Source organism: Veillonella agrestimuris, from assembly GCF_943193065.1.
Lineage (GTDB): Bacteria > Bacillota > Negativicutes > Veillonellales > Veillonellaceae > Veillonella > Veillonella agrestimuris.
The window spans coordinates 1-57,671 of sequence record NZ_CALPCS010000011.1 but is presented as its reverse complement, the minus strand read 5'-3'; the positions used below and the strand labels follow the sequence as shown (position 1 = coordinate 57,671).

Here is a 57,671-nt window from a genome sequence, read left to right as displayed (position 1 = left end):
TAAATCTGATGAAAACATCAAGAAGTTCATGACCGATGAAGAAATCGACGCTTGCTTCGACCCACAAAAATTATTGCGCCATGTCGATACTATTATGGCTCGCTTTGGTTTATAATAGAATATAGAAATACTGACGAGGCCGAATACGTTGTATCGATGTATTCGGTCTTTCTCTCTCTATAAGGGTTAGTGTATTCATGTCTTATTCGATATAGACATGGGTGTCCTATCACACCTATTGATTCTAATTTCTCAGGAGGGTTTATGAAAGCACTTCTTCAAAAATATGCGCCCCCTATATTCCACTGTATCAATGACTTTGGGCAAGGGGCTTTGACGGCGTTGTTGCCGTTTTTTATTACGAACTTTGGGCTCAATTATTACCAAGCCGCTACCGTTATTTTTTGTAACACCGTAGTGGCGTCTATTGCGCAGCCTGCTCTTGGTTATGTGGCGGACCGATGGCGTGTGCCGTGGTTCATTCCGTTAGGTTTTTCCATTACTCTCGTGTCCATTAGCGCCATTGCCTTGGCTACGAGTTATGAAATTATTCTCGCCTTGGCCTTGACTGCTGGGGTAGGGGCAGCACTGTTCCATCCGGAGGCGGCGCTCTTGGTGAAACGTACCCAATCTCATGAAATCGGGAACGCCATGGGCCGTTTTGCCGTTGGCGGTAGCGTTGGCTTTGCCCTCGGCCCTGTTATTGCCAGTGGCGTTTACGCTTTTGGTGCAAATTATTTGTGGGTGTTCACCATCGTAGCAGTGCTAGGGACGCTCATCTACTTCTATGCCTTTGGTAATGCTAAGGGAACGTCCACAACGGTGAAAGCTAAATTGACAGAGGCTTCCCAGGAACGAAATGATTGGACAAGCTTTGGCAAGCTCTTCTTTGTCATTGCGGCGCGGTCCATCTTGTTCGCGGTGCTCGGGATTTTCATTCCTATCCTCTATATTTCTGTCATTAATGGTACTCCTGAAATGTCCAGCTTAGCCTTGACTATGTACTTTGGCCTCGGTGGCATCTTGACCTATATTGGAGGCTGGTTATCGGATCGCATTGGTTTCTTGAGAACCATTCGTCTTGGTTACCTCGTGTTCTTGCCATCCATTTTAATCTTCATTTACGTGCCAAACATTTGGGGATTCTTCGGCGCTATGATTCCAATGGCTTTTGGTGTATTCTCCCAATATGGGCCGATTACGGTGCTAGGGCAGAAGTACTTAGCTAAGAACGCAGGTTTTGCATCGGGCATTACATTAGGCCTAGGCATTACCTTGGGTGGCCTCGTAGCGCCCTACGTAGGTCACTTGGCAGATATATATGGTATCCAAACAGCCTTACAAGTATTGATTCCTATCGGTGTCATGGGGCTCGTCATGAGCCTATGGCTGAAAGAACCGCAGTAAAAGAAATAATGAAAGCCCTAAGAAGACAGTGCAGAACTGTGTTTCTTGGGGCTTTTACTATATCGGAAATAAGGATAAATCAATTGCGTGCAATGGAAATATTGACATTGAGTAAAACCGTGCTATGATATAGACAAGCCAAATAAATCGATAAAAATAGTTAAATAGTTAAACTTAACTTCAATAATATCAATTTGATGATCTTGGCTTTCATAATGAATGGTATACGTAGTATTGTTAATGGAGACTGATAACCAAACACCCCATATAATTAAGGATTATAAGTAAAAGGATTAAATTATAAAACAACTTGAAGATGAAAAGGTTTACATAGTATATTGTGTAAATCGTAACGACATTATATGTAATTCATTATAAGGACTGATACTATGAACAACGTAAGAACAATCACTAAATCTGTACAAGGCTTTGTAACTCGCGATGGTGCTGGTGTAAAACTAGTGCGCGTACTAGGCGGGGAAACAATTAAAGAATTCAACCCTATTTTGATGCTTGACTCCTTTGATAGCACAAATCCAGATGAATACACTGCTGGTTTCCCAATGCATCCGCATCGCGGTATTGAAACCATTAGCTATGTATACAAAGGTGGTATGGTGCACCGTGATAGCCTTGGTAATGAAGCGGCTGTAAACAGTGGTGAAGTACAATGGATGACTGCTGGTTCTGGCATTATGCACGAAGAGTTAGTACCTGCTGCAGAACGTTTGTTAGGCGTACAATTATGGCTTAACTTGCCGAAAAAAGATAAAATGGTTGAGCCTGCGTACCATCCTGTAACAAACGATATGATCCAAGATATCGAAATCGATGGCGGTTACCTTCGTTTGTTAGCTGGTAACTACAAAGAACATAAAGGTCACCAAAGCCAATACTTACCACTTCACTACTACGATGTGCACTTGGCAAAAGGCAAAACTTTCACGCACACTGTGAAAGAAGACGCATCCATTATGCTCTTCACATTGATTGGTGAAATCGAAGTGAACGGCGAAGTGGTGAAAGAAAAAACAGCTGTTAAATTATCCGCTGGCGACACTGTGTCTTTCACATCCTTGCAAGATGATACACAAGTGCTTTATATCGAATCTATTGCTATTGATGAGCCGGTAGCTTGGGCAGGCCCAATTGTTATGAATACACAAGAAGAATTACACGAAGCGTACAGAGAATTACAAACTGGTACATTCGTTAAATCTTCCATGGCTGTGTAATAAAGGATGTTTATAGATAGCAAGGTTCTATAGACCTGAACCTCCTCTCATGCTATAGAGCTATGCTAAAAAAATAATAGTCAATACGGCTCTACTGTGATATAGTGGAGCCGTATTTATGTAAGCCAAAGTCGGTAAGAACTTGTATAACAGGGGAACTTATGTAAGGAAGGGTTTTCTTATGAGTGATGTAAAAACATATGAATCTAATGATATTATTATTGAATGGCGTCCAAGTGTGTGCGTTCATGCAGGCAAATGCGTAAGAGGCTTGCCTAAGGTATTTAATTTGGACCAACGCCCATGGATTAATGTAGAGGCTGCTACCGCTGATGAAATTGCAGCAGTCATTGACAAATGCCCATCTGGCGCATTGACGTACAAACGTAAGTAATATGACATAGTGCCTATTCATGGTGAGTGTGTATGAATGGTACTATCCTGGTGAATTGCATGTATGAATGATAGCATTCTGGTGTCATTTAACAGTTAGACGTAACAAAGGAGACAAACATGGTAGATGTAGTATTTGAAGCAGACCGAAACCGCGCTGCAGCTTATGATAATGGCAAAGAGATTGGTGAAAGCACATTCTCCCCATCTGCAACAATGTGGATTATTGATCACACATTAGTAGAAGATGGTTACGGCGGACAAGGCATTGCTGGCCGTTTAGTAGCCACAATTGTAGAAAACGCACGCACTGCAGGCGTTAAAATTCTTCCATTGTGCCCATTTGCCAAAGCTGAATTCGATAAAAAAGCAGAGTATGCAGATATCCGCATGTAATTGGTAGATACTATAATAACGATATAAAGCGATAACGAAGGACTTGTATGTCTATTCGTTATCGCTTTTTTCGTGTTCAAAGCTTTCACATAGACCCGCTATGATGTATAATGAATATGTATTAATTCGACTAAATTTGGAGGATATAGAGATGGCAACAGGCATGGTTGTAGGCACTCAATGGGGTGACGAAGGTAAAGGCAAAATTGTAGACTGGTTGGCGGAGCGCGCTGACGTCGTTGTGCGCAGCCAAGGGGGCAACAATGCAGGTCACACCGTAGTGGTAGATAACAAAGCGTTTGCCCTTCGTTTATTGCCAAGCGGCATTTTATACGATAATAAAATGAATATTATCGGCACTGGCGTCGTAATTGACCCAAAAGTATTGCTAGAAGAAATTGCAGGCATTGAGGCGCAAGGTAAATCTGTGAAAGCTTTGCAAATTTCCGACCGTGCTCACGTAATTATGCCGTATCACATTGCCTTAGATAATGCGGAAGAAGCGTCTAAAGGGGATGCGAAAATCGGTACTACGAAAAACGGTATCGGCCCTTGCTATGCTGATAAAATTAACCGCGTAGGCATTCGTGTATGCGACTTATACGACCTTGATACATTCAAGGAAAAATTGGCGTACAATGTAGAGTTCAAAAATAAAATCTTAACGAAAGTGTACGATGCAGAAGGCGTTAACTATGATGAAATCCTTGCTGATTACATCAAATACGCAGAAGCGTTGAAACCATTTGTAACAGATACAAACCACACAGTTCTCAAAGCTGTGCAAGAAGATAAAAAAGTATTGTTCGAAGGGGCTCAAGCGACGATGCTTGACCTTGATCATGGTACATATCCTTTCGTAACATCTTCTCATCCAGTAGCTGGCGGTGCCTCCACTGGTGCTGGCGTAGGCCCTGGTTACTTGAAAAACATCTTCGGCGTTGTAAAAGCGTATGCTACTCGCGTAGGGGCAGGTCCATTCCCAACAGAATTGACTAATGAAATTGGCGATACATTGCGTGAAATCGGTCACGAATTCGGCACTGTAACAGGCCGTCCTCGCCGTTGTGGTTGGCTTGATTTAATGGTTGTGAAATACGCAGCCGGCCTCAATAGCCTTGATTACTTGGCTATTACACGCCTCGACATTTTAGATACCTTCAAAGAACTCAAAATTTGTGTAGGCTACACATTGAACGGTAAAGCTTACGAAGGATTCCCAGCGAATTTGAAAGACTTGGAAGCGTGCGAACCAGTGTACGAAACATTGCCAGGTTGGGAAACAGATATTTCCGGTATTCGTTCTTACAATGAATTACCTGAAAACGCTCGCAAATACGTAGAGCGTATTGCAGAAGTAACAGGCGTGCCACTTGGCATCGTGTCTGTAGGTCCAAACCGGAGTCAAACGATAGAATTAGTGGATGTATTTTAATTTGTCCGCACCTTAGAATACATAGAGTACAGCGGTTTTCCTAGCCTCCGTAGTGCTGGTGAAAGCCGCTGTTTTACTATAGAGAATAGGAGGTATGGATGAATATATTGGTTGTCTATTCTAGTCGCACTGGAAATACGAAACGAGTAGCTCAAAGCATTGCTGATGTTCTCGGTGTTAAAGCTGTCGATGTGAAGACAAATCCTGATTATACTGCTTTTGACCTTATCGTTGCTGGCTATTGGGTTGATCGTGGCGGTCCTAATCATGAAATGAAATCGTATTTGCAAGGCATTACGCATAAAAAAGTGGCTTTATTTTCGACATTAGGAGCCGATCCATTGTCTGAACATGGAAAGAACAGTGTAGCCGCTGGGATCGATTCGCTTGGAGATGATTCGACTTGTGTAGGGACTTTCATATGCAGAGGAAAAGTAGACCCTCTTTTGGTAGAGCAAATGAAAGGGCGATTCCCTGTGGGCCATCCGCATGCCTATACTCCAGAATGGTTAGCCCGCATTGATGCGGCTGCGGCGCATCCTACAGAAGAGGATTTGGAATCAGCACGACTATTTGCGGAACAATTGAAAGTTACATATCATTAGAGAGGTGACCCTGTGGCAGTAAACGAATATTTTTATGAATTAGCGAAGATTTCAGCCAATAAAGCCGCTGAACATGGCATCGTCGTAGACCCTGCGTGGATTTATGCACAATGGCATATAGAAACGGGTGGTTTTACATCTGATTTACAAGCGAGCCATCATAATTTAGGTGGTATCAGTAGCAGCTCTGGCGACTGGATGTATTTTAATGATTTTCCCGAATTTGCTGATTACTTTGGACGGTATTTATCGTATTATTCCGAAGATGGTATGTCTGGAGTTTCGTCGCTTTACGACTATGCAGCGGCATTGCATACGGGCGGTTATTTTACAGCTGATATCGGCTCTTACTATAATTCGCTCCTTACCATTGTGAATTCCATGATGTAATGGGAACAGACTGGTTATTTTTAATAGCTTATTGCATTGATGCGGCAGAATATAAGTTAAGCAAATTAACCCCTTTACTTATAGAGTAGAGGGGGTTTGTTGTGTTTGCCTATAGATATTCGATATCTACAACATAGATTACCTGTATGGCTGTGCTATAAATCTCCTGTATATCTACGCATTGCATCGAGTTTTTCAATTAAAGATATAGTGCTGTATAGAAATAAATGTGCATATTCTATGATTACTGTACCATAATGGATTCTGAACTGGTAATTATATTGCTTTAATTTCTAGAAAACTAAGGGAATATATAGTGATATAGGGTTTTGTAGTGAAAGTATATCGAAATATGCTTTTTATTCATAGAAAAGAGTGATTTTCTATTGCTTTAAGATGAGGTCAATATGAATGAAATAAAATGCAGGGATATCGTATATATCTATGTTTAGGTATACATTAAAATGATTCATTAATATTCATAGAATGATGTATTTTTCTGAGCTTTATAGATTCTCATTTGTATCAAAATTATTGATATAGAAAATTTTTGTTATACATATAAAATTATTAACATACAAATAGAAAGAAAAAAATAGATTTACTTTTAAAAATAGTATATAATAGATTAAAATTGACAAAAGTTTGAAGCATATGTCGAGGAGTTTTATTATGATTGAAGTTTCTTATGAGCGTTTAGCAACGATTTTCAAAGCTCTTAGCGATGAAACACGTTTACATATTATCGATATGTTGTCTTGTAATGAGCTATGTGCTGCAGATATTTTGGCGAGTTTTAACTTGTCTCAATCTACATTGAGCTACCATATGAAGATCTTAATCGATGCTGGTGTTGTTAACTCGCAACGTAATGGTCTTTGGACTCGTTACTCTATTAATGAAGAAACATTTGGAGATATTTTGGAAATTCTTCCGAAATTGTACAAAACGAAAGACGAGTGCATTTGCGCACAAATCAAATATTGTCGTTTAGATGAGCACGAAGAGAAAGAAGCATAATTAACTATGCGTAGATGGATTATGCATGTGGACATGGACGCCTTTTATGCGTCTGTAGAACAACTGGATCATCCTGAATATAGAGGCCACCCCGTTATTGTGGGTGGTCTTTCTGCACGTGGCGTAGTGGCTACTGCTTCTTATGAAGCTCGTACGTTCGGCGTTCATTCAGCTATGCCTTTATCGCGGGCTAAGCAGTTGTGTCCACATGGTATTTATGTGTGGCCTCGCTTTGATCGCTATAAAGAACTATCTAACACAATTCATAAGGTGATGGAAGAGTTTACGCCCATTATTGAGCCCTTGTCTTTGGACGAAGCTTTTTTGGATGTAACCGGAATTACCCATAAATACGCTGGTCCCGTGGCTTTAGGGAAAGCCATCAAGCGGCGTGTGTTAGAAGAAACGGGGCTCATCATTTCAGCTGGCTTAGGGCCTAATAAATTTCTTGCGAAATTGGCATCTGATTTAGATAAACCAGACGGCCTTGTGGTTATTCCCTATGGGAAAGAAATGGACATGATCGCTAATTTGCCTATTAAACGTATTTGGGGCGTAGGCCCTAGGACGGAGCAGCGCCTCAAAGAAGGGGGCTTTCACAAGATGAAAGATATCCAAGCTTTGGCAACAGAGCATGATTTGATACCTTATGTAGGGAACCAGGCACGGCGCATTTGGGAATTGGCTCGTGGCATTGATGAACGGCCTGTTGAAGTGGATCGCCAAGTGCAGTCTGTAGGCAATGAAGAGACTTATGAAGTAGACTTATTAGATCCTGCTATTATCGATGTAGAATTGCGGTATTTCGCGAATCGAGTAGCGAAACGGCTCCGCAAACAAGGCCTAAAAGGCCATACGGTGTCTATTAAAGTACGGTACAATGACTTTAAAACGGTGTCAAAACAAAAACGCCTTGCCGCCGCTACCGATCAAGAAACTATTATTTACGAAACAGCGGTTTTGTTGTGGAATAAAATCCATGGAGGCTATAAGCCGAGTGATAGTAAATCAATGAGGCCGATGAATACTGAATCGCTCCAGCAAGGACGGACGCAACCTATTATGATGGATAATATGGAAGTCATGGGCGCTATGCCGGAGAAACACTTTGATACGTCCATATTGGCGCTGCCCCATAAACCGCTACGTCTCTTGGGTGTCACTGTGAGTGGGCTTTCAGAAGACGGATTAGTACAAGATAATTTGTTCACTAGTGGCCACGATGAAAGTAGCGAAAAACTGAGCTCTGTTTTAGATGAACTAGAAAGTAAATTCGGCCGTACCGCTATTATGAGTGGAGCCCTCTGGCAACGAGAGAATGGATTTGGCGGCGAACGGCGCCACCGTTCGACATTGAAAGCACATTTGGATGAAGACAAGGATCCCCTAGAAGCAAATTCTGCGTTACATAATTCTGCGTTACATGAAGAATAAGTCTTTAATGAATGGATTGGTTCATGATACAATATAGATACTAATATGTGAATACATAAATAACCATGAAAGAGGTAATGTATATGAGTATGTTTCGTGTGGCCATTCATTATGGCGTAAATAGCAATGGTTTTTTGTCCTATGATGTAGATACAAAAACAGTAACAGTGGATTTGCCTGAACAAGAATGGATTGACAAAGTTTTGACGTATTTGAACACAGAACATGAAATCAAACACGCTACGAGCATTGATACGTATGAAACATTGCAAGTTAAGCCATTAGAGTCATTGGATAATTTGAAACTGGCTTTGACTCGTATGTGGGAAGCCATCGATGTACAAGTAGACTGGAGCCGTCCAGCATAATGAGATGATTGTTTCATAAAACATTACGAATATAAGCCCCAGAGTATACAAATAGCCTAGTTCACATGAACTAGGCTATTTGTTATAAGAATGTTATATATACCATTTGTCTTGCAGTTGCTCACAGTAAAACGCTATAATAAGATATACATGCGTCTATAGCTCAGTAGGATAGAGCGACAGTTTCCTAAACTGCAGGTCGGGGGTTCAATTCCCTCTAGGCGCACCAATAGAAAAGAAGCATTGGCATTTGCCAATGCTTTTTCTGTTATATGTATGACACCACTAGTGACCATCGTGAAAGATCGATACTTCTTGTTGTGTATATATTTACAGCTTATACTAAAATTAAGGTAGTCTGGTGATACGGGTTTGCTCCTTCTCTCCGAAGGGTGGTGATGCTATGAGTACTTATGAAGCGTTAATGCTCATGATTGCCTTTGGCACACTCGTAGCTATTATCCTTAACGGATAATAGCCCGTTGTAAGAACAACAGGCCATTTTCTCAAAAGAATTCTATTTTTGGAGATGAGCCTGTGATTCCACTCACTGGGCTACCCCTTATCATCATTATACGCATCAGTTAACCCATCGTCAAATAACGATGGGTTGGCTATTTTAAGATATTTCGTTTCTTCTTTTTCCATTAGTAATATTTATAGGCATTCTGTCAATATATCTTTTGTATTAAACTATGACACTAGTAGTGACCATTGTAGAATGCCGATACTTATTGTTCGGTATACCTGTACAATTTATAATATAACTAAGGTAGCCAATGAGTTGGGCTCATTACCAAAGGCGGTGATGAGATGAGAGTATATGAAGCATTATCTCTAATGATTTTGTTTGGTACACTTATTGCTATTATTCTAAAATAGAAAAATAGCCCTAACGCTTTAAGCACGTTACGGCCATTTCTCGAATTTTATTGTTAATTCATTTGAGATGAGCCTAACGCGACTAAACATTGGCTACCCCTTTATGATTATTATACGTAACATTTAGATTATCGTCAAATAACAATGGTTATATATAATGAACAGTCCATCATATATCTTGGTGGACTATTTTTAGGTTTTAAAACCTAAAACTCTGTTCAAAAATTAAAAATTAGGCTTAAAAACCTAAAAAAATATAATATAATTTAGATAAATTAGATTTAAATGCCTAAAATTTAGACTGATTATATAAACGATAGATAGTTTACATACATTGGGAAGGAGGAAAATGAATATAATATTTATGGAGTTATGAATCTGACAGGAGGCGACTTATATGGAATTTCGACCTATGCGTAGAAAAAATCAACAAGTTAGTGAAGATGAATGCAAACGAATTTTGAAAGAAGAGAAACGGGCTGCTTTTTCTGTTATTGGGGATGGAGGCTATCCCTATACAGTGCCTGTTAATTTTTATTATGATGAAGAAGAGCATAGAATCTTTATTCATGGTGCCAAATCAGGCCATAAAATGGATGCGCTACAACAATGTAATAAAGTATGTTTCACAACATGGAATCAGGGCTATAAGGTGGAAGGACATTGGGAATGGAATGCTACTAGTGTAGTTGTTATGGGGCGTGCTACTCTTGTTGAGGATCCTCTTTATTGGAAGGATAAACTACATAAGATGGCTATTAAGTATTATCCTACTATAGAAGAGGTAGACAAGGAGATGCAAAGTCCTCCTATTAATGTAGTACAAATGATTGCCATTGATATAGATCATATGACAGGTAAGCTAGTCAATGAGAAATAATATATAAAGGAGTTCGTTGGGGTGTATTATTATGTGTAGTATCTAATATAGAATGGTTGATATCTAATAGGATGTGGGTTATACCTAGATTGCATAAACATAATTCCCTCTTGTTTGCAGGCATTAGAAAAAAAGCGTATCATGAAAATAGTGATAGCTTTCACTAAATGTATTTTTATTAACAGGGAGGATATTATGCAACACGTTCAAACCCGCAGTACTACTTTTACGTTAGTACTCACAGCCGTATTGATTGCCCTCGCTACATTATTGACAATGTACACTAAGATTCCGGTGCCGGGCATTCGCGGTTATTTTAACATTGGCGATGTGGTCATCATGACGTCTGCTTTGCTATTAGGGCGCAAACAAGGTGCCTATATTGGGGCTATTGGTCCTGCACTGGCTGATTTAATTCTAGGATATATTATATTTGTACCTATTACCTTTGTGGTGAAAGGCATAGAAGGATACCTTGTAGGTTCTCTGTATCGTAAAGATAATTACATGTCTGCCCTCATGGCGACTATTGCTGGTGGCATTACTATCGTGGTAGGCTATTTTGTGGGTGAATATATGTTTATGGACCCTGGTGTCGCTTATGCTGGTTTATTAACCAATACTATCCAAGCCGTTATGAGCGTCATTATTAGCATGATTCTCTATGTTGTATTGCGTAGACGGTTAGGATAATAGTAATTAGTTTCGTACAATTTATGAGTACACGAGTGTATATTTGAGCCTATTACATGCAAATGATATAATATATTGAGTAAATATATTAACAAAAGGAGTACAAAATGGCTGATTTACCTAATTGTCCAAAATGTGGCGACGAATATACTTATGAAGACGGCAATATGTTTGTGTGTCCTATGTGCGGTCATGAGTGGACTGCTGCTGATGCAGCTGCCGCTGCGGAAGCAGGTATTATTCGCGATGCGAACGGTAATGAATTGCAAGATGGCGATTCCGTCGTTGTTGTGAAAGATTTAAAAGTAAAAGGTGCAGGCGTATTGAAACAAGGTACGCGAGTGAAAAATATTCGCCTTATCCACGATGCTAGCGATGGACACGATATTGATTGTAAAATTGATGGTTTCGGTGCTATGGCTTTGAAATCTGAAATGGTTAAAAAAATCTAATACGGAGGTTTATGCATGTTACCTGAAAAATTATTAGAAGTACTTAAACATGAAGGCGTTGTGTCCATCACAACTTGGGCGAACGATGAAGCACATGTAACTAATACATGGAATTCTTATTTAAAGGTAGATGGCGATGATCTTTGGGTACCTGCAGCAGGTATGACAAGTACTGAAAATGATTTAAAAATCAATAATCGTGCTATTGTAACATTAGGTGCTCGTGAAGTAGAAGGCTTCAATGGCTACCAAGGTACAGGATTCCGTTTGGAATGTACAACTTCCTTCGTATCTGAAGGCGAAATTTACGACAAAATGTACGCTGAATATCCATTTCTTAACCGTGTATTGATTTTACACGTAGAATCTGCCAAACAGTTGCTTTAATACTCGATGCAGGATGACTAGATTAAGGCATTAATCGGGTCGATAGCATACATATTGACAAGATGATAAAAACTCCCTGTGGACTATAGTCTACAGGGAGTTTTTGCATATCCTTTGGTTTATAAGAATGGTATAATGAATGCATATATATTAGATATTACAAGCTATGAGTCTATATACCATGTATAAGATATAACATCCTTATATATGGCTGATATGACTATCATAAGGAGGTGCCGCATTGATTTCCACAGAAGATTTGAAAGCCCATACGTACCAATTATTAGCTAATCGAGGTGTGACCGTAGAGGATATTGCAGAGCTCGTTATGTTCACACAAAGTCAGTATTCTCCGAATTTAACTATTGAAGTTTGTATTGCCAGTGTTCATTCTGTATTGAATAAGCGAGAAGTGCATAATGCTATTATTACTGGCGTTGAGCTCGATATGTTAGCGGAGCGTAACCAATTGTCCCAACCTTTACAAGACATTGTGCAACACGATACGGGGCTCTTTGGTATCGACGAAATCTTGGCCTTCTCCATCGTTAACCTATATGGATCCATTGGCTTTACCAATTATGGCTATTTAGACAAAGTTAAACCTGGCATTATCAAGACCTTGGATAATAAGACAGAAGGGCGATGCAATACTTTTTTAGATGATTTAGTAGGTGCCATAGCGGCGGCAGCAGCGGGACGCATTGCTCACAACAGGCCAGATTAATTGACACACAAAACGATAGTAGATGATGCTGTTCGTGACGATAGATACAGTAATATTAGAGGATATAGAAATGAAAGTATTAATTGTGGTAGATATGCAGAAAGACTTTATTAGTGGTTCTTTAGGGTCTGCAGAAGCAAAGCACATTGTTCCCTATGTGGAAGAGCTAATTAAGAACTGGCCTGGCATCATTATGTTCACACAAGATACGCATAGCGAACAGTATCAAGCGACACAAGAAGGTCAGTTGTTGCCTATAGCGCATTGCATTAAAGGACACGATGGATGGCACATTCACGAATCCTTAGTAGCGGCGGTATCAGAGAATATACATAATATGTCTATGAACATCATTGAAAAACCTTGTTTTGGATCCTTGGAATTAGTAACATCGCTACAAGAATGCGATGATGAAATAGGACTTACTAGCATTACTATAGTAGGCCTCTGCACCGATATATGCGTCGTGTCCAATGCCTTATTGGTGAAAGCCGGCCTTCCAGAAGTACCTGTTTATATTGATGCGGCTGGATGTGCAGGCAGTACACCAGAGAAACACCGAGCCGCTTTAGAGGTAATGCGCAGTTGTCAATGTTATATTGTTAATGATTGAGTATCACCAAAGATGAGATTTATTATATGTAATGATACATGATTAATTTGCGGCTATCACTGTTATATATAGTATGGTTAAAAGCTTGACGGAGTACCTGAGAGCAAACTAAAATATACTATAGAATAGTTGTGCTACCAGTGGACAGCTATTAACGTAAGTTGATTGGATTTGATTGGGTCCGCATCCAACGGAAACATGATTCCTTTAAGATGCATTTATATAAGTATAGTACTGGACCTTATGGGGAGGCGTGTGCCATGAGTAATGAATTAAAAGCACTGCATTTTGATGCTGATTATACAATGGAAGAGGCGATGGCGGAGGCAAAACGCTGTTTAAATTGTCCAAAACCGCTATGTCAAATGGGTTGTCCTATTGAGAATGAAATTCCTCGGTTTATTCAAGCTATCGCGCAAGGCAATTTTGGCTTGGCCAACGATATTTTAGGGGAACGCACCAACTTGCCGGCTATTTGTGGTCGTGTATGTCCGCGCGAAAATCAATGCGAAGGCAATTGCATTATGAATAAAGCGAAAAAACCGCCTATCAATATCGGTAAATTAGAGCGCTTCGCTGCTGATTTTGAAAGCATCCATGAATTGCGGAAACCGAAGAAAATCGTTCAAACCCATGGTAAAGTAGCCGTAGTTGGTTCTGGTCCTGCTGGTTTGTCCGTAGCTGGTGATATTGCTAAATTAGGCTACGAAGTGACGGTCTTTGAAGGTCAATCTGAACCGGGCGGTGTATTGTTATTCGGTATTCCTGAATTCCGCCTTTCTAAAACAATCGTGCGCCGTGAAATTGCTCGCCTTGAAGGGTTAGGCGTTAAGTTCGTTTGTAATACTTTCATCGGTCAAGACAAAACATTAGATGAATTATTTGCAGAAGGTTTCGACTCCATTTTCATCGGGACTGGTACACATATTCCACAAGAAGTGCGCATGGAGAATGACGAAGTGCCGGGCGTATTCCAAGCCATGCATTTGTTGACGAATGTGCAATTGGTGGACAATGGCGTGATTAGTAAAGACGAAATTCCTGTGAAAGAAGGGGACCGTGTTGTTATTATCGGTGGTGGTAACGTAGCGATGGACGCGGCTCGTACGTGCGTGCGTTTAGGCTGTAGCGCTGTTACTGTAGCGTATCGCCGCAATCAAGAGCAAATGCCAGCTCTCTTCTCCGAATACGAAGAAGCGCGCCAAGAAGGCGTTCAATTCCAATGGTTTGCATCTCCAGCTGGCGTAGAAGGTACTGATAAAGTTGAAGGATTCAAATACGAAGTGATGGCTCTCAATGAAGATAGTGCTGGTATTCATGGCACTGGCCAATACCAAGTGATGCCTGTGGACAAAATCATTATCGCTGCTGGTCATAAACCAAACGATCGCCTCGTAGGAGAAGGTAATAACTTACAAGTAGATGAAAAAGGCTATCTCGTTGTATCTGAAGAACCATACGGCATGACAAGCCGTGAAGGGGCCTTCGCTGGCGGTGACGTAGTGCATAAACCAGCTACGGTGGTTCTCGCTATGCGAGAAGCGAAAAAAGCCGTTGATGGTATGGTGAAATACATGGAAATCAAACGAGCTATGGAGAATGCTAGTTCTGCTGAATAATTACAGGTCTGTGATAGGATTTATGTTAACCTATCAGTCTAGATAAACTCGTATATAGGCAAATAGAAAAGGCAACTATGATTGAGTCATAGTTGCCTTTTGTGCTTTTTATTTAGTAGCGTTTGCTGTTTTCGCTGATGCTGCAATAGCGTAAGCTGTACCTTTCACGATGCGTTGGAGTTCGTTATTATTCTTCTCATCATCGTTGCCTGTGCTTGCTACTGTTATAGTAGCTACTACATCGTCAGCCATAGCAAAGGTGGCTATAGATATTGGTTTACGGGTGTTATTCGTTACATCTATATTTGCGACGTCCATATTTGTTACATCTGTAGGTATTGCATAACTATGGGCAGATTTTATAATAATTAACTTTTGCCCATCGTCCATAGTATCATACTGGATCGGCTGCTTAACGCCATCTATATGTTCCTCATAGGTGAAGAGTTTGCTTACTTCATCGGTAGTGCTTGTTGTAGCATTACGTAGTTCCTGTAAAGCTAAGACTTTATTAGTAGCAGGTTTCGTTAAGTTCACTGTAATGTGAAGCGGTTCGTTGTTCAATGTTGCATCGGTCATTACAGTTGTGGTGAAAATGCTCGTTACCTTTGTATCTTCACGATTATGGCTGCTAGAGGACTTCACTTGATAGCCTGTTGTATAAGCTGGTAAATCGAAAGTGTAAGTCGTTCCATTAAGAACCATATCAAAGGCGTTGAGGCGGTTTTCTTGATATGTTGTTATATATGTATCGCTATCGTTACTGGATGTTAACATACTAGTATTCACTACAGTTTGCTCTGTTGGTGTAGTCATAATTTCTGTAGTAGCACCAAAGGATGTATAAGGTATTATTGCTATGACAGTAGCTACTACTAGGGTTTGTATATTCATAATTAAACCTCATATATGAAATATTAGCATGATATAATAATAGGAGCCTCTAGAAAGGAGGTGACACATGCTTGATGGCTTTTTACAACTTATCTGGGTTCCCTTTCTAGCCCCTTTATTGGTTAGTGTGATAACCGCACTTATCATACGTTATATCAATAAGAAATAGAAAGAAAATAGGACGGCGGCAACCGTCCTATTTTTTACCTCTAAAAGGTAACATTAGCTTAATAGCTTATTCAACTTATCTGTTATACCGCACGTATAACTTACTTATAGTATATCTTTTTACCTATTTGTCGTCAAGCGTGGCAATTAGGCCTTTATATACCAATGGTAGTAATTCGTTTGGAGAAGGTGTTTGTTTCTAACAATTGTTTATAAATTATTTTTTTATAATATTGCCATACGCGTCTTTGTAAACGTTGTTAGCTTTGTCATTGTCGGAATTTACGCGAACGCGGTTCACTTTATGACGGTCATTGTCTTCGCCAGAAATGCGGTCTACACGGAAACGATCCATGCGGATTTGACGTAATTCTGGTTCGAATTCATCCATTAATTTATTCATAGTAGCATCTTGTTTTGCACCATTTTGCAATGCACGGTACAACATAGCGGCGAACTCGTAACGAGTCATAGCCATATTGCCTTTGAACATACCATCTGGATAGCCTTCAATGATGCCGTTGCCAGCTAACACAGCGATATATTCGTAAGCCCAGTGATTTTCTGGAACGTCAGGGAACATAGCTTGTTTTGTTGTATCTAAGATACCTAATACACGATTCAATTTGTCGTTTACATCAGCCAATTGTTGACGAAGATCCTTGTTATCTGCTTTCAAATCGAGAATTTCTTGTGCCATCGCTACGCGAGAACGAGTTACATTGCTAGCTTGACCAAGTTTAAAGCTCACACCAGCATTAACCATGTTTTCACCATTACCCATAGAACCGGCTACACTGAACATAGTGTCTTCGTTTGGACGGTAGAAAGCACCTACTGCCATAGCGTTTTCGCCAGAGTAGTTGCCATAACCAGCAGCGAAGTTCCATTTATCATCTGGATCGAAATCGAGTGGGTGCAATGCGGATAATGCAGCAGCACCAGCGCCTACTTTATCGATACGATTGTCTAAGCGATTGATGCGGCTCGTGTTGTTAGCGATGTTTTCTGCATTTTTATTAATATTTATAGTGTTATTGTTGATTTGATTTTTAATCTCATCAGATACAGCGACTGTGTAGTTGTGATTACCATCATTGTTTACTGTTACAGAGTTGTCTGCAGCAGATACTGTAGTGATGGTATCTTTGGCGGATACCGTATATGTTGTAGCATTGCCTGCTGTAGCAGATGTAACAGTTACATTGTCGCCTGCTACTACTTCTACATTTTTAGTATTTGCCTCTACAGCGCGTTTTAACTGTGCTACGTTAACAGCGTCAGTATCTGCAGAACCAGCTGCTACACCTGTAATTTGGCGCGTTATTCCCAGCGTGTCGTTACCGATTGATACGGCTGCTCTTGTACTTTGCCATGTAGAGTCCGTTGCTGTTGATGTTGTACTTGTTAGAGGATCGTAGCCACGAGAACCTGCGTCACGATTGGCTAACGAATAAGCCCCTAAAGCGACACTGTTAGCTAAGCTAGTGGATGCACTTTTACCGATAGCTGTTGCACGTTCTCCAACAGCGTACGCACTATCACCTACTGCAGTAGCGTATGTGGCACCAGCCGTAGATCGAGTACCGAATGCAGAACTATACATTGATGTTGCTTTTGAACCATCAGCAACGGCTGTTGATTGATAGCCTTCAGCATGAGCATTCCAACCGATAGCAACAGCACCATCCCCACTAGCTACAGAACGAAAATTGGCAGCAAAAGAATCATTGCCCGTTGCTTGAGCGCCATTACCAATGGCAACGGCACCGCGACCAGAAGCATTAGTTGATTTACCTAGTGCCGTAGACCATTCGGAAGCTTTTGCATTAGATCCTAGTGCTGTACTTTGAAAACCAGTATATGCATTTTCACCGATTGCTGTTGAGTAGCTACCTAATGCATAAGAGCCACTGCCTACAGCAGTAGCGCTGAGATTGCTAGAGTGCGAGTTAGAACCGATAGCAACACCATTTGAACCTTCTGCATGGCTAGTTACACCTATTGCTACACTATCGCTTGCTGGACCATAACCAGAGCCTGTAGCTTTTGCATCTTTACCAATGACGATAGTATTCGTACCTTGAGACTCTGCGTTTTCACCGATTACTACAGCACCTGTAACTCCAGTAGTAACGCCACTATTAGGATGAGTAAAGCTACTAGCCTTTGTATTATCATTACCTATGATGGCATTATTAGTAGCGTTGTCATAATAGCCATAGTTATAGCTATAGTTAGTTCTAAGGATCGCTGTCCCATCGGATGTCATAGTCCCTGTGGAATCTGCCATAGCAATAGTTGGTGTTAACAGCAATAAAGCCGCTAGTTTAGCGCAATGTTTTTTCACGAAAACCTCCTACAAACAATTACCTATTAAAGAGCATTACAAGTATTTCACAACTTCTTCATATAACTTATATTATAGTAAATCTTTACATAATGGGTCAACTTTTATTATATGAATAGACATTACAAACGTATAGCGGCAAGAACGTGAGTGCATAAACTTATTTATGAAAGTAGAAAATATATTGTAAAATAGAAGATATATAACGCATGGAACAATTAATACAGAGATACTATCTAAGTCATGGAATAGTACATTAGTTAGGGGAGTCATTATGAGCATCACTATGTATTACGGCCGCGCTGGTTCGGGTAAGACACGAGCTGTTTATGAACGGATACAACAGGTTATCCAGGAATGTCCTGGAGAGCCAATTATATTGCTTGTACCAGAGCCTGCTACGTATCGGGTGGAGCGAGAGTTAGCAGAATTTATGCCTCAAAAGGGCTTTACCACAGTTAGGGTAGTTGGTTTTGGTCGTTTGGCGTACCAAGTGTACCAATCCATAGGCAATGCAGAGGTGCAGAGAAAGAGCATTTCCAAATTAGGCCGGTCTCTTTTGTTGCGTCTTGTTATGAAACGAAAAGCTAGCGAGTTAGGCTTATTATCGCAAGCTACGAAGCGACCAGAATTTGCTTCTGTGTTGCAAACTTTGTTTTCCGAGTTTCGTTCATTCCGCATTGGTCCCGATGAATTAGAGCGAGGTGCAACGACTGTATCAAATACAGTACTACAGAAAAAGCTACGCGAATTAGCGACGTGTATGGTTGCTTATGAAGAAGAATTGCAAAGGCATGGGCAAATCGACGGAGATCCCATTATGGACCTTGTTCACGCTTTGCCGCAATCGCCTTTGATGGAGAATTGCCACGTCTTTGTAGATGGGTTCCACTGGTTTACACCGGTTCATTTTGAATTGCTCTATATGTTGTTCGATTTAGCAAAGGAATCGGTAATAACCGTGGATTTACCAGATGACCCTAAGCGATTGCTAGGGCGTCAAGGGCATTCCCTCTTTAGTCGGCCTTTAGAGATACTGGATACCTTATATGGCGAATATGGTACAAAACTGCAGTTCCGTGCTTTTGAAGGCTATAAACGGAGTAGTACTGCCACTATTGATACTGTTACGACACAAACAGACGTACTGAAGTCTTTAGAAAGTAATTTCTTTCACGGTCGCAAGAATCCTACCGATGAACGGATTCCGTTGGTAGCGGCCTACAATCGGGAGCGCGAAGCGGATTGGATTGCCCGCGATATTTTGGCGTACCTTGAAAGCGATGAAAACGCACGGTACCGCGATGTGTGCATTATGTTGCGCGAATCAGAAACCTATGGCGACACGTTGGACAAGGTATTTACTCGTTACGGCATTCCTCATTTTATGGATCGTCAGCGACCTATGAAACATCATCCATTAGGAGAGTTACTTACCGATCTATTGGGTATTGTAAAGCATAATTACAGCCGTGATACGATGTTCCGTTTGTTGAAGACAGACTTGACGCCTCTTAGTAGAGACGAAGTAGATGAATTAGAAAACTACGTCTTGGAATTTGGTATAGACCATTTTCAGTGGGAAAAAGAACAGTGGTCCTATATGCGACGTCGTTCTAACACTCCTGATGAAGAGCAACCTGATGCAGTTCGCCGTGCTCGTGTGAACACAGCGAAAAACAAAATCATGGCCATTTTATCGCCCTGGTTTGATTTTGCTACGTCCCAAGAATTACATTCGGCTGCTACTTGGTGTGAACATATTTACGGCGTATTAGAAGACTTGCAAGTGCCACGGAGGCTTTACGAATGGTCCCTCGAAGCCGAAGCCGCTGGCGATTTGGAGGCGAAATCGAGTCATGAGCAAATGTATAATGCTATCATCAATTTCCTTGATGAAATGATGATTCTCGGTGATGAGGAACCTCTTGGCCTTGATGAGGTTATAGCGCTCTTAGAAGAAGCCTTAGAAGATGTGCATTATTCTATGATTCCGCCGTCTCTCGATCACGTGGCCATCACTACTATCGAACGGGCTTACAGCCAATCTTGGAAACGCGTGTATGTGATGGGTCTCAACCAAGGTGTATTCCCACAGAGTATGGGCGATGAAGGGCTTATTAAAGATAAGGAACGTCAATTGTTGGCCGAAGCTGGTATTACCCTTGCCGAAGGGGCTTTGCCGAAGGCTTTCAATGAAAATTTTCTCCTCTATTTAGCTATGACGCGCGCTAGTGAACACCTCACCTTGTCCTATGCAGGGGCTAACGAAGAAGGGGAAGGTCTGGAAAGTTCCCTTGTTGTGAAACGCTTGCAGTCTCTCGGTTATTGTGGCGCGCCTATAGAGGTGCCTTTCACTATGGCAGAAGGGTCGGAAGAGGACTATGTGTGGCGCCCGATGCAGAGCCTATCCCTCTTATCCGAGCGCTGGGGCGATTTGTTCCGCGGTATTGACGTGGCGCCTGTGTGGTGGGGGCTTTATAATTGGGCTCGTGAAAGTCAAGAATACCGTCCGCGGTTAAGAGAAGTGAGCCGCGGTATTCGGGACAATAACCACGTGCCAGTTATCTCGAAGGATCTCGTAACAGGATTGTTTCTCAAACGAGGGTATATGACGGGATCTGTTACGCGCCTTGAAAAATACCAACAATGTCCGTTTAAATTTTATGCGCAATATGGATTGAAATTAGAAAAACGAAAAGTTCGCTCCTTTGGGGCGCCAGAAATTGGTACATTCTTGCATGCTAACTTAGAACGTCTCGGTGCGCAGTTATTGGCGGACAATAAACAATGGCGCGACCTAGATGATGTTACGCAACAAGAGTTGTGCTCTACCATTGCGGCGGATATTTTGGCAAACAATCGTTTTGATGAAGATGAACGGTCTGCTTATGATCAAGCCATTGAAGACCGTATCGTGAATACTTTACAAAAAACGGTGTCTCGTTTAGTGACGTGGTCAAAACAAAGTTCGTTTAATACAAAATTTGTGGAGCAAGATTTTGGTCGGCCTGGCAGTTGGCAGTCTATCAAAGTGCCTATTGGGGAAAACTATTCGTTAAACCTTATAGGGCAAATTGACCGCATTGACGAATATGAGCAGGATGGTCATACATACGGTATGGTTATTGATTACAAGTCGGGCAATACGTCGGTAAATGCGCAAGATGTGTACTATGGTCTTAAGTTACAGCTCGTTACCTACTTATTAGCTTTAGAGCGTGCTTATAAACGGACTCATGGTGAAAGTATGACTCCTGCCGCTGTGCTATATACATATGTAAAAAATCCGCGTACCTCTGTTAAAGTGCCTATATCTTACGAAGAAGCACAGGAAGCAGCAAAGAATAACGGAGAACTAAGTAATAAAGGTTATGTAACGGATAATGTAGACGTATTGCAACATATTGACGACAAGCTGTTTACGTATAGCGGAAAAGGCCCCTATGTACCAGTACGAGTGAAAAAAAGCGGAGATATTTACACCAGTGATAGAAAATCCGTCAAATCAAGTAGTGATTTTAATCTTCTCTGTCGCTACGCTGAATCTGTTATGAGTGATACTGGTAAAGCGATTGGACATGGACAATTTCCTATTGCGCCGTACAACTTGAATAAAGCCATTCCTTGTTCCTATTGTGACTACAAAACAGTATGCCGATTTGATAATGAGCGCAATACGTATCGTTATTTAAAACCACTGCAAGAAGAGCATGCATTATTGAAAATGGAAGAGTCTTTGAAGAATGGACATACGACTAAAAAAGGAGGTGAAGCGTAATGGCTATGAAATGGACAGCAGAACAAGAGGCTGCTATTATTGCTCCTAAAGATAGTGCGTTAGATGCACAAACCTTGCTCGTAGCAGCTGCAGCAGGATCTGGTAAGACTGCCGTTCTTGTAGAGAGGATTATTACACGCTTAAAAGATATGACGAATCCATTATCCGTACAGGAGTTGATGGTTGTAACCTTTACAAAAGCAGCAGCTGCCGAGATGAGCGCCCGCATTGGTGTAGCCTTGGCGAAAGCGATGGAGTCTACCGATGACGTAGCCTTACAAGAGCGATTAGAGCGGCAGTTAAACCTACTGCCGTCAGCCCATATTTCTACGCTTCACTCCTTTTGCCAATGGGTGATTCGCTCTTATTTCTACAAGCTTGATATCAATCCTACGGCTCGTATCGGCAATGAAGCGGAAATGACACTCCTTAAACAAGAAGTATTGGATCAAGTGTTGCGCAAGGCCTATGAAGATAACCAATATGGTATTTTCGACTTATCCGATTTTTTTAGTGATGACAAATCGGATGTGGGCTTACAAGAAAAGGTGCTGAGCCTGTATGAATATGCCATGTCTTTATCCAACCCAGATGGATGGTTAAGACAGGCTGTAACGCCTTATCGTGAAGCGCAGGAACGCTCTTTAGTCGATACAGTATGGGGTAGTGTTGCTTGGCATGAACAGCAACAGGAAATTGCTCGCATGGAAACGCGCTTACAGCGTATGGAGGTGTTGCTAGCCGATCCGATGGGGCCTTTCAAATGGTCGAAAGTATACGACGAACAAGTGGCAGCATTACAAGGATTAAAAGGAGCTTCAGATTGGACTTCTATGGTAGAGGTGTGTCGTCATTTAGACACCTTTGTAAACGCGAAATTTTCTACTATTAATAAGGAACTTTCATCAGGCGCTATCGACCCAGCCATAGCAGAGGAATTCAAAGCATTAGGTTCAGACAATAAAGATGCTTTAAAGGCCATGCAACAAGGGTTATTTCATATTGATGAAATTGTATTGCAAGAACAGTTTAGGGAACAATACCCTATCATTCACAATTTAGTGGAGCTCACCATTGCCTTCCACAGTGCTTATAAAGAAGCAAAAAAAGAAGCAGGCATCATGGACTTTAGCGATTTAGAACATCTCTGCTTAGCTCTTCTTGTAGAACCGGGTACAGAAGACGATCCAGAGCCGTCGGATGTAGCGAAGGAGTTGCAGGAGACTTTCAAAGAAATCATGGTGGACGAGTACCAAGATACAAATGGTGTGCAAGAAACGATTATTAACCTCATTTCGAAGGAAGATAATCGGTTCTACGTAGGCGATGTGAAGCAGGCTATTTATAGTTTCCGTATGGCCGATAGTTCCTTGTTCATGAGTAAGTACAATACGTACGGCGGTAGCGATGATGTGGAACGACGCATCGATTTGGCGAAGAATTTCCGATCTCACGAAAATATTTTGGCTGTAACGAATTTTATTTTCTACCAAATTATGACTGCCGAAGCGGCTGAGTTAGATTATACGGAACGGGAATCCCTCATTCCGGGCCGGATTGTGGAAGATGCACCAGAAAACTGGGTTGGAGGGGACGTAGAAATTCACTTACTGGACGTGAAAAACACGAATGATGGCACTGATGATGTGGGGATGTTTGGTAGTGATCATAGTCAGCGCTCTAGTGCTACGTCTAGTTCGAGTGGGCGCAGCGTAAGTGGCGATATTGCTGATAGTGATGGGGAAGATTCTCCAGAAAACAATGAACGGGAGCTAGATTTCATCATTCGAAAGATGAAGGAGATGCACGCTTCTAAGATGCAAGTGCAAAATCCGGACGGTTCCTTCCGGCAAATTCAGTGGCGAGACTTTGCTATTTTGCGTAGATCCTTAGCTGGTTGGGGCACTCGTGCCGTAGCAGCGATGCGCCAAGCCGGTATTCCAGCAGTGGTTAATGAGCGGGACGGTTACTTTGAAGCTCAAGAAATTCAGCTCCTCTTATCGTTATTGCAAATCATTGATAATCCAGAGCAAGACTTGCCCATGGCGGCGGTGCTCCATTCGGGCTTAGTCGGTCTAGATGCGAACGAACTGGGTGCTCTGCGCCTCTCTGGAGAAGGCTCTTTGTGGCAATTGTTGCCAACCTATGCAGAAACGCGTGAAAACGCCGATGTAGCGCAATTTATTACTCATTTAGAACGGTGGCGCACTTTGTCTCGTCGTCACAGCATTGGTGATTTGCTTTGGGATATATACGAAACATTGGACTACGTAAACTACGTCGGTGCCATGCCAAACGGTCTCGTGCGGCGCGCCAATGTGATGGCTCTCTACGAGCGAGCGAAAGGCTTTGAGTCTTCTGGATTCCGAGGCCTCTTTAGATTCCTTCGTTTCGTTGAAAGTTTGCGGGATAGCAATCAAGACATGGCTGTTGCCAATGTAGTGACCGAAGCGGATGATGTAGTGCGCCTCATGACAATTCATAAAAGTAAAGGCCTTGAGTTTCCGGTGGTTTTCTTGTCAGGTATACAAAAACGCTTTAATGAAATGGACTTTAAATCACCCCTTCTAATTGATAAAAACGCTGGTATTGGTTTGAAAGGGTATTACGCGGACCTTCGCGTGTCCTATCCGTCCATGCCATGGATGTATTGTAAATCTGTTAAACAAGCAGCTATGAAAGCAGAGGAAGAGCGTATTTTGTACGTAGCCCTTACACGAGCTCGCGATAAACTATTCATGACGGGTTTTATCAAAGGGCTTATGACGGACGGCAATACCTTAACGGCTGCTGGACATGTAGTGAAGAAGGCTGCGCTCCAACAAGATCAGGCGTTGCCAGCTGAATTGATTCAACGGGCTAACTCTTATTTAGATTGGATTCTCATGGCTACAGCGCGCCACCTTGATGGAGGTGCACCACTACGAGGCGGCATTGACTTTGACGGCATCAGTCAATTCGACCTCCTCGATCGACAATGTGGCATTAGCGTTCACATCCATGATGGCAAAAAGTATGGCGATTTAGATTACAAAGTCGATATTGATGAGACGACTATCGACAAAGTCCGTCAATTAGGTGCTGTCAACGATGTTCCATTATCTGAAACCGTAGTTAAGCGATTTGCCTACCAATATCCAAATGAAGTGGCATCCAAACGAACTGCAAAAATCTCGGTAAGTGAATTGAAACGACGCTTTGCAGAACTTGATGCGGAAGCAACGGCCGCTACAGATATTGAAACAGTAGATAGAAAGAGTATATCTGCTGATATTGCATTTGTGGACGCTGACCAAATTACGGATATTGACACTGTACCGGTAGATACTGAACATATAGTCGCAGATATGCTTCAAGATGAGCAAGTAAATATATCTGAAATTGATGACGATATCCTAAATGATACTGTATTCGGTAGAAAGCCTACATCGTTGGCAAAAGAAGAGTCCATCGTGACTGGCGCTCAATGGGGTACTCTCATGCACGAAGCGATGCAGTGGCTACCTATACAATCCTATACGTTAAGCTCTTTATCAGCTATGCTCGATGCTCTTGTAACAGAAGGTAAATTTAGCGAAGAAGAACGGAGCCTCTTAAACGATAAAAGCTTGTTAAGGTTCTTTGATTCGCCTCTTGGTAAACGCCTCATTGAAGCAAAACGGAAAGAAAGGGAATTGCCTTTTAGTATGCTCATTGACGGACAACGAGTATATCCTGATTTAGAAGTAGGGGAACAATTATTCCTACAAGGGATTATCGATACGGCTTTTGAAGAAGAGGGGCAATGGATTTTAGTGGATTACAAAACAGACCGCGTCAAAGATGGCGATGAACTAATTAAACGATATAAAATTCAAATGGATCTGTATAAAGAAGCCTTAGAAACATTGACCGGCATGCCTGTTAAGACAAGCTATATTTATAGCTTCCGTTTGCATGAGGCAATTATTGTATAGCAAGTAACAAAAAAGGTATACCTCCTATGGAGAGGTATACCTTTTATTTTATAGTTGGTATTTGGAGCAATGATTTTTTCTTTTTATGGTCCGTAGGTGCAAATACTTTCAGTACTTGCGGTAATACTTCAATATCAAGCGGCATGTAAGGTCCTGCATCGCCGTCCATATTAGTAGGCAAGTCTTCTACTTCTGTTAACAACTCGATGTGGGCTTTTTTCACTGTCAATGTAGTGGTGTATCGCGAGTTGTAAATGGCACCGCTCAAAATGAGTGGTAATACGCTGAGTATATCGAGAATGAAATATTCTTTAAAGATAATGAGGCGCATGTAACCATCGTCCACAGAGGCTTCTGGCATGAAGCGTTCAAAACTAGATACTACATTGGTTAACAGGGCTAATACGAGAGGGGATTTGCAGATAAAATCTTCGTCTTCCGTTTTGATGCGGAATGTATAGTCCTTTGTAGTAAATAAAGCTTGTCCAGCGCGTAAGAAATATGCCACAGGGCCGAGGATTTGCTTTTCTTTAGGTGTCACTTCTTCTACGACTTTAGGAATTACACCGGCGGCAATATTGTTGCAGAAATATCTATCATTACAACGGCCTACGTCGATTAACCGAGTTTGTTCTAAATCGAGGCGCTTAATGGCTTCTAATGGGCGCTGTGGTATGCCGAGGGCACGAGACATATCATTTACGGTGCCTACCGGAATAAATCCAAAGGTACAGGTGAAACCGCCTTGGGCAATGCCGTTTACCGTTTCGTTGACGGTGCCGTCACCACCCATACAAAATACGGCGTCGAATCCTTCATCACAGGCGAATTTAGCAAAATGAGTAGCGTCGCCTGGGCCGGTAGTAAATTTTACTTCTATTGTGTCAAAGAAAGTGCTCAATTTCCACTGTAAATCGAGGGCATAACGGCGCGCCGCACCGCCACCTGATACAGGGTTAATGATAACCATACAACGACTCATAGTAACGACTTCCTTACTTTTAACATAGTCATCCTAAAAGGACTTTCACAAAATTGACAGTCCTATAGGCGAGATTTATAATTATAGTGTATACAATTATTAGATATACACGTAGTAATTCATGAAAATACATGTGCCCATGTATTAAATTCTTATACTATATTATACTCATTTTGGGTGTTCTTTGAAAGTCTAAAGGCTGGATGAGAATAAAAGGAGGCCCTTTATGGCTAAGAAACCATCTGAAAGTATACATAATCATGAAAAAAAAGAAGGCTATCAGTTATCAGTCGTTGATTCTATTGAGCGATTGCCCTTAAGTGAACAAGTCTATTTGGCATTAAAGCAAGCGATTTTAACAGGTGAACTCATGCCTGATGAAAAGCTGAACGAAGTGAAAATTGCAGAACAACTACGCGTTAGTGCGACACCAGTGCGGGAAGCTTTCAGAAAACTAGCGAAAGATAATCTCGTTGTTATTGTTCCTTGGAAAGGGGTTCGCGTCAAAGGCGATACGCCAGAAGAGATCATTGCTCTATATCAATGCCGAGAAGTGATGGAAGGCCTTGGGGCGCGCCTCTGTGCACGCCATGCGACACCGGAACAAGTGGCAGAATTGAAGGAATTATGCAAAGAAATGCACGCCATCGAAGACGCGACGGAGCGGGTTGATGTGAACAGTCGATTCCATACGATGATTGCACAATTCTCTGGCAATGAGCGGGTGCTCGATTATTTATCTGATTTTAGAGAGCGCGTCAATCGAGATATGTACCTTAGTTCCTTTGATGCAGGACGGACTCATGAATGCGATGATGAACACGATCAAATCATTAGCGCTATTGAGCGACATGATGAAGTAGCTGCAGAAAACGCCATGCGCCAACATATAAATAACGCCTTTATTTTTAAACGGGCTAATGCGGAATTGGCGCAGAAACAAAATAGTGAAGCGAAATAAAACCAGTAAATACATATGAGTTAGACACTTTATAGAGAACGATTTGTAATTATCTATGAATGTTGCAATTGCACATAAAGAAGGACCCTATTAAGAGGGTCCTTCTTTTGCAGAGTCTATGCAGTTGTGGTTTAATAAAAGGAGTTTACTGTATCTGTATTGTTATAGTCTGTGTTGCTGAGCTAACTGTTTGTTGCATAATTGATAATCCTGCACTCGAAAATGCAGTAACTGACTGATTGGCATGTGGAGGCAATGGGCGATTCTGAGGAGCACTTCTAAAGAAACGCCACCAATGCCACTGCCTTGTTCTAGTTTGCTTAAGTAGCTACGACTGATACCAGCGAAATCTGAAAGTTGTCGTTGGGAAATTCCTAGGGACCTACGGAGTTCGGCAATTTTAAAGCCTAAGCAAACATAGTGTTCTTGCAATATAGGATCTTCGTAACAATTTCTTTGGTACGCTGGCAGGATAGGTATAGGACTGACCATAGTAACCTCCTTTCTATTCCCTTGACTACAGTATACGGAACAGAGCGGTCTTTGACTAATTCGGAGTGAACTATATGTATTATAGATAATCTATATTTACACAAAACGTGAAAGTCTATACTGTTTATTATTTTTAAGATTGTATAGTGGTATGATTCATATTCCTTGTAGGAGAAACGATATTCCATGGAGAAATATATTATCATTGCCTTTGGCGGAGCCATAGGTGCTGTAGCACGAGTTGCTTTAGGGGAAGCCTTGAGCAAGTGGGACGCCTTGCCGTATGGAACTATGGCGGTGAATATCATTGGTTGTTTATTGATTGGCCTTATAGCTGGCCTCTACATGGCACATCTAGAGTGGCCGCAGTGGGGAAAATACTTACTCATAGCTGGGGGATTAGGGGCTTTTACGACCTTCTCTACCTTTATATTAGACCTATTGGAATTGATGACAACTGCATCGCTCCTAGACAGCCTTATATATAGTGGACTTCAAATCGGTGTGGGATTGCTGTTATGTGCGATAGGTATACAGATTGGTCGATTGTTGTAACATAATTTTAATATAAAAGGATTACACAATATGAAGCAAATAAAAACGCAAGATGCCGTAGGGCATGCATTGATTCACGATATTGTTCGCATCGTTATTGGCGATGTAAAAGAAACGGCTTTCAGTCGGGGCCATGTCATTGGAGAGGAAGATGTACCAAAGCTTCTCGATTTGGGGAAGGAACATATTTACGTTATGGAACCTAGCGATGACGGATTCCTTCACGAAGAAACGGTGGCACAAGCTTTGTACGATATTGCAAAAGGCACGAACATGCATGATGGTCCTATGTCGCAAGGTAAAATCGAGGCCATTGCCGATGTAGATGGCCTTTTGAAAGTGGATGTAGAGAAACTTCATGCTATCAATAGCATTGGAGATTTGACGATTGTTACGAAATTGAACAATTCTCCTGTAAAAGCAGGTGAAAAGATTGCCGGCATGCGCTGCATTCCTCTTTTGTTAGATGAACGGGAAGTCAAAGAGGCAGAATGCATTGGCGGACCTATCCTAAATATTAAGCCTTTTGTACGGAAAACGATGGGTATCGTTACGACGGGGTCAGAAGTTTTTGAAGGACGTATTACAGATGCTTTCACACCTATTATTGAAGAGCGCTGTGCCGAATTCGGGGTGAAAAAAATAGCCCATGAAATCGTTACCGATGACACGGACCTCATTGTAGCCGCTATTGACAAGGTGAAAGCAGCGGGTGCGGATATTATCTTTTGTACTGGCGGCATGAGCGTCGACCCTGACGATTTGACACCTGGCGCTATTAAACGTTATGCTGACACAGTGGTGACCTATGGTTTGCCAGTATTGCCAGGATCGATGGTGTGCATCGCTTATTGTGATGATGGCACACCGATTCTCGGCGTTCCAGGTGGCGTTCTCTTTAGCAAACCCACTGCTTTTGACGCTATCGTGCCGCGCCTCGTGGCAGACGACCGGATTACGAACGAAGACTGCATTGCTATGGGCCACGGCGGTTTTTTAGGTTAAAACGACTTCTCCCCAAGTAAAGGATGCTTGCATCGTTTTAAGGTTAATGTATCAATCATGCGGACGGCTTCGTCGAGGGTTAGATCTTCTCGTTTTGACGGTGTTTCGAGGACTGCGAGTGGTTCATCTGCACCGACCTCGCCGGAAGGGAGATAAATATACTCTTGATTTATTACATCGCCGAAAATATAACCGGCCTGTAGATGTTCTTTATGAATGCGGCTCATAATGCTCCTTATATATTTATAGATTGAATAATTGCCAATTAATTTTACTAACCCATCAGTATATCAGTTTAACTAATCATTGTATGAGTATATCAGCCGATAGTGAAGTCTATGTTGTTTGTAATTAATTACAAGATTTTTTGTACCATAAATTGACTATAGTCGGCCGATACTAATTTCAGTTCTGTATTCCCGAATGTGGTGGGAATGCGGTTAAATGATACAGGGTCGTGCAAGTGACCAAATATGCACATATCGACGTTGTAGCGCTCCATGAGGTCTGTAAAGCCTGATGGGGCGTTGTTTTCATTGAATGGTGGATAGTGCAGTAATAATAATCGTTTTTCTGAAAGCTTAGGCAGGCCTTGTTCCATCCGTTCCGCGTGGATGCGATTTATAGAGGTGTTCATTTCTTCCAAAGCTGCTTCTGTACGGAGGAGTTCGCGATTGTAAATGGATTGATCTCTGTCCACATTAAAATCGTAATCTCCAGGACAAATATAGCCACGAGTACCGCCAAAGGCGATAATGCTTTCACCATTAGTGCCTGGTGTATCAGCAACGATGGCCGTGCCATGACCTTGGATGAACGTAATGGTGTCGCCCATGGCGTTTTTCATTTTATTCGCCGAGGACCACCAATAGTCGTGGTTGCCTCGAATCATATATTTTTTGCCTTTCATAGTGGCGATTTCCTGAAGATCTGGCAGTGCCTCCTCTAAGCGTAAAGCCCATGATATGTCGCCTACGAGGAATACAATATCGTCGTCAGTGACAGTGGATTGCCAATGCGTTTTGATGCGGTTCCAGTGGTCGTGCCAATGGGGACCGAAGACATCCATAGGCTTCGTGGGAGGATTGCCGGATAAGTGGATATCGCCAATTGCGTATATATTCATAATATCCTTATAAGATTAACGTAAAACAGTAGTTGCCAATTATGGTTTCTATTCAAAAAAAGGTCGACTATCTTTTATAATGTGAGCAGCTCGCTTATCATCACAAGTTTGAGAAATGCCGTAGCCTACGAAGAGGGGCGGCGTTATATAACGAGATACGACCTTAATATAACGGTAGTCATCGTGTAAATCGTAGAAATAGTAATTATAAGACTGAGAAAAACGAGACATGCTGTGCAGTACATAGCGAATCGTTTGTTGCAATCGCAAAGTGATAGTGCGCATCGGTGCATCTGCTTTAAAGCGCAAATTATATTCAAAGAAGCCAATAATAGGATGATTGGATAAGGTGATGCGCACATGTTGGTCTTCGTGGAGTAACCAGCCATTCATATGTTCTACGGTTATATCTTCGCGGTAATCGTAATTTCGTAAACCGATGATTTGGCTATGGGGATGGCGAATGGAGCCACCAGACATAGGGCCATAATTTTTAAAAAATATAACCGATGCAAATTCTTTTGAGGCCATCGTTTCATGCCATTTATCGTAACCAAATTGAATGATGCGGCTTGCTTCATTAAGAGATAAAGTAGACAATTCGCCTTCATCCCCTTCTGTTTCGATAATCACCGTTGGCCACGTATCGCGCAATACTGGGTATTTATTCATGAGCCAAATTAGGTGACCATCTTTGGCTAGAATATCCGTTAATGTAGAAGGATCGCAGAAAGGGCAACGCACCATATCGTTTTCCATATTAAATGGCTTCGTGCGGCCCATAGCAATATCGAAGATGAGTGGTTTGTTCATGATGGGCCTCCATTCTCTAAATCATATGTAATATCATACCACAAAGCAGAAGAGGAGAATATAAATTTCTCACAAGTATTACAACGAGCGCTGAAAAAGGAACTAGGCATTATATAATCAATTAGGAGCACCTTAGGGTGTTCCTTTTTTGCTATTCAAAATGGTAAAATATAAAGAATATGAGCCTCATCGTGTACTGGATACGCCACGAGGATAGACTCAAAAAGGAGCGATTATGAAACCGACTACATTAGTATTCCCTATAGATGAACAAAATCGCATACTTTTAGGCCGCAAGAAGCGTGGCTTTGGTATGGATAAATATAATGGTTTTGGTGGAAAAATCCAGAATAACGAGACCTTTCGCCAATGTGCGGTGCGCGAGTTGTACGAAGAATCGGGAATTCGAGTAAATCCAGAAGATTTAGAGTGCGTGGCGCTCTTTGATTTTCGCTTTCCTTATGATGAAAGTTTAACTCACATCAGTTATGTGTACACGGTCCGCGTCACAGGCACTGAGCCGATAGAATCGGATGAAATGGAACCCCATTGGTTTACTTTCACCGATGTTCCTTATGAAAGTATGTGGGCCGGTGATCGTCGGTGGTTGCCCATGATATTGGAAGGGCGCAAGTTAAAAGGGCCTATTGAGTTTGGTCCTGATAATAGCGATGTAACAGATATGAAGTTAACTGACGTTCATGAAGTGATGGAAAGCGAATTATTGGCTCGCATTGATTTATATTTGATGGATGGCAATGAATAAGAACATTGATTGTTTCGATGTACCACTGGTAACTATAAATGACATAAGTTGCGGACAAGACAATCAAAACGATACTATAGATGATAATAAAGAGGAATGATGATAGAAAAACAAAATCCGAAATGGGTGCCACAATTATTAGCGTGGTATGATGTGAATAAGCGGGATTTGCCGTGGCGCGATTGTGGAGACCCGTATAAAATATGGGTTTCAGAAGTGATGAGCCAACAAACTCGCATTGAGGCTATGAAGCCTTACTACGACAATTGGATGCAGTTATTTCCGACCTTGCAGGATTTAGCCAATGCTACAGAAGACGAAGCGGTCCACGCGTGGCAAGGCTTAGGATATTACAGCCGGGCTCGCAATTTGCGTTTGGGTGTGCAAGAGGTTGTGAATAAGTACGGCGGCATTGTACCTAGTAACCGAAAAGACATAGAGTCATTAAAAGGCGTAGGTTCTTATACGGCAGGTGCTATCTTATCAATGGCTTACGGCAAACGGGAAGCTGCTGTAGATGGTAATGTGTTGCGTATTTATGCCCGTTTGTACGGTGTATATGACGATATTCTAAGTACAAAAGGGAAGAAAGCAATTACCGAATTAGTGGAAGCTACGCTACCGCATGATCGTCCTGGTGACTTTAACCAGTCCTTGATGGATTTTGGTTCTGCTGTATGTATTCCAAAATCACCGCGATGCAGCGAATGCCCGATTCGTAATATGTGCTATGCTTATCAGAACAATGTAACGGATCAATTGCCAGTGCGCATTAAGAAAACAAAGGTCATCGACGTACCCGTATGGGTTGGTATTTTACAATATGGCGATTATTACCTACTCCATAAACGACCAAATCGAGGCTTGCTCCGTTCCATGTGGGAATTTCCGTCTCTAGAAGGGGCGAACTCTTTTGATGAAGCAGAACAAGGCTTAGCAGAATTGGTAAGAGCCTTGGGTTTTACCTTGTCTTTGCAACCTGTAATGGCAAAAGAATTGACGCATATTTTCTCTCACCGGAAATGGTTTATGAAAGCTTTCAAAGGTGATTTAGATTATGTACAACCAATCCCTGAAATGAGTGATTCTATACGTTATATTCCTGATGATGCTGATATTATAACGTACATTCAACAATCGTTACCGAAGGATTGGATGCTCATTAAGCGACAAGATTTTGCCAACTATGCATGGGCAGGTCCTCATGGTAAACTGACAGAACTTTGTAAGGAGACTCAATGCAACAAATGATTATAGAAATTGTCTTTTTTACCGTCCTCGCCGCCGTTGTGCTTGGCTTCTGGGCGTTAATGACATATGTGTGGAAACCAAAGCGGAAATGGCCCGGATGGGTTCTATATTTACTATTCATTACCGCTTGGTTCATGACGGTGCGGTATTTCTTCTTGCACCAAGTGGAATTGTTCGGTACACCATATTACCTTTGGTTTACTCTGTTCCGTACTGAAAGCTACGCTTTTGCATTTTCCCTCTTTTTAGCAGTTCCTGTGTTACTCCTGCTAGTGATACTATACGCAATGGTTAATCGTATTGCTAGAAGATGGGCTAACTCCAAAGCTCAAAGGGTATCTGAAAGAACAGATTTTGAAAATCAAGATATACCTACGCCTGATCCAATAGGGCGGAGAAACTTTTTCCGCACCGTAGGCGCTGTTGTACCGTTAGCAGCGCTGGGTGGCTCCAGTTATGCTGCCTTTGTAGGACAACATGAAATTACTATCACCCATGAACGCTTTGGTTACACCAATTTGCCAGACGGGTTGAAACATTATAAAATCGTTCAACTCAGTGATATTCATGTAGGGCCAAGCATTGATTTAGACGATTTTGATGAAATTTTGTCATTAGCACTGAAAGAAAAACCGAATCGCGTAGTCATTACGGGAGACCTCATCGACCGAGTGGCATGGTTGCCACAAGTATGCGAAAAACTGACTGCTTTCAGTAAACAAATTCCCGATGGTGTGGATTATATTTTGGGGAATCATGAATATCATTACGATGTGCATCACATTGTAGATTCCATTAAAAAGAAAACACCGTTGAACGTACTCATTAATAGCAATATTCAAATTATGGGTGGCAAGCAGCCCGTTTACATCGCCGGGGTGGCTTACGATAATAAGCGAGATAAGGATAATCGGGAAGCTATGATTACCACTGCATTATCTGGTATCCCAGCGCATGCTTTCGTCATTTTATTGGCGCATCATCCAGAGTTTTTCGAAGAAGCCGTAGAGCGGAATATTCCGCTTACCTTAGCGGGACATACTCATGGAGGTCAAATCGTTGTTATGGGACAACCTCTCGTACCGACTGGTACACCATATACAAAAGGCCGCTACACAGAGAAAAACAGCGTGTGCTATGTCAATAATGGTACCGGTCATTGGTTTCCTGTAAGAGTGAACTGTCCACGGGAGATTACGGTGATTACCTTCTTTGATGGAAAATAACAGGAAATAATCAAGCCGATAGAGAATATATGTAGTATATATTCTTTGTCGACTTTTATTTATGCGACGGTAGTAGGAGGTTTAGCATATAATAGCATAGAGCTAATTGGGTAAGGTTTAATATAGCACTAAAGCTGATAGAGCCGATACTTTCATATTAGAAATGCTAAAGGAGGATTCCTATGGTTCGGAGAATGATGTTTAATGGAACAGCGTATTTTGGTCAAGGTGCGATTGGCGAGATTGTAAATGAAATCAAGAATCGTCATTTTAAGAAAGCTCTCGTTACGTCTACGCCAGATTTATTTGAATTTGGTATTGCCACAAAGGTTACCGATTTATTGGATGAAGCGGGGATTGCTTACGAAGTATACGATGGCATTAAACCGAATCCGTCTATTGCTAATATTACCGATAGCGTCGAGGCTTGTAAGCGCAGTGGTGCAGATGTTATTGTCGCTGTTGGTGGCGGCAGTCCTATTGACGCGAGTAAGGCTATCGCTACGATTATGACGAATCCTGAATTTAGTGATGTCCGCAGTCTTGAAGGGTTAGCGCCAACCAAAAATCCGTGTTTGCCTATTATTGCAGTAACTACAACATCTGGGACAGCAGCGGAAGTCACGATTAATTATGTTATTACCGACGAAGAGAAAAATCGTAAATTTGTTTGTGTAGACCCTCATGACATTCCTATTGTAGCCATCGTCGATCCTGATATGTCTGCTACTATGCCGACTGGTCTTTGTGCAGCTACTGGTATGGATGCCTTGGTGCACGCTATTGAAGGTTTTATTACAAAAGGTGCTTGGGAACTGACTGATATGCTCCATTTGAAAGCCATTGAAATCATAGGGCGCTCCCTTCGCAGTGCTGTAGCTGGTGATTATGACGGCCGCGAAGCTATGTCTGTAGGTCAGTATATAGCTGGTATGGGATTCTCCAATGTAGGTCTTGGCATCGTTCATTCTATGGCACATCCGTTGAGCGCTTTATATGATGTTCCTCATGGTAAGGCGTGTGCGATGCTCCTCACAGCGGTACTCAAATTTAATGCTTCTGCAACAGGTACAAAATATCGTGATATTGCTCGAGTTATGGGAGTTGCTGACGTAGATGCGATGGATGAAACTACATATCGAGCAGCGGCTATTGATGCTATTCAACAATTAGCTGATGATGTTGGTATTCCTAAATCACTTAGCGAAGCGGGCGTGAAAGAAGAGGATATTCCGTTCCTCGCCGAATCTGCTTTTAAAGACGCATGTACGCCAGGAAATCCAAAAGACGTTTCCCTTGAGGATATTATAGGGATTTATAAGTCTATTTTATGATAAAACTTTCATACATACTGTATACATACATAATAATACACATCATTTCTTGTAATTCCCCCTTTAACACGATAAAATGTAGGTAGGTTATTAATTAAATTGTAAATAGGAGGTAAGTACTTATGAAACACGATTTTATGAGCCACGACCTTCATTTGCCGGAGCTTACGTTGCGGGGGATGCTACTTGGTGCGTTAATAACTATTATTTTTACAGCATCCAACGTATATTTAGGTTTGAAGGTTGGTTTGACGTTCTCGTCATCCATTCCGGCAGCCATTATTTCGATGGCAATTTTGCGTTTTTTCAAGGATTCTAACGTTCTTGAAAATAACATGGTCCAAACGCAGGCTTCTGCGGCAGGTACCTTATCCGCTATTATTTTTATTTTGCCAGGTTTGTTGATGTTAGGGTATTGGCAAGGGTTCCCATTCTGGCAAACATTCTTGCTTTGCGCATGCGGTGGCTCTTTAGGGGTATTATTTACGATTCCATTGCGCCGTGCTATGGTAGTGAATAGTGACTTACCATATCCAGAAGGCCGCGCAGCTGCTGAGATTTTGAAAGTAGGCTCTCACAGTGATGATGAATCTAGCAAAGGTAACTCCGGTATGAAAGACATCGTATCTGGTGGTTTCATTGCTGGTTTGATTAGTCTTTGTGCAAATGGTTTCAAAGTACTAGGCGATAGCATGAGTTTTTGGGTTGGCATTGGTAACAAAGGTCTTACTCAAATCCCATTGGGCTTCTCCACAGCGCTTCTCGGTGCTGGTTACTTAATTGGTATTGCTTCTGGTATTGCGATCTTAGTAGGTGTACTCATTGCTTGGGCTGGCTTCGTTCCGTATTTAACGAATATGCTTGCTCCAGATGGTGGTGCTACGGCTAAGTTCGCTATGACTGTATGGAAAGAAAAAGTTCGTTTCGTTGGTGCTGGTGCCATCGGTATTGCAGCGATTTGGACATTGATTACTTTAATTAAGCCAATTCTTGAAGGCATTAAAATTTCTGTTCAATCCATGAACATGAATAGTTCTGAACGAGACTTACATCGCATGGATACGGATATGAGCGCAAAAAGCGTATTATTAACGTTCATCGTTATCCTGTTTGGTTTAGGCTTAACATTCTGGGATTTCGTATCTGCTGTGCCAATTAGTGCTGGCTTGATGTGGACTCTCGTTGTAGTAGGTATCGTTGTAGCCTTATTGATTGGCTTCTTCGTAGCTGCTGCCTGCGGTTACATGGCCGGTCTCATCGGTACGTCCGCATCTCCAATTTCCGGTATCGGTATTTTAGCAACTATTATTTCTTCCTTAGTAGTGTACTTCATTGCATCGGAAAATAACTTGTTTGCTACTCCTGAAGGCGTTCAATTTGCTACAGCTATGGCTATCTTCATGACATCTGTAGTTATTGCTATTGCCGCTATTTCTAATGATAACTTGCAAGACTTAAAAACTGGTCAACTCGTTGGTGCTACACCTTGGCGTCAACAAGTAGCGTTGTTATTAGGCTCCGTAGTAGGTGCCGTAGCGATTGCTCCAGTACTTAACTTGTTATACCAAGCATACGGGTTTACAGGCGCATTGCCTCGTCCTGAAATGGATCCAAGTGCCGCTTTATCTGCACCACAAGCGACATTGATGACTACCATTGCACAAGGTATTTTCAGTTCCAGCCTTGATTGGACATATGTTCTTATCGGTGTAGGCGTAGGTATCGTAGCGATTATTGTGAATCTTATCCTTAAGAGCTCCACTGCTACATTGTCCTTACCACCGCTTGCAGTAGGTATGGGTATTTATTTACCACCAACTTTGGAAGTACCTTTAATTGTAGGTTCTTTGATTAGCTACTTCGTAGGTCGTTACCTTGTGGCTCGTGCGAAAATGCGTGCTGGCGATCTTGCTGAGTACGACGTAGAACAATCCAACCGTCGTGGCGTTCTTTTCGCATCTGGCCTCATCGTTGGTGAAAGCTTAATCGGCGTGCTTATTGCCGTTATTATTGTGTTGTCAGTCACTGCAGGTGGCGGTGAAGCTCCACTTGAATTAGTAGGTGCAGAATTTGAAAATACAGCACAATGGTTGGGCTTAGCTGCCTTTGTATTTGTGGCGTTCTACTTAGTTCGTCTTGTAGTAACTCACAAATTTAACAAAGAAGAAGCCATCGCTATGAAAGAAGAGCAAGGCAAATAAATAAGAATATAGATTTCCATATATAATGTTGTTTCATATAGTTGCATAATATATAATGGTATATATACAATAGAGATTATCTTGCTATAAGATAATCTCTATTCATATACGTAACTAAATGTCGTGTATCCATATAAACAGAGGTTATATGAATACAAGCAAATGCAATATTTCGTTACAATATGAATACTATATCTATGTATAGAAGAGGTTTAAAACATGAAACTAAAACAATCGATTCTTATCATGATGGCAGCAGCTATGCCATTTACAGCATTAGCTGCAAACGATGTGATTCCTGTTGTAAAAGCCGGCGAAGCGGCTACAGCGGTTACAAATGAAACAGTAACTACATCCACTAAACCTGTTACAGGCGCAGTTTCTAGTGCAGCGACAGAAGCAGTATCTGAAACGAGTGAAGCAAAAACTGTACGTGGTGCTAAGAAAGCAGCTAAAAAAGATGCCGCTATTGCTAGCGACGTAGAATCTGATATTGAAGCTTTCACAGTAGATGGTAATCGTGCACAACGTAACAGTATTACGTACCGCGTATCTAGCACTGCAACGCCTGAACAAAATAAACACTTACGTTCTGAAGTGAACAGCAGTGATCGCAAAACAGTAGAAGTAGTAGCTCCTGATGCAAGTCGTTACATGGACCGTAAACAAGTGGCGGTAGCGCCAGTGGAATTTTTTACGGATCATTTAGATTTCGTATTCCCTAGCGTAAAATCCGTTAGCCCTGTAGTGGAAAAATCCATTAATACGACTATCAAAAAATACGTATCAAAAGTGCAAAACGATACGCAAAAAATCAACGAAACAGAGGCTAATAAACAAAACGTCATCATGTACTATGACGTAAAAGCCGACGACAACGGTATTTTCAGTGTATTGATTCACACGTACACCATCGGTGACCATGATGCTAATGGCGTCAACTATGTAAAAGGCTTTACCTTCAATACCACAACAGGTCGTCAATTGTCCCTATATGACATGGGTGGCCTTAACAAAGACCAGCTAATTACTGCTATTAATAACAACCCATCTGTGAAAACAGCCTTTCCAGGGGACATTACTTTCGATAAAATGCCGAAAGAGTTCTATACTACAGACGATTATTCCGTAGTGATGATCCTTCAACAAGATGTAGATACAATCCACAGCGCTGGTACCGTATACGTACCAGTAGGTGACTTGCGGGATAAAGTGAAAGACACTAAGAAAAAGAAAAATAAATAAGGGCTTATAGCTCTAGGCATAACAAAAAGCCGTCTACCTTTCGAGGTAGACGGCTTTTTGTTTATTATTTTTATTATTTCTGTTTAGCCGGCAATGGGAATTGGATAGTAGTCGTTGTTTCTTCTTGTGGTAATTGAAGAACTACTTTTTTACCAAACTCTTTTTTGAATGCTTTTACCGTTGCATCGTTCATAGCACTTACTGTGAGAATGAGGGCTGATGTATCTGCGGACGGTTTGATAGCTAGAATATTGCCAGTTGGTTCACTGTTTTTATAGAGAGAGACAGCGTTGGCTTGGTATTCTTCTAATTGAGCTTGTGTCAATTTACCTTGGCTTACGAGGATAGTGGCATCCAATTGTGGGTCTCTAGCATTTGTGAAAGCGTCTGTTAAGGCTTTCACATCTTTTTTGTCCACCGCTGTAACATGTAATTTGCTTTCATCCCAGAAGAGAGCGCCTTCGTTGCGGAATTTGCTGAAATCGTTGCCATAGTTCAACGTACGGTCGATGATGGCGGACGTTTTATTTTCCACTTCTTGACGATACAGCGCATTATGGAATGCTAATGCTTGTGGCGTTTGGGTCATACGGAAGGCCACTTCGGCAGCTTCTGCACGGGTGATGTATTTTTCTGGATTGAACATCGTGCCAGGTGCATAGCTAGTAAATCCTAAGTAGGCTAATTCGCGTACAGCGTCTTGAGCCCATGGAGCAATATATTTTTGGTCTCCATAAGCGATGGAATCGAGTACAGTTGGATCTTCTGTGGTATATCCTAAGTAGTGAATGTAGTTATCTGCTACGACAGCAAATTCTTGGCGAGACATATATTTCTCTGGTTGGTACGTATCGTCGCCGTAACCGGAAATGATATTTTTACGAGATACGGAAGCGATAGCGAGGGCAGACCAACGATCCGATGTAATATCTTTAAATTTGCTAGATAAGAAAGCGGCTTCGCCGTCGTCAGTGAGATTGTTGAATAAAGACGCTACTTCTTCGCGAGTCATCGCTTGGTTAGGACGGAATGTGCCGTCCGAGTAGCCATTCATCAGTTTTGCTTTTGTTACACCGCTAATGGAGCGAGACGCCCAGAAATCACTAGGTACGTCGGAGAAGATGAAAGGACGTACGTCTTGAATATTTTTTGGTGTTGTCACCAACGCTTGTTGGTTGACGATATCTGCTACTGTAGGAGTTGCAGCGGTTGTAGTCGATACTGTCGCTGTTGTTGCAGCCATTGCATGTGGAGCTACAGACGTAGCTCTTGTTTGTACAGTAGGCTCAGCAGCAACGGCAAAGCCTGTCGCATTGAGTAGAGCCGCTGCTACTAAAGCTGATAAAGTATATTTTCTAAATTGTCCCATGAAATCCTCTTACTTAGCGTTTTACAATCATTTTTACTTTAGAACCGAATACTTTGGAAATGCCTTGTTGTGTTTCATAACTTGCAGTGCTAACTACAGCATATAATTGGTTATTTTTTACATCTGGGAATGTAGTAATAATGTTGCCTGCTTTTTCATTTTTAGCGTAGTAATTGCGGAAGTTATTTTCGATGACATCGTATTCTGTTTGGCTATAGCGGGAAGGCTCTACTACGACATAGTCGTTTACAGTGGAGTTATTACGGCTCGCTAAGTTAGCTTTCACAGTGTCCATGTCGCTGACATTTTTCAATGCTACATGCAATTGATTGTCACGCCAGTACATTACGCCGTAATCTTGGAAAGCTTCTGGCGTTTTGTAAGTTTTGTTCAACTCAGTGAATACGTTGTTTTCCAAGGATTCTTGTTGTTTTTGTGTCAACGGTTTTACCGTTACTGTTTTGCTAGCAGGGCGAACGAAACGAGAGGACGTATCTACTTTTTCTTCCGTTGCTTTTGTATCTGACACTGTTTTTGTTTTAGTAGTATCTTTAACGGTTTCTTTGGTAGCTTCTTTTTTTGTGGCTACTGGTTTTGCATTTGTATTAGTAGTCGCTTTAGAAGCAATGCCGTCACCTAAAATGCGGTTTAAAATCGTAGCTGCTTGTGCGCGTGTTACTGCTTGGGTTGGGTTGAAATCAGTAGTGGCACCAGACGCTACATAGCCGCGTTGTGCCATGTATTCGATGTCTTTTTTATATTCGCTGGAAATGCTTGCTTCGTCTTTGAACGTTACTTTTTCCGTTTTGATAGCTGCATCAGGTTTGATTTTTTTCACTAAATTAGCAGTAGCTGCTACGAACTCTTCGCGGTTCATCGCTTTGCTAGGGTTGAAAGCCGTTTTAGAAGTGCCTTCCATAACGCCTGTAGCGCCAGCTAATTTAATAGCAGAATTAGACCAACGATCACTTTCAACGTCGCTGTAGGAGATAGCTGTTTCTTTCGTAATAGCTTCTGCTAATTCTTGCTCGCTCAATTCTTTTTGCAATACATTGCTGTAAATGGCAGCAGCTTGTTCGCGCGTAATCACTTGGCCTGGACGGAATGTGTCGTCAGCGTAACCAGATAAATAGCCCGCTTGTGTCATCACTTGGATAGCATTGCGCGCCCAGTTATCTTTGGTGTCAGTGTATACGCCAACTGGTAAATTTTCTTTTGGTTTTTCTGTTTTTACTGCTGTTTTAGTAGTTGTTTCTTTTGCTGTTGTTTTAGTATCTACTTTTGTTGCTTTTGCGTCTGCTTTTACAGTTTTTTCAGTTGATTTCGCATCTTTTTTAGCAGTAGTAGCCGTTGATTTTGCTTTGCTAGTAGCGGAGTCAGCTTTGGTTTTTGCTGTTGCGGCATGGGCTTTTACTTTGTTAGTAGTAGCGTCAGATTTGGACTTTGCTGCTGTTGTCTCTGCTTTAGCTTTTGTTGTTGTTGCTTGTATTTTACTTTCAGCTGTGTCTACTGCGTTAGCTACAGCGGAGGTTGTTTCTGTTGTATTTGTAGTGGCTGCATGAGCGTAGTTCATAATGCCAAATGTAGAGCCAATAGCTAATGTGATTGCTAAAGATAAAGATAATTTATTGAGTTTCATGGGAAAGCTCCTTTCAAACCATATGTATATACGATAAATTATAGCACTTTTATAGAATAATAACTACTATAAGAAAAAGTAATGTATAATGGTACAATTTGTATAAACAATATAATTGTTTGTATATTATGAATACTGCTCTTTGGAAATGAATGAGTATGATATGAAAAAGTGAAAGTGGAGTCGATTAGTAGAAATTGATAGAGATTCGCAAAAATATAAGAGGAATCCTGTAATTGAAGTCAGTATCATTAAAAATTTTGATAAATGAAATAGAGTGCTTTCTATTTTGAAAGTCTTATTATGAGAAAAACGCATAACAATGTATTTTATTAATGGATAAATACTAATATAGCAATTGTTTGGACTTTTATCATTAGCTTATTTATAATGATATCGAAACACTCTTTACCATTTGGGGTTAAAGATTGTCATACTATTCTCGGTATATTTATATATGTTGTATAAATGATGCCGTTAGGGATATATTATATTTTTGAGGTAAGTACTAGAAAAGTTGAGGACGAAATTATGAAAATTCATCTTTTCCAACAGTGTTTGATTGACATGTTCTATCCCCATGTAGGCATGGCTGGTGTACATGTACTTGAAAACTTGGGCTGCGAACTCGTAGTGCCTAAAAAACAAGTATGCTGTGGACAAATGTTCACAAACTCTGGCTATAACAAAGCTGCTATGGATGCGATTAAGAATACTATTGAATGCTTTGAAAACTCTGAATATGTAGTCAGCATGTCCGGATCTTGCGCATTTGCAATTCGTGATGAATATCATCACTTCTTGAAAGATGAACCAGAATGGTTGCATCGCGCAGAAAAATTAAGCTCTAAAATTTATGAATTCACTGAGTTCATTACAGACGTATTAGGCGTAGAAGATGTAGGTGCTCGTTTCAATGAGTCCGTAACATATCATACATCTTGCCACGTAACTCGTTTAATGGGTGTTAAAGAACCTCCATTTAAACTCCTTCGCAATGTTAAAGATATCAACTTAATTGAATTACCTCGTGCAGACCGTTGCTGTGGTTTCGGTGGTACTTTCTCCGTTAAAAACCCAGAAATCAACGAAGTAATGACTCGCGAAAAAGCATTGGAAATCGCTAGCACTGGTGCTAATGTTATTTCCGGTTCTGACCAAGCTTGTCTTATGAATATTGCTGGTATGCTTGATCGTCTTCACAAAGAAGGCGTTATTGACCGCCGTATTAAAGTAATGCACATTGCTGAAATCTTGAATTGCCGTTAAGGAGGAGAACTCATGAGCTTAATATATGATAATCGCCCTTACAAAACACGCATTAAAGAGTGCTTGGCAGACGATTTCAAAGTTGCAGCCATCAAAAAAGCACAAGACGTGTTTTATGATAAACGTAATAGCGTTGTAGCTGAAGTGCCTGAATGGCTTGACTTCCGTGCAGAAGCGGCAGCGATTCGTGACCACGTTCTTAACAATTTGGATTACTATGTAAACCAATTTGCAGACAATGCAGAAAAAGCAGGTGCTAAAGTACACTTCGCTTTTGATGATAAAGAAGCTAATCAAATCGCTTTGAACATTCTTCGTGAAAAAGAAGCGAAAATGATAGTAAAATCTAAAACAATTTTAACTGAAGAAATTGGCTTGAACGAAGTATTAGAAGAAGCTGGTATCGAAGTTAACGAAACTGACTTGGCTGAGTTCATTTTGCAAACAGCAGTGAGCCCACCGTCTCACATCGTAGTACCAGGCCTTCACTTCGAACGTAACCGTATCCGCGAAATTTTCGCAGAAAAATTAGGTTACACTGGCACTGAAAATCCAGAAGAAATGACTCACTTCGTACGTGGTTATGTACGTGAGCGCTTCTTGAAAGCTGACGTTGGTGTTAACGGCTGTAACTTTGCGGTAGCTGCATCTGGTACTTGTACAATTGTATCTAATGAAGGTAACGGCCGTATGGCGAGCTCCATTCCTAAAACACAAATCGTGTTCTTAGGTACTGAGCGTATCGTGCCTGATTTCAAAGCCCTTGACGTTATGATGGAGATGTTGAACCGTTCTGCGGTAGGTGCTAAAATCTCCAACTACTTCTCTATGATGACAGGTCCTCAACGATCTGGCGAAGCGGATGGCCCAGAAGAAATGAACATTATCATTATCGACAATGGTCGTTCTGGCATCCTCGGTGGTAAATTCCAAGAAATGCTTCGTTGTATCCGCTGCGGTGCTTGTATGAATATTTGCCCAGTATACCGTCACATTTCTGGACATGGTTACGGCTCTGTATATCCAGGTCCAATGGGTGCTGTATTGACTCCATTGTTCAAAGGCTATGAAGTAGCTGGTGATCTTCCATATGCGTCTACATTGTGTGGTGCATGTACAGAAAACTGTCCAGTAGCGATTCCATTACATGAATTATTAATGGAACATCGTCATATTATGGCTGATATTGAAAAAACTCGTCCAAAAGCAGAAGAAGCTATCTTTACTGCAGCGGCTAAAGTATTCGGCAATTCCACATTGTTCGATCTTGGCACAAAAGCAGGTGCTCTTGGTATGAATTTAATTAGCAATAACGAAGGTAATATGCCTAAGTGGACGCAAGCAGTGCCTGTAATGGGTGGCTGGACTAAGTCCAAAGAAATGGGATCCTTGAAGTTCAAGAAGTTCCGTGACCTTTATGCTGAACATGAGAAAAACAAAAAAAAGGAGAATAAATAATGGATGAAGCTAAACGTAAACAATTTATTTCCCGTTTATCTCGTGCATTAGGCCGAGACCAAGCACTCTGCCCGGCGTATGTAGAAGATTTCGACTACAGCAAAGGTCCTCAAGAAACTATGTACCAAGACTTATCTCGTGATCAAGTCATCGCCATGTTCAAAGCTGAGTGTGATAAAAACGGTACTAAATATGTAAACACAACACCTGATAAATTAGGTGAAACAATTTTGGCAGCTATTGCTGATTGGGGTAATGGTAAAGTAGTATTCCCAAGTACTAAAGAAGTAGAGGAATACAAATTAAAAGAATTGTTCGCTAAAGATGCAGAAACTAACAATGGTGAACGCACGTATTTCCAATGGGATGCATCTCTTGGTCGTCAAGCGTGTATCGATAATACAGCTAATGCTGATATTGGTGTTACTTTCGCATCTTGTGGTATTGCAGAAACAGCTACGGTAGTACAAGAATCTACTGTTGAATCTGGTCGCGCTATTAGCTTGTTACCAGATACTCACATTGCTGTTGTGTACACAGATACAATTCGTCCTCGTATGACACAAACAATGGAGATGTTGCAAGAACGCTATAATGCAGATCCATCTGCATTCCCTGGTAATATCTGCTTAATCTCTGGCCCATCTCGTACTGCTGACATCGAACTTGTTCGCGTTGACGGTGCTCATGGTCCAATTCAATGTACATACATCTTAGTTGATCGCTAATCGAGATATATATAGTTTAGTTGATAACAATACGAAGTATATACATCTTCATTGATCGATAGGTCATAATTATAGTGAAAACTCAGTAGCGACTTAGTTTTCCTATTATGAAAGCGGCTTTCCTATGGAAGGCCGCTTTTTGTTGCTTAATTACAGGTAACTATGAAAGTTACTGATAATTATGAGATTTGGCAAAATTTTTCGATATAATTTCTTGTCAAATTGTGGATTTGTGCTATACTATAAATAACCTATTGATTTGATATGAATTAAACTGTTAATGCTATCGCTACCTCAGAAGAGGTAAGTGTGGCAAATTGCAAAGAGGTGCGTTATGAATATTCCATTTTTTCAAGATTACCTCATGCTAAGTGATCCCCTTAGTATAGGTATTATTGCCGTATTTGTGGCTTTATTATTCCTCATTTACGGTTTGCAACGCAAAGGTACATCCTTTGGTAATCTCGTTATTATCGGTACGGTGTTAGGTGCTCTATTGGGGATAGCTATTCAAATTGTTGCTGGCTTCCCTGATGATCCAGCAAAAGTTGTATACATTAAAGAAAGTACGAAATGGTTCTCCTTAGTGGGAGGCGGATTTATCGACTTAATCCGGATGCTCGTTATTCCTATCGTATTTATTTCTATCGTCCATGTTATCCTCAACATGGAGGCCGGTGCTAATCTTAAAAAATTAGTCGTAGCTATGGTAAGTACGAACTTAGGCATGGTTGCAATAGCTGCCATTGTAGGCTTGATCTTAGGTAATGCCTTTGGGTTAGGTCAAGGTTTTGACGTACTGGAATCGGGCCGTAAAATCAGAGAAATTAAACCGATGGTGGATACGTTCAGAGCGCTCATTCCGAGCAATCCAATTCAAGCGGCCGCTGAAACAAATGTTATCGGTATCGTAGTATTCGCCATCATTACGGGCAGTATTGCACGACTTATTAAGACAACAAAAGAAGACTCCTTAGAAGTATTTACCAAATTGTTCAATGAGCTACATAAAATCATCTCTTGGATGGCGGATTTCCTTATTGGATTAATGCCTTACGGTGTAGTAGCCTTGTTGGCATCTACATTGGCGACACGTGGCTTGCAAGCTGTCCTCGATATGGGCCTTTTCGTAGTTCTTCTCTATGTAGGTATTTTGATTATGTTTGTAATCCAAGCGATCTTGATTGCTGGCTTTGGATACAATCCGATTACCTATTTCAAAAAAGCAAAAGCACCGTTGCTCTTGGCTTTCACATCTCGCTCCTCTATGGGTGTATTGCCGCTCACTGTAGAAACGTTGACGAAACGTCTCGGCGTGAATCCGACGACGGCGAACACGGTGGCGTCCTTCGGTACTACAGCGGGCATGCAAGGTTGTGCCGGCGTGTTCCCGGCTCTCGTTGTTGTGTACATTTCTAATGTAGCGGGCATTCCGTTCGACATGACGATGTACATCATGAGCGTTATCGTTATCGCTATTGGTTCCGTTGGTATTGCCGGCGTTCCAGGAACGGCGACGATGGCGGCTTCTGTATCCCTTAGCGGTACAGGTCTTGGCGCATATTTTACGTCCATCAGCCCAATCTTGGCTATCGACCCATTGATTGACATGGGCCGTACATGCCTCAACGTATCTGGTTCCATGACCAACGCTCTTGTGGTAGATAAAATTATGGGCACTAATAATCAAACGGCTTACGATAATCCGAGCGAAGGGGAAGTGTAAAACTTAATAAAAGCTCACAACTGTTAATTTTAAAAATCAACAGTTGTGAGCTTTTTATTTTATATCTGAAAAAACAGTTTTATATGATATAATAGGCGGTATAGTAAAAGTTTGGGGGTATTTATTACTATGTTATTCACTGTAAATACAGAAGTCTGTACTCGTTGTGGCCTCTGTGTAGCTGATTGTCCTACAGGCCTTCTTGTTATGACCGATGATGGTCCTGTAACAGGTAAAGGTGGTTGTATTTCTTGTGGACATTGCATTTCCGTATGTCCTACGCTTGCTTTAGACAGCGATATGACGCCGCGTGCGGAACAGATAGATATTACAAAAGAAACTAAGTTTACACCGGAAGAGGCAGAGTTATTTTTACGTAGCCGTCGTTCTATCCGTAATTATCAAAATAAACCAGTACCGGCTGAATTGATTCGCCGCGTTCTTAACGTAGCTCGTATGGCTCCAACGGCGACAAATACGCAAGGTATTTCCTACATTGTTATTCGCAACAAAGAAAAGCTACGCCAAATTGCTGATCTTGTATTAGAATGGATGCATTTAGCCGGTAAAACTGTGCCTATTATGCGCCTTTATGCGCGCGTAGCACAAGCAGAAGTGGACAAAGGAAAAGAATATATTCTCCGTGATGCACCAGCTCTCGTGGTGGCCATTGGGTCTAAAAAAGATATTCATAGAACGCACGATAGCGGCCACTCTTGCTTGGCTTATGCTGAGTTGTTTGCCCCGTCTGTAGGCCTTGGTACGTGCTGGGCAGGCTTCTTCGAACACGCTGGTGAGGCAGAATACCAACCTTTGATGGAATTGTTGGGAATTCCTGACGACAAAATCGTAGCTGGAGCTATTCTCATGGGCTATCCGAAGGTAAAATATCGCAATATCGTAGAGCGTCAGCCTCTCGATGTGGTATTCGACGAAGAAGAGTAGCTAAATTAAAGAAGTATATATTGAATTGCCATATATTGAACTGAACACAATTATATAGGAATTTATGACAAATAAAAGAGGTTTCCTTGAAAGGAAACCTCTTTTTTTAGTTAGCAGATGTGATCGTGCCTTTGAACGTTTCGTCAATGAATTGTTTGATGGCGTCAGATTTGTAGATGTCTGCAATTTTTTTGTAAGTTTCGTTGTCTTTATCTACATCGCGGACCGCGAGGATCATAACAGCTAGTGGCTCATCTTTTGGTTCTAAGAAGAGGCCTTGTTCCTCTACATTAAGGCCAGCGCTTTGTACGTAGTTCATAGGAATAGTAGCTAATGCCACATCATCAAGACTACGTGGTAATTGAGCCGCTTCTAGTTCTTGGATGGTTAAGTTTTTAGGATTCGATGTAATATCTGCTACGGTAGCTTTGAAGCCAACGCCATCTTTCAACGTAATAAGACCTGCTTTGGCAAGTAATGCTAATCCACGGCCACCATTTGTAGGGTCGTTAGGGATGGCAACAATAGCGCCGTCTGCAACGTCTGCTGGGTTTTTCAAAGAATTGCTATAAATACCCATAGGCATTAAGATAGTTTTGCCAATGGCTACGAGATTAGAGCCATTCTGTTTGTTAAAGTTTTCCATAAATGGTACATGTTGGTAGGCGTTTAATTGAATGTCGCCATCAGCTAAGGCTTTATCTGGTGTGATGTAGTCGGAAAATTCTACAACTTGTAAGTTGATACCTTGTTTTTGCGCTTCTTTAGCTACCGCTTCCGCTACTTGTGCATGAGGGCCTGCAGTAGCACCGATTTTTATTTCTTTTGGGGTCGATGTAGGTTCGTTGTTAGAACCGCAACCAGCGATAGCGAATGCTAATGCACCAACAAGGAATGGAACAAATAATCGTTTTAATTTCATACTATCTCCCTTTCTAAACATAGAATAGTGAATCTCGATTTGTTTTTACCTGTTAGACGTTTGGTAGTATAGTCGTGAGTTCCCTATTCAAATGAATCTTAAAATGTAAATTATCATATTTTATATCCTATCATAGAGGTAGGTAACTGTATATTATATAATATATAGTGTTAGATATAGATTTAGGTTATAGTGAGCAGTACTATTTTCTTGTATAATAAATCTTATTAATCATTAATCGTTTCACATATCTTCCCTGACGAGGTGTCTTATGTCTACAGTCAACAAAGGGCGTCATGCTTTCAGTTATGCCTTACCTATTGCACTCCCCATAGGGGTGAGTTTCTTTTTTATTGGCCTTGGTTTTGGTTTATATGCCACTAGTCAAGGATTTCCTTGGTGGGTGCCGATGGTATTAGCCATGACTATTTTTGCTGGATCTATGGAATTCGTCACCATTGGTATGCTGATGGCTGGCTTTGATCCTGTAACGGCATTTATGCTGACGTTGTTCGTTAATGGTCGTCATATTTTTTATGGTCTGTCTATGTTACAAAAATATACCAATATGGGCTGGAAATGGTTTCCTACGGTGGCTTGGATGTGTGATGAAAGCTTCGCTATTAACGCTACTACAAAATTGCCAGATGATGTAGATGCAGGCTGGTTTTACTTTCATATATCGTGGCTTAATTATGCAGCGTGGGCTGTGAGCACATTGGTAGGTGGATTATTTGGTAATCTCTTGGCTAACTATGATTTGCGCGGTGTTGAATTTGTATTGCCAGGGTTGTTCATCGTTATTTTCTTAGAAATGTTGCTGAATAGTAAAAGCAATACGATACGGTTCTTTGGTATCAGTGGTGCGGTCATGGCTATTGTAATGCTCCTTTTATTTGGTTCATCTACATTCATGTTGCTATCTATGACCTGTATGCTTGTTGCTTGCTATATAGCATATACGTGGGGAGGTGTGCGTCTTGACTAATATAGAAATGGTCATTACTGTTGCTATAGTTGTTATTAGTACGCTATTTACACGGTTCTTGTCTTTTCTTGTGTTTCCAACAGGAAAACAAGCACCTCCCTTTGTTTTGTTCCTAGGCAAAGCATTGCCTGCATCCGTGATGGGCATGCTCGTTGTGTATACTTTTAAAGATACTACTATCTTATCTTATCCTTACGGTATACCTACTGCCGTAGCATGCGTCATAACAATAGGGCTACATATATGGAAACGAAACATGTTGCTATCTATTGCGATAGGGACGATTGTATATATGGTGATGGTGCAGAATGTGTAGGGGATAATAAATGAATTTTTCTTTTATAGAAAATCTTGTTTCAGAAAAAATTCAAGAGATTAAAGAGATGATTACTGAAAAGGATAAAAAGTAGTGTGATAATAAGGTAAGGAGATTATGATACATGTAGGTGGAGTAATTTTTGCGATTAGCTTCGGGATATTATTGTATGGAGTGACTAAACGTTCAAAGTTACGAAAAGAATTTAGATATTGGCTTTTTTTGATAGGTATTGTAAATTTTAGTTTATTGATGGTCAGTTTTTTTGGTGGATATACATCTTTTAGACGAATAGTAATTTATTTGTTAATGGGGTTATTATGGATTTTATGGGGATTAATGAAAGTAGTTTCAGAATGTTATGAGATAAAAACAATTAAAAATGAACAGTCAGAGAACTATGAAAAGTTAATATATGAAAAAACAAAGAATATTCGAAATGCTGTCATAGCATGTATTATTTTTCTTATATGGATTATTTATTCAATAGTTTATGATCAAGTTAGTTTACTATAAAAGTTGGATTAATATAGACCCCGTTTATATCTTTGCATGTACTGCTAAATTCAAACTGCCACGTTGCTATTTAATTAGAGATAAGTAATATCGGGGCTTCATCATCTCAGCATATAGGTATTCTATTACCTCACTTATGAGTTTTTGTTAGTAATTACATGCGAAAAGTATCCATAGAACGACATGTTACTGCGTTTTATGGATACTTTTTATTTTTACATATTTTGTTTGCGTGTATGTTCTACTTCACCTGCAACAACCGCTCAATACCCGCTGCCGTATGGTGATTTTCAAGGAATGCTCGTTGATCTAATAGTTCCATAACGTCCATGTCGATGTTGGTGAGTTTAAAGTCGAATACGTCAAAGTTAGATTGCATGTGCTCGAGGCTACTCGCCTTTGGCAATGGAATGAAGCCTCGTTGGATGTGCCATCGTAAAATGATTTGGTGTTTTGTTTTTCCGTATTTTTCAGCCAAGCTTTTAATAATAGGATGGTCGAGGACTGGTTGGCGGTCTCGTGTGAAGGGAGACCAAGCCATGCCCACAACTTGGTATTGGCGCATTACTTGCCACAATGGTTGTCGTTGATTGAATGGGTGACATTCCACTTGGTTCACTGCTGGTTTTACATTGGCATGGTGAATCAAATCGACTAATCGGTCAGCGTAGAAATTAGATGTGCCTAAAGCGCGCAATACGTTTTGGTCATATAATTCTTCCATAGCGCGCCACGAACCGTAGTAATCGCCAATGGGTTGATGAACGAGCATAATGTCGATGTAGTCTGTATTGAGCTTTTTGAGGGAACTTTCAATAGCACGCATCGTATTATCGTAGCCAGCGTCAGTGTGCCAAATTTTCGTAGATACGATGATGTCGCTTCGATTGATGTTCGATTGAGCCATGGCGCGGCCGATGGCCTCCTCATTTTGGTACATGGCCGCTGTGTCGAGTAAGCGATAGCCTGCAGAGAGAGCGTTCATAACGATTTGTTCAGTTTCTACGTCAGAACCAGCTTTATAGGTGCCGAACCCAATAGAGGGGATAAAGCTGCCATTGTTTAATATTCTAAAATCCATCCGTTCTTCCATGATGACCTCCTAGTTGTGTACATTTTTATTTATTGTATCACAGTCATAAGTATTTCGTGATTTTATAATAGAACTATCGAAAACTACTCTTATTTATGGTATACTAAGATATTGATAATCATCAATGTATTGTAAAAATAAGGTGAACTCATGAAACGACTTAGACTCTGTTCTATAGTAGGTGTCTTTGTAATGGTGATGGCTCTCATCGTTGGTTGCGGCACATCTACGGTGTCCGTTGCAGATGTAACGTACAAGGACATGCCTTTACAGATTCAAAATGATGCCAATGTAACGGCTTTAAATAAGGCGACTATTACTAGTACTATAACGGGACCTGTTGTATATGCTGTGAAAGTCGGCGATGTAGTGACACAAGGTCAGTTGCTAGCTACTATTGATACGTCTGCGTTACAACAACAATTAGCGTCTTTGCAAGGGCAATTGAGCCAAGCGCAAGTTGATGTGCCAGCAGTGGTAACACAGTCTGCACCGACAGTTGATAGCGCTCAATTAGAACGAGCTCGCCAAATGCGCGAAGCTGGTAATATTACAGAAAAAGAATATAATCGTATTTTAGAGCGTGCGCAACCGCAAGTTGTTACGTCTGGCGGCGGTGGTGCAAACACGGCATTAATTGCTTCCTTAGAAGTACAAATCGCACAAGTGCAAGCGCAAATGGCGGCTGCTACGATTACGGCTCCTATGGATGGGGTTGTGACGGCCATTTATAATGAAGATCGTCAAATGGCTATTGCTGAACGACCGTTGATGTTAATTCAACAAAATACGCCAATGGTGGCATCTCTTAGCATTCCTCGTGATGCGGCTATGAAATTAGCGGAACCAGCAGCGAAACCGACCATCAAAGTATCGTTGCATGTAAACAACACCGATATTCCTGGTGAATTAACTTGCGTCGATACGAATCAACCCGACAATGTGCCGAGCGTCCTTGTGAAAGCTACTTTTAACAATGATAACAATGCCATCAAAGCTGGCGAGTTCTATAGTTTGACTATCGCCTCTGAGGCGCGAGCGCAAATGCTCGTCGTTCCTGCTGATGCAGTTCGAGAGAGTCCAGATGGCAAATTTGTTTACGTATTAACGGAAAATAGCACTGTCGACGTCCGCGTTGTAGAAACAGGGGAGGCCCAAGACGGTGTCGTGGCTATTATGAATGGTCTCAACGAAGGGGAGAAGGTTATTACTACTAAAGGGACTTTCGAACTAGGTGAGACAGTGAAGGTCGCATAGAATACATAGGGATGGTCTGTATGTGAGATTACATGATTTAAATCTTGTGAACGGCTCATAGAGTTATATATCCTTCGAGGATTTTGTTAGGAGGAGATTATTATTTTAGAATTTAAACGTTTTGAATTGAAAGATAAACCGCTCATCGATTCTTATTTTAGTGAGCATCATTACGAAGCATCTGATAATTGTTTTACTACATTGTTTATGTGGCAAGATCCATACGGCATCCGTTGGGCCGAAGAAAATGGTGTGTTGTACATCCAAGGTGGTGGTAAGCGAGACATTTTCCTATTGCCTCCGTTTGCCGGTAAAGACGCTAAGTTTTTAGATGGTTTATTGCGCGCTAAAGAATGGTTCGTAGAAAATAATTTGCCATTCCGCTTTAAAGGCGTCAGCGCTATTGTAAAAGAGCGCATGGAAGAATTGTGCCCTGGTCGCTATACATATACGCCAGACCGCGACAATTACGAATATATTTATAAGACGGAAGACCTTATTACCTTGTCTGGTAAAAAGTTACGGCAAAAGAAGAATCATCTAAATCAATTCCGTATGCAATATTCAAATTATGAATATTTACCAATTACAGAAGATATCATCCCGTTGTGCCGTGAAGTAGCTGCTGCTTGGGCAGAAAAACATCATGAAGAAGGCACAGAAGACGAATTGACAGCCATTAATTTATTGTTTGATAACTGGGAAGCCTTAGGCCTCAAAGGGGGCGCTATTAAGCTCTTTGGTCGCATCGAAGCGTTCAGTATTGGTGAATTGTTAAATGAACGGATTGCTTTGATTCATATTGAAAAAGCAAATCCTGAAATTCGAGGCTTGTACCAAGCTATCAACAATGAATTTGTGCGCCATGAATTTAGCGATACAGAATTTATTAACCGTGAAGAAGATATGGGAATGCCTGGCTTGCGTCAAGCGAAAGAGTCCTACAACCCTCATCATTTTGCGGAAAAATATGATGCTGTTTATGCTAATGAAGCAGACAATGCTACTGGTGGTAAATCATAGAATTGTCATACATAGAGCATACGGCATATAGAGACTGGTAGGGATAATACAAAAGAGCAGTGCTATAGCACTGCTCTTATTGTTAGGAAGGAGTTATTGTGGATTTTAGAATTGCAACACCTCAAGATACACCTCATGTAGAATCGCTTTGGGCGTATTGTTTTGAGCCTAAAGAGGATCCTTTTTTTCAATATTACTTTGGACATTGCTATGAGCCAGAGAACACTGTCATTGGTTTGAAAGATGACCAATTGGTAAGTACCGTGCACCTCCGTCAATACAATCTCAATGTGCGCGGCGCTGTGCTTCCTACGAGCTACATGGTAGGCGTTGCTACGCATCCTGCTGCACGTCGTGGTGGTGTGGGGGGCGCCTTATTGAAATCGTCTCTCGAAGAGTTGCGTCACCGTGGACAAGCCATGACGATTTTGATGCCTTCCAAGGCTGGTTTCTATCAGCAATACGGATGGGATTTATATGCTCATCAATGGGTGCAGACGATGAGTTTAGATGACTTGCGCCCTTTGACGGATAAGACCTTGTCCTTCGGCTTGATTACTGAGGTAGATCAATGGACGCTGCTCGATCCAGTTTATAAAGGATATACAAAAGGTCTTTCTGGTTTTGCGGAGCGCAGCGAGAAGGACTGGAAACGATTGCTTGGCAGTTTCTTTGCTGAAAACGTTCACGTTGCGGTGGTGAAAGATGAGAACAACACCATTGAAGGCTACGCCGTATATCGCTTGGGGGCGCCGGAAATTCCTGTTACAGAATTTGTATATACTACACGTCGTGCACAGCGAGCATTGCTCAATTATTTTTATAATCATCGCTCCCAAGGTGAAAGCATCCGCTGGAATGAAGGATTGCACGATAGAGGCTATATTTTCCAACCAGATGGTAAGACAGGACATACCACAATGCCGTACATGATGAGTCGTATTGTAGACGTCAAAACGGCTATAGAGGCTATCCCTATTCACCCTGATGCGGCTATGATGCCCATTACACTAAATATTAAGGTAACAGACTCCCTTTGCGAATGGAACAACGGTATCTTTGCTGTTACCTTTGGCAATGGGCCGACGCCGACAGTTTCTCGATTAAGTATTTCCGAGGCGAGTGGTGCTAGTCATGGTGCGACTGTTTTAAGAGATAGTAAAAATGATGCTGAAGAAATAGAGCTTACTATCGACATCGGCGGCCTTAGCGTGTTGCTTATGGGACGTGTGTCCGCTAGTGATCTCGCTTTCGAAGGTAAATTAGAAGGTCACGAAGATTGGATACGTTATTTAGACTTAGTGTACCCGAAACAGAACACATACATTAATGAGTGGTGGTAAGATGAGTTGGAAAACATATACAGTAAAGGAGGATACAGATCAAACTGTATCCTCCTATGTAAAAGAGCGATTTTCTTTATCGTCCCGTCATATACAGATGATGTTTCGTAAGAAACGGGTAAAAGTGAATAGTCGGGTGGCCCATTCTAAGCGATTATTGAAAAAAGGGGACGTCATTACGTTACAGCTCCCACGGGATACCGATTATGGCGTTGAAGTCGAAATGGGACCACTTACGGTGCTCTATGAAGACGCTCATACCTTGGTGGTAGAGAAGCCGCCTTTTATGCTCGTTCATCCTACGGGGCAAACGACAAAGCATACGCTAAGTAATTTGGTAGCTGGCCACTACGCTAAACAAGGGGCGGTGTATAAAATCCGTCCTGTGCATCGGCTAGACAGAGACACGTCGGGCTGCGTCCTTTTTGGAAAGACAAGAGAAGCGCAACAATACTATTCTGAACAATTGCAACATGGACATGTGCATCGCCTATATCGAGGTTATGTAGTAGGCTGTGTCCAAGAGGATGGCGTTGTCAATGAAGCCATTGGCGTAGATCCGGTGTTCGATAATCGTCGCTGTATTGATGAATTCGGCGATGAAGCTATCACCGAATACCGCATCATCCATGCTGCTGATGATACAACAGAATTAGAATTTACTCTTCTAACCGGTCGAACCCATCAAATTCGAGTGCATATGGCTCATATAGGTCATCCCATCGTAGGGGATGCTATGTATGGAACTAGGAAGAATCCGTATACGAGACAAGCGCTGCACGCCTATGCGTTGCGCTTTGTGCCTTATGAGAAGAGTGATGAAATTACTATTACATCCCCTGTGCCAGATTGTTTTGGTCAGGAATCTAGCCCTAAGTGATGTAGGATAAAAATTATAATTCCAGTTTATAGGGTGATGGTAGGCTATTAGGATAAATTGGGCTTATATAATGGTAAACGAAAAAAGGTTCTATAATAAATGTTGGGGTGTCACCATCAAGGTGGCACAACCAACATTATTTTTTTGCAAAAAAAAT

Annotated in this window: 54 protein-coding genes and 1 tRNA gene (1 of these 55 running past the window's edge); 44 read left to right on the top strand and 11 right to left on the bottom strand. The window is 41.3% G+C overall.

All coding sequences use genetic code 11. The annotated features are described in order from the left end of the window. The 21 genes from purB to NFR29_RS06355 all read left to right on the top strand — a co-directional run. A protein-coding gene (gene purB / locus NFR29_RS06450; RefSeq protein WP_251424684.1) for an adenylosuccinate lyase crosses the window boundary here: on the top strand, positions 1–115 show its 3' portion. 1,181 nt of this gene lie to the left of the window's left edge; the window shows 115 of its 1,296 coding nt (coding positions 1,182–1,296); the start codon falls outside the window, past its left edge; the stop codon is at positions 113–115. A gap of 149 nt (positions 116–264) precedes the next feature. After that, entirely contained in the window at positions 265–1,407 is a 1,143-nt protein-coding gene (locus NFR29_RS06445) for an MFS transporter (protein WP_251424683.1), read from the top strand. Between the two features lie 389 nt (positions 1,408–1,796). Further along, the gene (locus NFR29_RS06440; RefSeq protein WP_251424681.1) at positions 1,797–2,642 is read left to right on the top strand and encodes a pirin family protein; all 846 of its coding nucleotides are present in this window, start codon (positions 1,797–1,799) and stop codon (positions 2,640–2,642) included. 181 nt (positions 2,643–2,823) lie between these two features. Continuing rightward, positions 2,824–3,036, top strand: a complete 213-nt coding sequence (locus NFR29_RS06435; RefSeq protein WP_251424679.1) for a (4Fe-4S)-binding protein — start codon at positions 2,824–2,826, stop codon at positions 3,034–3,036. Positions 3,037–3,155: 119 nt separating this feature from the next. Further along, entirely contained in the window at positions 3,156–3,431 is a 276-nt protein-coding gene (locus NFR29_RS06430; protein ID WP_251424677.1) for a GNAT family N-acetyltransferase, read from the top strand. 151 nt (positions 3,432–3,582) lie between these two features. Next, positions 3,583–4,866 carry an adenylosuccinate synthase gene (locus tag NFR29_RS06425; RefSeq protein ID WP_251424675.1) on the top strand — a complete coding sequence of 428 codons (1,284 nt, stop codon included), beginning with the start codon at positions 3,583–3,585 and terminating at the stop codon, positions 4,864–4,866. Positions 4,867–4,964: 98 nt separating this feature from the next. Beyond that, entirely contained in the window at positions 4,965–5,471 is a 507-nt protein-coding gene (locus tag NFR29_RS06420; RefSeq protein WP_251424673.1) for a flavodoxin family protein, read from the top strand. Between the two features lie 12 nt (positions 5,472–5,483). Further along, positions 5,484–5,861 carry a glucosaminidase domain-containing protein gene (locus tag NFR29_RS06415; protein WP_251424671.1) on the top strand — a complete coding sequence of 126 codons (378 nt, stop codon included), beginning with the start codon at positions 5,484–5,486 and terminating at the stop codon, positions 5,859–5,861. Positions 5,862–6,533: 672 nt separating this feature from the next. After that, positions 6,534–6,881 carry an ArsR/SmtB family transcription factor gene (locus NFR29_RS06410; RefSeq protein WP_251424669.1) on the top strand — a complete coding sequence of 116 codons (348 nt, stop codon included), beginning with the start codon at positions 6,534–6,536 and terminating at the stop codon, positions 6,879–6,881. Positions 6,882–6,887: 6 nt separating this feature from the next. Next, the gene (gene dinB, locus NFR29_RS06405) at positions 6,888–8,315 is read left to right on the top strand and encodes a DNA polymerase IV (RefSeq protein ID WP_251424667.1); all 1,428 of its coding nucleotides are present in this window, start codon (positions 6,888–6,890) and stop codon (positions 8,313–8,315) included. A gap of 83 nt (positions 8,316–8,398) precedes the next feature. Then, positions 8,399–8,683 (top strand): hypothetical protein, encoded by a 285-nt coding sequence (locus tag NFR29_RS06400; protein WP_251424665.1) that lies wholly within the window; start codon positions 8,399–8,401, stop codon positions 8,681–8,683. Positions 8,684–8,835: 152 nt separating this feature from the next. Then, positions 8,836–8,912, top strand: a tRNA-Arg gene (locus NFR29_RS06395). A gap of 132 nt (positions 8,913–9,044) precedes the next feature. Then, on the top strand, positions 9,045–9,158 hold the full coding sequence (locus NFR29_RS06390; protein ID WP_251424663.1) for a putative holin-like toxin: 114 nt from the start codon (positions 9,045–9,047) through the stop codon (positions 9,156–9,158). A gap of 338 nt (positions 9,159–9,496) precedes the next feature. After that, a complete protein-coding gene (locus tag NFR29_RS08335) occupies positions 9,497–9,565 on the top strand; it encodes a putative holin-like toxin (RefSeq protein WP_420908280.1) in 69 nt (22 codons plus the stop codon). Between the two features lie 397 nt (positions 9,566–9,962). Continuing rightward, entirely contained in the window at positions 9,963–10,445 is a 483-nt protein-coding gene (locus tag NFR29_RS06385) for a pyridoxamine 5'-phosphate oxidase family protein (RefSeq protein WP_251424661.1), read from the top strand. A 195-nt stretch (positions 10,446–10,640) separates the two neighbouring features. Further along, complete coding sequence (locus tag NFR29_RS06380) at positions 10,641–11,138, top strand: ECF transporter S component (protein WP_251424658.1); 498 nt, start codon at positions 10,641–10,643, stop codon at positions 11,136–11,138. A 107-nt stretch (positions 11,139–11,245) separates the two neighbouring features. Further along, positions 11,246–11,590, top strand: a complete 345-nt coding sequence (locus NFR29_RS06375; protein WP_251424656.1) for a zinc ribbon domain-containing protein YjdM — start codon at positions 11,246–11,248, stop codon at positions 11,588–11,590. A 15-nt stretch (positions 11,591–11,605) separates the two neighbouring features. Beyond that, positions 11,606–11,977 (top strand): pyridoxamine 5'-phosphate oxidase family protein, encoded by a 372-nt coding sequence (locus tag NFR29_RS06370; protein ID WP_251424654.1) that lies wholly within the window; start codon positions 11,606–11,608, stop codon positions 11,975–11,977. A gap of 241 nt (positions 11,978–12,218) precedes the next feature. Beyond that, positions 12,219–12,704 (top strand): phosphatidylglycerophosphatase A family protein, encoded by a 486-nt coding sequence (locus NFR29_RS06365; protein WP_251424651.1) that lies wholly within the window; start codon positions 12,219–12,221, stop codon positions 12,702–12,704. Positions 12,705–12,774: 70 nt separating this feature from the next. After that, a complete protein-coding gene (locus NFR29_RS06360; protein ID WP_251424650.1) occupies positions 12,775–13,317 on the top strand; it encodes a cysteine hydrolase family protein in 543 nt (180 codons plus the stop codon). A 260-nt stretch (positions 13,318–13,577) separates the two neighbouring features. Further along, the gene (locus tag NFR29_RS06355) at positions 13,578–14,936 is read left to right on the top strand and encodes an NAD(P)-dependent oxidoreductase (protein ID WP_251424648.1); all 1,359 of its coding nucleotides are present in this window, start codon (positions 13,578–13,580) and stop codon (positions 14,934–14,936) included. A 108-nt stretch (positions 14,937–15,044) separates the two neighbouring features. On the opposite strand, the gene NFR29_RS06350 is transcribed toward NFR29_RS06355, so the two are convergent. Then, positions 15,045–15,830 (bottom strand): hypothetical protein, encoded by a 786-nt coding sequence (locus tag NFR29_RS06350; RefSeq protein WP_251424646.1) that lies wholly within the window; start codon positions 15,828–15,830, stop codon positions 15,045–15,047. 385 nt (positions 15,831–16,215) lie between these two features. Beyond that, the gene (locus NFR29_RS06345; protein WP_251424643.1) at positions 16,216–18,348 is read right to left on the bottom strand and encodes an S-layer homology domain-containing protein; all 2,133 of its coding nucleotides are present in this window, start codon (positions 18,346–18,348) and stop codon (positions 16,216–16,218) included. A gap of 274 nt (positions 18,349–18,622) precedes the next feature. On the opposite strand from NFR29_RS06345, the gene NFR29_RS06340 reads away from it, so the two are divergent. Then, on the top strand, positions 18,623–22,129 hold the full coding sequence (locus tag NFR29_RS06340) for a PD-(D/E)XK nuclease family protein (protein WP_251424641.1): 3,507 nt from the start codon (positions 18,623–18,625) through the stop codon (positions 22,127–22,129). Continuing rightward, positions 22,129–26,085 (top strand): helicase-exonuclease AddAB subunit AddA, encoded by a 3,957-nt coding sequence (gene addA, locus NFR29_RS06335; protein WP_251424639.1) that lies wholly within the window; start codon positions 22,129–22,131, stop codon positions 26,083–26,085. The genes NFR29_RS06340 and addA overlap by 1 nt, the downstream gene beginning before the upstream one ends. 43 nt (positions 26,086–26,128) lie before the next feature. On the opposite strand, the gene NFR29_RS06330 is transcribed toward addA, so the two are convergent. Further along, positions 26,129–27,067: a diacylglycerol/lipid kinase family protein gene (locus NFR29_RS06330; protein WP_251424637.1), complete on the bottom strand. Its 939-nt coding sequence runs from the start codon at positions 27,065–27,067 to the stop codon at positions 26,129–26,131. 226 nt (positions 27,068–27,293) lie between these two features. Between NFR29_RS06330 and NFR29_RS06325 the strand changes: the two genes are divergently transcribed. Next, positions 27,294–28,028, top strand: a complete 735-nt coding sequence (locus tag NFR29_RS06325) for a GntR family transcriptional regulator (RefSeq protein ID WP_251424636.1) — start codon at positions 27,294–27,296, stop codon at positions 28,026–28,028. A gap of 162 nt (positions 28,029–28,190) precedes the next feature. Here the strand turns inward: NFR29_RS06325 and NFR29_RS06320 are convergent, their stop codons facing one another. Then, complete coding sequence (locus NFR29_RS06320; RefSeq protein WP_251424634.1) at positions 28,191–28,520, bottom strand: helix-turn-helix domain-containing protein; 330 nt, start codon at positions 28,518–28,520, stop codon at positions 28,191–28,193. A 186-nt stretch (positions 28,521–28,706) separates the two neighbouring features. Between NFR29_RS06320 and NFR29_RS06315 the strand changes: the two genes are divergently transcribed. Together NFR29_RS06315 and NFR29_RS06310 are read left to right on the top strand one after the other, a co-directional pair. Next, positions 28,707–29,075, top strand: coding sequence for a fluoride efflux transporter FluC (locus tag NFR29_RS06315; RefSeq protein WP_251424632.1), 369 nt, complete (start codon positions 28,707–28,709; stop codon positions 29,073–29,075). A 30-nt stretch (positions 29,076–29,105) separates the two neighbouring features. Further along, positions 29,106–30,080, top strand: a complete 975-nt coding sequence (locus NFR29_RS06310; protein WP_251424630.1) for a molybdopterin-binding protein — start codon at positions 29,106–29,108, stop codon at positions 30,078–30,080. On the opposite strand, the gene NFR29_RS06305 is transcribed toward NFR29_RS06310, so the two are convergent. The 3 genes from NFR29_RS06305 to NFR29_RS06295 form a co-directional block, all read right to left on the bottom strand. Next, the gene (locus NFR29_RS06305; protein WP_251424629.1) at positions 30,077–30,307 is read right to left on the bottom strand and encodes a hypothetical protein; all 231 of its coding nucleotides are present in this window, start codon (positions 30,305–30,307) and stop codon (positions 30,077–30,079) included. The genes NFR29_RS06310 and NFR29_RS06305 overlap by 4 nt on opposite strands. Positions 30,308–30,435: 128 nt before the next feature. Beyond that, the gene (locus tag NFR29_RS06300; RefSeq protein WP_251424627.1) at positions 30,436–31,206 is read right to left on the bottom strand and encodes a metallophosphoesterase; all 771 of its coding nucleotides are present in this window, start codon (positions 31,204–31,206) and stop codon (positions 30,436–30,438) included. A 48-nt stretch (positions 31,207–31,254) separates the two neighbouring features. Beyond that, on the bottom strand, positions 31,255–32,019 hold the full coding sequence (locus NFR29_RS06295) for a DUF4931 domain-containing protein (protein WP_251424624.1): 765 nt from the start codon (positions 32,017–32,019) through the stop codon (positions 31,255–31,257). Between the two features lie 235 nt (positions 32,020–32,254). On the opposite strand from NFR29_RS06295, the gene NFR29_RS06290 reads away from it, so the two are divergent. The 6 genes from NFR29_RS06290 to NFR29_RS06265 all read left to right on the top strand — a co-directional run bounded on the left by NFR29_RS06290 (position 32,255) and on the right by NFR29_RS06265 (position 40,042). Beyond that, positions 32,255–32,785, top strand: coding sequence for an 8-oxo-dGTP diphosphatase (locus tag NFR29_RS06290; protein WP_251424622.1), 531 nt, complete (start codon positions 32,255–32,257; stop codon positions 32,783–32,785). A gap of 99 nt (positions 32,786–32,884) precedes the next feature. Beyond that, positions 32,885–34,036, top strand: a complete 1,152-nt coding sequence (gene mutY / locus NFR29_RS06285) for an A/G-specific adenine glycosylase (RefSeq protein WP_251424620.1) — start codon at positions 32,885–32,887, stop codon at positions 34,034–34,036. Continuing rightward, positions 34,024–35,262: a metallophosphoesterase gene (locus tag NFR29_RS06280; protein ID WP_251424618.1), complete on the top strand. Its 1,239-nt coding sequence runs from the start codon at positions 34,024–34,026 to the stop codon at positions 35,260–35,262. The genes mutY and NFR29_RS06280 overlap by 13 nt, the downstream gene beginning before the upstream one ends. 182 nt (positions 35,263–35,444) lie before the next feature. After that, positions 35,445–36,596 carry a lactaldehyde reductase gene (fucO, locus tag NFR29_RS06275; RefSeq protein WP_251424616.1) on the top strand — a complete coding sequence of 384 codons (1,152 nt, stop codon included), beginning with the start codon at positions 35,445–35,447 and terminating at the stop codon, positions 36,594–36,596. Between the two features lie 122 nt (positions 36,597–36,718). Then, on the top strand, positions 36,719–38,797 hold the full coding sequence (locus NFR29_RS06270) for an OPT family oligopeptide transporter (protein ID WP_251424614.1): 2,079 nt from the start codon (positions 36,719–36,721) through the stop codon (positions 38,795–38,797). Between the two features lie 219 nt (positions 38,798–39,016). After that, a complete protein-coding gene (locus NFR29_RS06265) occupies positions 39,017–40,042 on the top strand; it encodes a DUF4163 domain-containing protein (RefSeq protein ID WP_251424612.1) in 1,026 nt (341 codons plus the stop codon). A gap of 73 nt (positions 40,043–40,115) precedes the next feature. On the opposite strand, the gene NFR29_RS06260 is transcribed toward NFR29_RS06265, so the two are convergent. Both NFR29_RS06260 and NFR29_RS06255 read right to left on the bottom strand, forming a co-directional pair. Continuing rightward, positions 40,116–41,411, bottom strand: coding sequence for an S-layer homology domain-containing protein (locus NFR29_RS06260; RefSeq protein WP_251424610.1), 1,296 nt, complete (start codon positions 41,409–41,411; stop codon positions 40,116–40,118). Positions 41,412–41,424: 13 nt separating this feature from the next. Continuing rightward, positions 41,425–43,050, bottom strand: a complete 1,626-nt coding sequence (locus NFR29_RS06255) for an S-layer homology domain-containing protein (RefSeq protein WP_251424608.1) — start codon at positions 43,048–43,050, stop codon at positions 41,425–41,427. Positions 43,051–43,581: 531 nt separating this feature from the next. Here NFR29_RS06255 and NFR29_RS06250 point away from each other — a divergent pair. The 5 genes from NFR29_RS06250 to NFR29_RS06230 all read left to right on the top strand — a co-directional run bounded on the left by NFR29_RS06250 (position 43,582) and on the right by NFR29_RS06230 (position 49,176). Then, positions 43,582–44,319, top strand: coding sequence for a (Fe-S)-binding protein (locus NFR29_RS06250; protein ID WP_251424606.1), 738 nt, complete (start codon positions 43,582–43,584; stop codon positions 44,317–44,319). A 12-nt stretch (positions 44,320–44,331) separates the two neighbouring features. Beyond that, on the top strand, positions 44,332–45,777 hold the full coding sequence (locus tag NFR29_RS06245; RefSeq protein WP_251424604.1) for a LutB/LldF family L-lactate oxidation iron-sulfur protein: 1,446 nt from the start codon (positions 44,332–44,334) through the stop codon (positions 45,775–45,777). Beyond that, positions 45,777–46,505: a LutC/YkgG family protein gene (locus NFR29_RS06240; RefSeq protein WP_251424602.1), complete on the top strand. Its 729-nt coding sequence runs from the start codon at positions 45,777–45,779 to the stop codon at positions 46,503–46,505. Before NFR29_RS06245 ends, NFR29_RS06240 begins: the two co-directional genes overlap by 1 nt. A gap of 334 nt (positions 46,506–46,839) precedes the next feature. Next, positions 46,840–48,231 carry a cation:dicarboxylate symporter family transporter gene (locus NFR29_RS06235; RefSeq protein ID WP_251424600.1) on the top strand — a complete coding sequence of 464 codons (1,392 nt, stop codon included), beginning with the start codon at positions 46,840–46,842 and terminating at the stop codon, positions 48,229–48,231. Between the two features lie 129 nt (positions 48,232–48,360). Next, entirely contained in the window at positions 48,361–49,176 is an 816-nt protein-coding gene (locus NFR29_RS06230) for a nitroreductase family protein (RefSeq protein ID WP_251424598.1), read from the top strand. 106 nt (positions 49,177–49,282) lie between these two features. Here the strand turns inward: NFR29_RS06230 and NFR29_RS06225 are convergent, their stop codons facing one another. Next, complete coding sequence (locus NFR29_RS06225) at positions 49,283–50,098, bottom strand: MetQ/NlpA family ABC transporter substrate-binding protein (protein ID WP_251424596.1); 816 nt, start codon at positions 50,096–50,098, stop codon at positions 49,283–49,285. Between the two features lie 271 nt (positions 50,099–50,369). On the opposite strand from NFR29_RS06225, the gene NFR29_RS06220 reads away from it, so the two are divergent. The 3 genes from NFR29_RS06220 (at position 50,370) to NFR29_RS06210 (ending at position 51,918) form a co-directional block, all read left to right on the top strand. Then, positions 50,370–51,086, top strand: a complete 717-nt coding sequence (locus tag NFR29_RS06220; RefSeq protein ID WP_251424594.1) for an AzlC family ABC transporter permease — start codon at positions 50,370–50,372, stop codon at positions 51,084–51,086. Further along, positions 51,079–51,402: a branched-chain amino acid transporter permease gene (locus NFR29_RS06215; protein WP_277612508.1), complete on the top strand. Its 324-nt coding sequence runs from the start codon at positions 51,079–51,081 to the stop codon at positions 51,400–51,402. Before NFR29_RS06220 ends, NFR29_RS06215 begins: the two co-directional genes overlap by 8 nt. A 117-nt stretch (positions 51,403–51,519) precedes the next feature. Further along, positions 51,520–51,918 carry a hypothetical protein gene (locus tag NFR29_RS06210; RefSeq protein ID WP_251424592.1) on the top strand — a complete coding sequence of 133 codons (399 nt, stop codon included), beginning with the start codon at positions 51,520–51,522 and terminating at the stop codon, positions 51,916–51,918. A 241-nt stretch (positions 51,919–52,159) separates the two neighbouring features. Here NFR29_RS06210 and NFR29_RS06205 read toward each other — a convergent pair whose 3' ends face one another. Further along, positions 52,160–53,011 carry an aldo/keto reductase gene (locus tag NFR29_RS06205; protein WP_251424590.1) on the bottom strand — a complete coding sequence of 284 codons (852 nt, stop codon included), beginning with the start codon at positions 53,009–53,011 and terminating at the stop codon, positions 52,160–52,162. A 150-nt stretch (positions 53,012–53,161) separates the two neighbouring features. Between NFR29_RS06205 and NFR29_RS06200 the strand changes: the two genes are divergently transcribed. The 4 genes from NFR29_RS06200 to NFR29_RS06185 all read left to right on the top strand — a co-directional run bounded on the left by NFR29_RS06200 (position 53,162) and on the right by NFR29_RS06185 (position 57,514). Further along, positions 53,162–54,268 carry an efflux RND transporter periplasmic adaptor subunit gene (locus NFR29_RS06200; protein WP_251424588.1) on the top strand — a complete coding sequence of 369 codons (1,107 nt, stop codon included), beginning with the start codon at positions 53,162–53,164 and terminating at the stop codon, positions 54,266–54,268. Positions 54,269–54,394: 126 nt separating this feature from the next. Further along, positions 54,395–55,291 carry a DUF2156 domain-containing protein gene (locus NFR29_RS06195; protein ID WP_251424586.1) on the top strand — a complete coding sequence of 299 codons (897 nt, stop codon included), beginning with the start codon at positions 54,395–54,397 and terminating at the stop codon, positions 55,289–55,291. Between the two features lie 98 nt (positions 55,292–55,389). Next, positions 55,390–56,634 carry a GNAT family N-acetyltransferase gene (locus NFR29_RS06190; protein WP_251424584.1) on the top strand — a complete coding sequence of 415 codons (1,245 nt, stop codon included), beginning with the start codon at positions 55,390–55,392 and terminating at the stop codon, positions 56,632–56,634. A 1-nt stretch (position 56,635) separates the two neighbouring features. Then, a complete protein-coding gene (locus tag NFR29_RS06185) occupies positions 56,636–57,514 on the top strand; it encodes an RluA family pseudouridine synthase (RefSeq protein WP_251424582.1) in 879 nt (292 codons plus the stop codon). The last annotated feature ends 157 nt before the right edge of the window (positions 57,515–57,671 follow it).

Coding starts and splice junctions, on each gene's coding strand:
- NFR29_RS06445 (WP_251424683.1), top strand. CDS start 265: ATGAAAGCACTTCTTCAAAAATATGCGCCCCCTATATTCCACTGTATC.
- NFR29_RS06440 (WP_251424681.1), top strand. CDS start 1,797: ATGAACAACGTAAGAACAATCACTAAATCTGTACAAGGCTTTGTAACT.
- NFR29_RS06435 (WP_251424679.1), top strand. CDS start 2,824: ATGAGTGATGTAAAAACATATGAATCTAATGATATTATTATTGAATGG.
- NFR29_RS06430 (WP_251424677.1), top strand. CDS start 3,156: ATGGTAGATGTAGTATTTGAAGCAGACCGAAACCGCGCTGCAGCTTAT.
- NFR29_RS06425 (WP_251424675.1), top strand. CDS start 3,583: ATGGCAACAGGCATGGTTGTAGGCACTCAATGGGGTGACGAAGGTAAA.
- NFR29_RS06420 (WP_251424673.1), top strand. CDS start 4,965: ATGAATATATTGGTTGTCTATTCTAGTCGCACTGGAAATACGAAACGA.
- NFR29_RS06410 (WP_251424669.1), top strand. CDS start 6,534: ATGATTGAAGTTTCTTATGAGCGTTTAGCAACGATTTTCAAAGCTCTT.
- dinB (WP_251424667.1), top strand. CDS start 6,888: ATGCGTAGATGGATTATGCATGTGGACATGGACGCCTTTTATGCGTCT.
- NFR29_RS06400 (WP_251424665.1), top strand. CDS start 8,399: ATGAGTATGTTTCGTGTGGCCATTCATTATGGCGTAAATAGCAATGGT.
- NFR29_RS06385 (WP_251424661.1), top strand. CDS start 9,963: ATGGAATTTCGACCTATGCGTAGAAAAAATCAACAAGTTAGTGAAGAT.
- NFR29_RS06380 (WP_251424658.1), top strand. CDS start 10,641: ATGCAACACGTTCAAACCCGCAGTACTACTTTTACGTTAGTACTCACA.
- NFR29_RS06375 (WP_251424656.1), top strand. CDS start 11,246: ATGGCTGATTTACCTAATTGTCCAAAATGTGGCGACGAATATACTTAT.
- NFR29_RS06370 (WP_251424654.1), top strand. CDS start 11,606: ATGTTACCTGAAAAATTATTAGAAGTACTTAAACATGAAGGCGTTGTG.
- NFR29_RS06360 (WP_251424650.1), top strand. CDS start 12,775: ATGAAAGTATTAATTGTGGTAGATATGCAGAAAGACTTTATTAGTGGT.
- NFR29_RS06355 (WP_251424648.1), top strand. CDS start 13,578: ATGAGTAATGAATTAAAAGCACTGCATTTTGATGCTGATTATACAATG.
- NFR29_RS06350 (WP_251424646.1), bottom strand. CDS start 15,830: ATGAATATACAAACCCTAGTAGTAGCTACTGTCATAGCAATAATACCT.
- NFR29_RS06340 (WP_251424641.1), top strand. CDS start 18,623: ATGAGCATCACTATGTATTACGGCCGCGCTGGTTCGGGTAAGACACGA.
- addA (WP_251424639.1), top strand. CDS start 22,129: ATGGCTATGAAATGGACAGCAGAACAAGAGGCTGCTATTATTGCTCCT.
- NFR29_RS06330 (WP_251424637.1), bottom strand. CDS start 27,067: ATGAGTCGTTGTATGGTTATCATTAACCCTGTATCAGGTGGCGGTGCG.
- NFR29_RS06325 (WP_251424636.1), top strand. CDS start 27,294: ATGGCTAAGAAACCATCTGAAAGTATACATAATCATGAAAAAAAAGAA.
- NFR29_RS06320 (WP_251424634.1), bottom strand. CDS start 28,520: ATGGTCAGTCCTATACCTATCCTGCCAGCGTACCAAAGAAATTGTTAC.
- NFR29_RS06315 (WP_251424632.1), top strand. CDS start 28,707: ATGGAGAAATATATTATCATTGCCTTTGGCGGAGCCATAGGTGCTGTA.
- NFR29_RS06310 (WP_251424630.1), top strand. CDS start 29,106: ATGAAGCAAATAAAAACGCAAGATGCCGTAGGGCATGCATTGATTCAC.
- NFR29_RS06305 (WP_251424629.1), bottom strand. CDS start 30,307: ATGAGCCGCATTCATAAAGAACATCTACAGGCCGGTTATATTTTCGGC.
- NFR29_RS06300 (WP_251424627.1), bottom strand. CDS start 31,206: ATGAATATATACGCAATTGGCGATATCCACTTATCCGGCAATCCTCCC.
- NFR29_RS06295 (WP_251424624.1), bottom strand. CDS start 32,019: ATGAACAAACCACTCATCTTCGATATTGCTATGGGCCGCACGAAGCCA.
- NFR29_RS06290 (WP_251424622.1), top strand. CDS start 32,255: ATGAAACCGACTACATTAGTATTCCCTATAGATGAACAAAATCGCATA.
- mutY (WP_251424620.1), top strand. CDS start 32,885: ATGATAGAAAAACAAAATCCGAAATGGGTGCCACAATTATTAGCGTGG.
- NFR29_RS06280 (WP_251424618.1), top strand. CDS start 34,024: ATGCAACAAATGATTATAGAAATTGTCTTTTTTACCGTCCTCGCCGCC.
- fucO (WP_251424616.1), top strand. CDS start 35,445: ATGGTTCGGAGAATGATGTTTAATGGAACAGCGTATTTTGGTCAAGGT.
- NFR29_RS06270 (WP_251424614.1), top strand. CDS start 36,719: ATGAAACACGATTTTATGAGCCACGACCTTCATTTGCCGGAGCTTACG.
- NFR29_RS06265 (WP_251424612.1), top strand. CDS start 39,017: ATGAAACTAAAACAATCGATTCTTATCATGATGGCAGCAGCTATGCCA.
- NFR29_RS06260 (WP_251424610.1), bottom strand. CDS start 41,411: ATGGGACAATTTAGAAAATATACTTTATCAGCTTTAGTAGCAGCGGCT.
- NFR29_RS06255 (WP_251424608.1), bottom strand. CDS start 43,050: ATGAAACTCAATAAATTATCTTTATCTTTAGCAATCACATTAGCTATT.
- NFR29_RS06250 (WP_251424606.1), top strand. CDS start 43,582: ATGAAAATTCATCTTTTCCAACAGTGTTTGATTGACATGTTCTATCCC.
- NFR29_RS06245 (WP_251424604.1), top strand. CDS start 44,332: ATGAGCTTAATATATGATAATCGCCCTTACAAAACACGCATTAAAGAG.
- NFR29_RS06240 (WP_251424602.1), top strand. CDS start 45,777: ATGGATGAAGCTAAACGTAAACAATTTATTTCCCGTTTATCTCGTGCA.
- NFR29_RS06235 (WP_251424600.1), top strand. CDS start 46,840: ATGAATATTCCATTTTTTCAAGATTACCTCATGCTAAGTGATCCCCTT.
- NFR29_RS06230 (WP_251424598.1), top strand. CDS start 48,361: ATGTTATTCACTGTAAATACAGAAGTCTGTACTCGTTGTGGCCTCTGT.
- NFR29_RS06225 (WP_251424596.1), bottom strand. CDS start 50,098: ATGAAATTAAAACGATTATTTGTTCCATTCCTTGTTGGTGCATTAGCA.
- NFR29_RS06220 (WP_251424594.1), top strand. CDS start 50,370: ATGTCTACAGTCAACAAAGGGCGTCATGCTTTCAGTTATGCCTTACCT.
- NFR29_RS06210 (WP_251424592.1), top strand. CDS start 51,520: ATGATACATGTAGGTGGAGTAATTTTTGCGATTAGCTTCGGGATATTA.
- NFR29_RS06205 (WP_251424590.1), bottom strand. CDS start 53,011: ATGGAAGAACGGATGGATTTTAGAATATTAAACAATGGCAGCTTTATC.
- NFR29_RS06200 (WP_251424588.1), top strand. CDS start 53,162: ATGAAACGACTTAGACTCTGTTCTATAGTAGGTGTCTTTGTAATGGTG.
- NFR29_RS06185 (WP_251424582.1), top strand. CDS start 56,636: ATGAGTTGGAAAACATATACAGTAAAGGAGGATACAGATCAAACTGTA.